At 66.6% G+C, this 56,737-nt stretch carries 52 protein-coding genes and 1 tRNA gene (1 of these 53 running past the window's edge); 26 read left to right on the forward strand and 27 right to left on the reverse strand.

Features of this window, described 5'->3' with window-relative positions; translation table 11 throughout:
• A protein-coding gene (locus DRB17_RS12510) for a helix-turn-helix domain-containing protein (RefSeq protein WP_161958804.1) crosses the window boundary here: on the reverse strand, nt 1-166 show its 5' portion. Its footprint begins 80 nt before the window's first position; the window shows 166 of its 246 coding nt (coding positions 1-166); it begins with the start codon at nt 164-166; the stop codon falls past the left edge of the window.
• 231 nt (nt 167-397) lie between these two features.
• On the opposite strand from DRB17_RS12510, the gene DRB17_RS12515 reads away from it, so the two are divergent.
• Complete coding sequence (locus DRB17_RS12515; protein WP_147274896.1) at nt 398-1,153, forward strand: XRE family transcriptional regulator; 756 nt, start codon at nt 398-400, stop codon at nt 1,151-1,153.
• 157 nt (nt 1,154-1,310) lie between these two features.
• Here DRB17_RS12515 and DRB17_RS19960 read toward each other — a convergent pair whose 3' ends face one another.
• Both DRB17_RS19960 and DRB17_RS20970 read right to left on the reverse strand, forming a co-directional pair.
• On the reverse strand, nt 1,311-1,622 hold the full coding sequence (locus tag DRB17_RS19960; protein WP_147274897.1) for a hypothetical protein: 312 nt from the start codon (nt 1,620-1,622) through the stop codon (nt 1,311-1,313).
• On the reverse strand, nt 1,606-2,025 hold the full coding sequence (locus tag DRB17_RS20970; protein ID WP_421778790.1) for a Panacea domain-containing protein: 420 nt from the start codon (nt 2,023-2,025) through the stop codon (nt 1,606-1,608). Before DRB17_RS20970 ends, DRB17_RS19960 begins: the two co-directional genes overlap by 17 nt.
• Here DRB17_RS20970 and DRB17_RS20700 point away from each other — a divergent pair.
• Both DRB17_RS20700 and DRB17_RS12525 read left to right on the forward strand, forming a co-directional pair.
• Nucleotides 1,981-2,124, forward strand: coding sequence for a hypothetical protein (locus DRB17_RS20700; protein WP_241503826.1), 144 nt, complete (start codon nt 1,981-1,983; stop codon nt 2,122-2,124). The two genes, DRB17_RS20970 and DRB17_RS20700, sit on opposite strands and share 45 nt — an antisense overlap.
• Before the next feature lie 306 nt (nt 2,125-2,430).
• Nucleotides 2,431-2,537 (forward strand) — tRNA-Pro (locus DRB17_RS12525).
• A 507-nt stretch (nt 2,538-3,044) separates the two neighbouring features.
• On the opposite strand, the gene gltB is transcribed toward DRB17_RS12525, so the two are convergent.
• The 3 genes from gltB to DRB17_RS12540 are packed head-to-tail and all read right to left on the reverse strand — an operon-like array spanning nt 3,045 to nt 9,512.
• On the reverse strand, nt 3,045-7,601 hold the full coding sequence (gene gltB / locus DRB17_RS12530; protein ID WP_114582554.1) for a glutamate synthase large subunit: 4,557 nt from the start codon (nt 7,599-7,601) through the stop codon (nt 3,045-3,047).
• Nucleotides 7,602-7,620: 19 nt separating this feature from the next.
• Nucleotides 7,621-8,022 (reverse strand): hypothetical protein, encoded by a 402-nt coding sequence (locus DRB17_RS12535; protein ID WP_114582555.1) that lies wholly within the window; start codon nt 8,020-8,022, stop codon nt 7,621-7,623.
• 23 nt (nt 8,023-8,045) lie between these two features.
• Nucleotides 8,046-9,512 (reverse strand): NAD(P)-dependent oxidoreductase, encoded by a 1,467-nt coding sequence (locus tag DRB17_RS12540; RefSeq protein WP_114582556.1) that lies wholly within the window; start codon nt 9,510-9,512, stop codon nt 8,046-8,048.
• 363 nt (nt 9,513-9,875) lie between these two features.
• Between DRB17_RS12540 and DRB17_RS12545 the strand changes: the two genes are divergently transcribed.
• A complete protein-coding gene (locus DRB17_RS12545; protein ID WP_114582557.1) occupies nt 9,876-10,700 on the forward strand; it encodes an undecaprenyl-diphosphate phosphatase in 825 nt (274 codons plus the stop codon).
• A gap of 15 nt (nt 10,701-10,715) precedes the next feature.
• On the opposite strand, the gene DRB17_RS12550 is transcribed toward DRB17_RS12545, so the two are convergent.
• Nucleotides 10,716-11,675 carry a complex I NDUFA9 subunit family protein gene (locus DRB17_RS12550; protein WP_206607874.1) on the reverse strand — a complete coding sequence of 320 codons (960 nt, stop codon included), beginning with the start codon at nt 11,673-11,675 and terminating at the stop codon, nt 10,716-10,718.
• A gap of 198 nt (nt 11,676-11,873) precedes the next feature.
• Between DRB17_RS12550 and DRB17_RS12555 the strand changes: the two genes are divergently transcribed.
• The 8 genes from DRB17_RS12555 (at nt 11,874) to ptsN (ending at nt 18,823) form a co-directional block, all read left to right on the forward strand.
• A complete protein-coding gene (locus DRB17_RS12555) occupies nt 11,874-12,485 on the forward strand; it encodes a ribonuclease D (protein WP_114582602.1) in 612 nt (203 codons plus the stop codon).
• Nucleotides 12,486-12,578: 93 nt separating this feature from the next.
• Nucleotides 12,579-13,553, forward strand: a complete 975-nt coding sequence (locus tag DRB17_RS12560; protein ID WP_114582559.1) for a KpsF/GutQ family sugar-phosphate isomerase — start codon at nt 12,579-12,581, stop codon at nt 13,551-13,553.
• A 37-nt stretch (nt 13,554-13,590) separates the two neighbouring features.
• The gene (gene lptC / locus DRB17_RS12565; RefSeq protein WP_114582560.1) at nt 13,591-14,301 is read left to right on the forward strand and encodes an LPS export ABC transporter periplasmic protein LptC; all 711 of its coding nucleotides are present in this window, start codon (nt 13,591-13,593) and stop codon (nt 14,299-14,301) included.
• Nucleotides 14,298-15,212 carry an LptA/OstA family protein gene (locus tag DRB17_RS12570; RefSeq protein ID WP_241503827.1) on the forward strand — a complete coding sequence of 305 codons (915 nt, stop codon included), beginning with the start codon at nt 14,298-14,300 and terminating at the stop codon, nt 15,210-15,212. The genes lptC and DRB17_RS12570 overlap by 4 nt, the downstream gene beginning before the upstream one ends.
• A gap of 11 nt (nt 15,213-15,223) precedes the next feature.
• Nucleotides 15,224-16,075: an LPS export ABC transporter ATP-binding protein gene (gene lptB / locus DRB17_RS12575; RefSeq protein ID WP_114582561.1), complete on the forward strand. Its 852-nt coding sequence runs from the start codon at nt 15,224-15,226 to the stop codon at nt 16,073-16,075.
• A 32-nt stretch (nt 16,076-16,107) separates the two neighbouring features.
• Nucleotides 16,108-17,550, forward strand: coding sequence for an RNA polymerase factor sigma-54 (rpoN, locus tag DRB17_RS12580; RefSeq protein ID WP_114582562.1), 1,443 nt, complete (start codon nt 16,108-16,110; stop codon nt 17,548-17,550).
• A gap of 185 nt (nt 17,551-17,735) precedes the next feature.
• Nucleotides 17,736-18,326: a ribosome hibernation-promoting factor, HPF/YfiA family gene (gene hpf, locus DRB17_RS12585; RefSeq protein ID WP_114582604.1), complete on the forward strand. Its 591-nt coding sequence runs from the start codon at nt 17,736-17,738 to the stop codon at nt 18,324-18,326.
• A 32-nt stretch (nt 18,327-18,358) separates the two neighbouring features.
• The gene (gene ptsN, locus DRB17_RS12590) at nt 18,359-18,823 is read left to right on the forward strand and encodes a PTS IIA-like nitrogen regulatory protein PtsN (protein WP_114582563.1); all 465 of its coding nucleotides are present in this window, start codon (nt 18,359-18,361) and stop codon (nt 18,821-18,823) included.
• A 99-nt stretch (nt 18,824-18,922) separates the two neighbouring features.
• Here the strand turns inward: ptsN and DRB17_RS12595 are convergent, their stop codons facing one another.
• Nucleotides 18,923-19,138, reverse strand: a complete 216-nt coding sequence (locus tag DRB17_RS12595; RefSeq protein WP_114582564.1) for a DUF1150 family protein — start codon at nt 19,136-19,138, stop codon at nt 18,923-18,925.
• 80 nt (nt 19,139-19,218) lie between these two features.
• Complete coding sequence (locus tag DRB17_RS12600) at nt 19,219-19,737, reverse strand: Hsp20 family protein (protein WP_114582565.1); 519 nt, start codon at nt 19,735-19,737, stop codon at nt 19,219-19,221.
• Nucleotides 19,738-19,989: 252 nt separating this feature from the next.
• Here DRB17_RS12600 and DRB17_RS12605 point away from each other — a divergent pair, with 252 nt between their 5' ends.
• Both DRB17_RS12605 and DRB17_RS12610 read left to right on the forward strand, forming a co-directional pair.
• A complete protein-coding gene (locus DRB17_RS12605; RefSeq protein ID WP_114582566.1) occupies nt 19,990-22,332 on the forward strand; it encodes a xanthine dehydrogenase family protein molybdopterin-binding subunit in 2,343 nt (780 codons plus the stop codon).
• A 36-nt stretch (nt 22,333-22,368) separates the two neighbouring features.
• The gene (locus tag DRB17_RS12610) at nt 22,369-23,214 is read left to right on the forward strand and encodes a 3-oxoadipate:acetyl-CoA acetyltransferase (protein ID WP_114582567.1); all 846 of its coding nucleotides are present in this window, start codon (nt 22,369-22,371) and stop codon (nt 23,212-23,214) included.
• A gap of 83 nt (nt 23,215-23,297) precedes the next feature.
• Here the strand turns inward: DRB17_RS12610 and DRB17_RS12615 are convergent, their stop codons facing one another.
• Nucleotides 23,298-24,425 (reverse strand): zinc-dependent alcohol dehydrogenase family protein, encoded by a 1,128-nt coding sequence (locus tag DRB17_RS12615; RefSeq protein ID WP_114582568.1) that lies wholly within the window; start codon nt 24,423-24,425, stop codon nt 23,298-23,300.
• 176 nt (nt 24,426-24,601) lie between these two features.
• Between DRB17_RS12615 and DRB17_RS12620 the strand changes: the two genes are divergently transcribed.
• Both DRB17_RS12620 and DRB17_RS12625 read left to right on the forward strand, forming a co-directional pair.
• Complete coding sequence (locus tag DRB17_RS12620) at nt 24,602-26,092, forward strand: sensor histidine kinase (RefSeq protein WP_114582569.1); 1,491 nt, start codon at nt 24,602-24,604, stop codon at nt 26,090-26,092.
• A gap of 117 nt (nt 26,093-26,209) precedes the next feature.
• On the forward strand, nt 26,210-26,821 hold the full coding sequence (locus tag DRB17_RS12625) for a L,D-transpeptidase family protein (RefSeq protein WP_206607875.1): 612 nt from the start codon (nt 26,210-26,212) through the stop codon (nt 26,819-26,821).
• 59 nt (nt 26,822-26,880) lie between these two features.
• Here the strand turns inward: DRB17_RS12625 and DRB17_RS12630 are convergent, their stop codons facing one another.
• Entirely contained in the window at nt 26,881-27,372 is a 492-nt protein-coding gene (locus DRB17_RS12630; protein WP_114582570.1) for a copper chaperone PCu(A)C, read from the reverse strand.
• Between the two features lie 838 nt (nt 27,373-28,210).
• Between DRB17_RS12630 and DRB17_RS12635 the strand changes: the two genes are divergently transcribed.
• From DRB17_RS12635 to DRB17_RS12655, 5 genes are all read left to right on the forward strand, one after another.
• Entirely contained in the window at nt 28,211-28,717 is a 507-nt protein-coding gene (locus DRB17_RS12635) for a hypothetical protein (protein WP_114582571.1), read from the forward strand.
• A 93-nt stretch (nt 28,718-28,810) separates the two neighbouring features.
• Nucleotides 28,811-30,061 (forward strand): sarcosine oxidase subunit beta family protein, encoded by a 1,251-nt coding sequence (locus tag DRB17_RS12640; protein WP_114582606.1) that lies wholly within the window; start codon nt 28,811-28,813, stop codon nt 30,059-30,061.
• Between the two features lie 26 nt (nt 30,062-30,087).
• Nucleotides 30,088-30,360, forward strand: coding sequence for a sarcosine oxidase subunit delta (locus DRB17_RS12645; protein ID WP_114582572.1), 273 nt, complete (start codon nt 30,088-30,090; stop codon nt 30,358-30,360).
• The gene (locus DRB17_RS12650; protein ID WP_114582573.1) at nt 30,357-33,266 is read left to right on the forward strand and encodes a 2Fe-2S iron-sulfur cluster-binding protein; all 2,910 of its coding nucleotides are present in this window, start codon (nt 30,357-30,359) and stop codon (nt 33,264-33,266) included. Before DRB17_RS12645 ends, DRB17_RS12650 begins: the two co-directional genes overlap by 4 nt.
• The gene (locus DRB17_RS12655; protein WP_114582574.1) at nt 33,259-33,870 is read left to right on the forward strand and encodes a sarcosine oxidase subunit gamma; all 612 of its coding nucleotides are present in this window, start codon (nt 33,259-33,261) and stop codon (nt 33,868-33,870) included. Before DRB17_RS12650 ends, DRB17_RS12655 begins: the two co-directional genes overlap by 8 nt.
• A gap of 16 nt (nt 33,871-33,886) precedes the next feature.
• On the opposite strand, the gene DRB17_RS12660 is transcribed toward DRB17_RS12655, so the two are convergent.
• Nucleotides 33,887-34,792 (reverse strand): NifU family protein, encoded by a 906-nt coding sequence (locus tag DRB17_RS12660; protein WP_114582575.1) that lies wholly within the window; start codon nt 34,790-34,792, stop codon nt 33,887-33,889.
• A 158-nt stretch (nt 34,793-34,950) separates the two neighbouring features.
• On the opposite strand from DRB17_RS12660, the gene DRB17_RS12665 reads away from it, so the two are divergent.
• Nucleotides 34,951-36,240, forward strand: a complete 1,290-nt coding sequence (locus DRB17_RS12665; protein ID WP_206607876.1) for an ATP-grasp domain-containing protein — start codon at nt 34,951-34,953, stop codon at nt 36,238-36,240.
• A gap of 414 nt (nt 36,241-36,654) precedes the next feature.
• Here the strand turns inward: DRB17_RS12665 and DRB17_RS12670 are convergent, their stop codons facing one another.
• The gene (locus tag DRB17_RS12670) at nt 36,655-36,942 is read right to left on the reverse strand and encodes a sll1863 family stress response protein (RefSeq protein ID WP_114582577.1); all 288 of its coding nucleotides are present in this window, start codon (nt 36,940-36,942) and stop codon (nt 36,655-36,657) included.
• A gap of 579 nt (nt 36,943-37,521) precedes the next feature.
• Here DRB17_RS12670 and DRB17_RS12675 point away from each other — a divergent pair.
• From DRB17_RS12675 to DRB17_RS12685, 3 genes are all read left to right on the forward strand, one after another.
• Nucleotides 37,522-38,424 (forward strand): LysR substrate-binding domain-containing protein, encoded by a 903-nt coding sequence (locus DRB17_RS12675; RefSeq protein WP_114582578.1) that lies wholly within the window; start codon nt 37,522-37,524, stop codon nt 38,422-38,424.
• 190 nt (nt 38,425-38,614) lie between these two features.
• Nucleotides 38,615-39,904 carry an ATP-grasp domain-containing protein gene (locus DRB17_RS12680; protein WP_114582579.1) on the forward strand — a complete coding sequence of 430 codons (1,290 nt, stop codon included), beginning with the start codon at nt 38,615-38,617 and terminating at the stop codon, nt 39,902-39,904.
• Between the two features lie 37 nt (nt 39,905-39,941).
• Nucleotides 39,942-41,966 (forward strand): CocE/NonD family hydrolase, encoded by a 2,025-nt coding sequence (locus DRB17_RS12685; protein WP_114582580.1) that lies wholly within the window; start codon nt 39,942-39,944, stop codon nt 41,964-41,966.
• Nucleotides 41,967-42,010: 44 nt separating this feature from the next.
• Here the strand turns inward: DRB17_RS12685 and DRB17_RS12690 are convergent, their stop codons facing one another.
• From DRB17_RS12690 to DRB17_RS12750, 13 genes are all read right to left on the reverse strand, one after another.
• Nucleotides 42,011-43,228, reverse strand: a complete 1,218-nt coding sequence (locus tag DRB17_RS12690; protein ID WP_114582581.1) for a thiolase family protein — start codon at nt 43,226-43,228, stop codon at nt 42,011-42,013.
• On the reverse strand, nt 43,191-44,762 hold the full coding sequence (locus tag DRB17_RS12695; protein ID WP_114582582.1) for an AMP-binding protein: 1,572 nt from the start codon (nt 44,760-44,762) through the stop codon (nt 43,191-43,193). Before DRB17_RS12695 ends, DRB17_RS12690 begins: the two co-directional genes overlap by 38 nt.
• Before the next feature lie 6 nt (nt 44,763-44,768).
• Nucleotides 44,769-45,329, reverse strand: a complete 561-nt coding sequence (locus tag DRB17_RS12700) for a biotin transporter BioY (protein ID WP_114582583.1) — start codon at nt 45,327-45,329, stop codon at nt 44,769-44,771.
• Nucleotides 45,326-45,985 carry an energy-coupling factor transporter transmembrane component T family protein gene (locus DRB17_RS12705; RefSeq protein WP_114582584.1) on the reverse strand — a complete coding sequence of 220 codons (660 nt, stop codon included), beginning with the start codon at nt 45,983-45,985 and terminating at the stop codon, nt 45,326-45,328. The genes DRB17_RS12700 and DRB17_RS12705 overlap by 4 nt, the downstream gene beginning before the upstream one ends.
• On the reverse strand, nt 45,982-46,701 hold the full coding sequence (locus tag DRB17_RS12710; RefSeq protein WP_241503828.1) for an energy-coupling factor ABC transporter ATP-binding protein: 720 nt from the start codon (nt 46,699-46,701) through the stop codon (nt 45,982-45,984). Before DRB17_RS12710 ends, DRB17_RS12705 begins: the two co-directional genes overlap by 4 nt.
• A gap of 193 nt (nt 46,702-46,894) precedes the next feature.
• Nucleotides 46,895-47,500, reverse strand: coding sequence for a hypothetical protein (locus DRB17_RS12715; protein ID WP_114582586.1), 606 nt, complete (start codon nt 47,498-47,500; stop codon nt 46,895-46,897).
• A gap of 92 nt (nt 47,501-47,592) precedes the next feature.
• The gene (hslO, locus tag DRB17_RS12720; protein WP_114582587.1) at nt 47,593-48,549 is read right to left on the reverse strand and encodes an Hsp33 family molecular chaperone HslO; all 957 of its coding nucleotides are present in this window, start codon (nt 48,547-48,549) and stop codon (nt 47,593-47,595) included.
• Entirely contained in the window at nt 48,546-49,463 is a 918-nt protein-coding gene (gene argF / locus DRB17_RS12725; protein WP_114582588.1) for an ornithine carbamoyltransferase, read from the reverse strand. The genes hslO and argF overlap by 4 nt, the downstream gene beginning before the upstream one ends.
• Nucleotides 49,460-50,626: an aspartate aminotransferase family protein gene (locus DRB17_RS12730; RefSeq protein WP_421778791.1), complete on the reverse strand. Its 1,167-nt coding sequence runs from the start codon at nt 50,624-50,626 to the stop codon at nt 49,460-49,462. Before DRB17_RS12730 ends, argF begins: the two co-directional genes overlap by 4 nt.
• A gap of 195 nt (nt 50,627-50,821) precedes the next feature.
• A complete protein-coding gene (locus DRB17_RS12735; protein WP_114582590.1) occupies nt 50,822-51,154 on the reverse strand; it encodes a helix-turn-helix domain-containing protein in 333 nt (110 codons plus the stop codon).
• 26 nt (nt 51,155-51,180) lie between these two features.
• Nucleotides 51,181-51,372, reverse strand: a complete 192-nt coding sequence (locus DRB17_RS20705) for a type II toxin-antitoxin system RelE/ParE family toxin (protein WP_241503829.1) — start codon at nt 51,370-51,372, stop codon at nt 51,181-51,183.
• A gap of 398 nt (nt 51,373-51,770) precedes the next feature.
• Nucleotides 51,771-52,556, reverse strand: a complete 786-nt coding sequence (locus DRB17_RS12745; protein WP_114582591.1) for an ABC transporter permease — start codon at nt 52,554-52,556, stop codon at nt 51,771-51,773.
• 7 nt (nt 52,557-52,563) lie between these two features.
• Nucleotides 52,564-53,379 (reverse strand): ABC transporter permease, encoded by an 816-nt coding sequence (locus DRB17_RS12750; RefSeq protein WP_114582592.1) that lies wholly within the window; start codon nt 53,377-53,379, stop codon nt 52,564-52,566.
• Nucleotides 53,380-53,448: 69 nt separating this feature from the next.
• On the opposite strand from DRB17_RS12750, the gene DRB17_RS12755 reads away from it, so the two are divergent.
• Nucleotides 53,449-54,084, forward strand: a complete 636-nt coding sequence (locus tag DRB17_RS12755) for a regulatory protein RecX (protein ID WP_241503830.1) — start codon at nt 53,449-53,451, stop codon at nt 54,082-54,084.
• A gap of 3 nt (nt 54,085-54,087) precedes the next feature.
• On the opposite strand, the gene DRB17_RS12760 is transcribed toward DRB17_RS12755, so the two are convergent.
• Nucleotides 54,088-56,484, reverse strand: a complete 2,397-nt coding sequence (locus tag DRB17_RS12760; protein ID WP_114582593.1) for a mechanosensitive ion channel domain-containing protein — start codon at nt 56,482-56,484, stop codon at nt 54,088-54,090.
• Nucleotides 56,485-56,737 lie beyond the last annotated feature (253 nt).

The following is a 56,737-nucleotide window of genomic DNA, read 5'->3' on the forward strand; positions in this document are numbered from 1 at the left end:
GGGTGATGAGCGGCGGTTCGCTGACCCCTCGCTCGAACGCGTCGATCTCTTCGGCGGTGACGTCGAGTTCGGCGGCAAGCACGGCCTGATCCAGGCCCACCGCAAGCCGCAGACCGCGCAGCACGCGGCCAAGACAGGCCGAAGTCGTTTCCCGCGTCTCGCCCAAAGCCGTCTCTCCCATGCGCATGGCAGGATCTGGACACACCCCTGGCGCAAACTCGTGACCGACGCACCTCACGCGGGTATACTCCCGCGTTCAGCCGTGGCAGGGGGCCATGGCCGGCGCGCGTGACGTGTCTACTCTCGTCCAGGTTCGCCCGGAGAGTGCCGGATATATTCCGGACCGTCAAGAGCGTGTCGCAACCCTATCCAGATTTTTTTCGGTATGCGGCGTCACATGGCAGAAGAAGACGAGAAACAGGACAACGAGGCAAACGAGGATCGCGCATCTGCTAGCGCAACGCCGGAGGAAACCACCGACACCGGCTTCGCTACGCTTGGCAACCGTGTCCGCGCGGTCCTCAACCATTACCGCACGCGCGCCGAAGCGGCACGCATTGCGGGGCGCTCGACCGATCAGTTGCAGCTCTACGTCAGAGGCCGCACCGAACCGGGCCTCGAAGTCATGGCCCGCCTTTGCCGTGGCCCCGGCATCAGCCTCGACTGGCTGGCCACCGGCAAAGGAAGCATGAAAATATCCGAGAGATCTGCATCGAACCCGAGTAATCGAGAATATAATAGCGATATCCATCTGCCAAGAGGCTACATGCTCCGCCCGGACACGCAGGAGCCGGTCTATTCGGACCTCATTGTGGATTCGCTCACCTTCCGCGCCGATTATCTGCGAAGCCTGCTGGGGCGCGAGCCGACAGACATATTCCTCCTGCGCATCGATGGCGATGCGATGGAGCCGACGCTCCGAGCGGGCGACCTCTGTCTCGTGGACGCTCAGAAAACACGCGTCAGCGCGAGCGGTCTCTACGCACTCCTAATAGATGGGGCGCCCCAGGTTCGACGGGTCGATTTGGACAGGAACGGAGTAAATATTATCGCCGACAACACTCATTATCCGCCAAAGCATGTTCCGGAAAATCGGCGTTCACACACCGACGTCCTCGGTCGGATAGTATGCATAGAAAATAAAATGCAATAAAAACTTCCATTGCATTCTTAAATATTTTATAAAGAACGCCGCAACATAGTAACGATGAAATTAATCAACACGCATTCTACATCATAACCCGAAGTCACTAATTCATATTCATGTGAACGGAATATCACAACTAAGTAACTATCTTCGAATAGACGTGCTAGTTATTTAGCGCCTTTCCTCCCACAAATACACCAATTAGAAGTATTGCCGCTCGTTCCAAAAACGTTAACGCCTCATCAATTCTACCATCGCTTGGATATATGAAAAGAACTGAAGCGTACATCAATATAACAAATACTACCAAGAGCAAAACAAGTGGAAGAAGTGTGCTTTTTCCAGTTCCAAAAATTTTACCAACCAACCCGGGTTCATCAGCTAATTCTTGAGGACCACGCTTGGTCGCGCTGTCTGGTGCATCTGAACTTGGTTCAAGCGGTGGTATCTCGAAATTTTTACGAGGCCGACTCAAGCTTTCTCCGGAACGTACGCTCTATCAATTCGTTAGGAATCCTCGGTTTTCGTTCGAGGCTACCATAAGCTCTCTGTATCTGCGACCACGGCTCTCCTTCGCCATGTGTCGCGTTCGATAACTGAATCCCAGTATAACCCTTATAGCGACTCCATACAGCATTTAAAAGCTGTTGGGTACGCCCCGGAGCGTTCCCAGTACTTGGTTTCGTGCCATCGAAATCGGACGCTAGCCTACTGATGGGCAAACGTCCGTTGTCAGCGAACTCGACATAGACGTCTCTTATTACAGGTCCGTGGGGCCATGCCTCTATATCGTCAGGAAACAATGGTCCTAGTTCATACGCAAGATGCCACGCATGAGCGTAAAATATAAGCTTTTGAAGCTTCAACTGGTCAACCACAATGCCATCATCTCGCGCTTTTTCGATAAAAAAGTTGGCGATCGCTTTGGCTGTGGGAACCACACCTTCTCTGCTGCTAACATTCGTCATTTGGCTTGACCTTGAGACAAATCTCAAGAGCTTCCCTAAACACAATTGGACGTAGGCTTGCTGACATTCCAGCCACTAGCCTAACCTCCGAGTCGCCACCATCGCGCGAACCAGCACCCCATCATTATCGCATTAGTCCTGCATGTTGGGGTTATTGCCGCCGCTCCTACTACCCATGCTTGGCACCACCCCCACTCGTCCGTACAATGAAGGCCCCACCCGATATCATTTCCGTATATGTCGGGTCGATGGCTAGGGCAGGGGCTGGCCCGTCTTGCTACACCCTAAAGGGCCAGCCCCACACCTTATGCCGGTGCGCCGGTGGTGGAATTGGTAGACACAGCGGACTTGGGTTCCGCCGCCCCGTCTCCTGCCAGAGACTCCACGGGGCATTGCGGGTTCGAATCCCGCCCGGCGCACCATGCCTCCATCCCTAAAGCCGCTAACGAATCACTAATTCCCGGTTAACGTCCCGAACCCCATAGACCTCGGCTACGCTTCCCATCATTTTCGCCTCCCTATCTATGTCGAAGCGGTGGGCGTCGAGAACAAGGCCGCTCCGAGTCGTCAAGCTTATTATTCGTTCTTCCGCGCAGTATGCAGAATCTTCGTCGATTCGAACAAGCATTTTCGTCCCATGGCATCCGATCACGTTTCATGACATATCATAGCGTACCACTGAGACATCTCGACCAAACCAGTTGTTCTGCCCACTCAGGCCGCACCTCACTGGGTTTACAATCTCCATAGTCGCCCTTGGGCCTCTTTGATGAAGAAAAGAACGAAACAAAGCACCCGGTATCCAAGCCCACGGACATCTACAAATACCGGAACGAGATACAAAACGCCGTAAAGCGGTATGTCTGAGACCAACAGCCGACGGAGACAAAGCTCCGCCGGTGTCGCCAACTCTTGCTTTTAAGCCAGCCCTACTCCGCCGGCTCCGCCCGTGCCTCGCGGCCTTCGACGGTAATCGGCTGCTCCAGGTGGGGGATGATCTCCTTCGGGACCACCTGCCAGAAGTGCTCGCGCTCGCTGGCCCAGTCGATCAGCAGGCGCTCGGCGAAGCGGGACTGGGTTTCGGTGACGTGCTCGGCGATGAGGTCGCGCAGCACGCCTTCCCAGTAGTCCGTCTCGATGCGTTGCCAGATCACCTGGTCGCGGTTGATGCGCTCCGGCACCCAGTTGTCGGGGTCGTAGACGAAGGCCATGCCGCCGGTCATGCCGGCCGCGAAGTTGTGGCCGACGTTGCCGAGGATCACCGCCGTGCCGCCGGTCATGTACTCGCAGCCGTTGGCGCCGCAGCCCTCGACCACCGCCACCGCGTCGGAGTTGCGTACGCAGAAGCGCTCGCCCGCCTGGCCGGCCGCGAACAGCCGGCCGCCGGTGGCGCCGTAGAGCACGGTGTTGCCGATGATCGAGTTGTCCTGGCTTTCCAGCGGGCTGGCGGTCATCGGGCGGACCACGATGGTGCCGCCGGACAGGCCCTTGCCGACATAGTCGTTGGCGTCGCCGAACACCTCCAGCTTCAGGCCCCGCACCGCGAAGGCGCCCAGCGACTGCCCGGCCGAGCCGCGCAGGCGCACCGTGATGTGCCCCGGCTTCAGGCCGGCCATGCCGAAGCGGCGGACGATCTTCGACGACAGCTTGGTGCCGATGGCGCGCTGCGTGTTCCGGATCGTGTACTGAAGCTGCATCTTCTCGCCGTCGCGGAACAGCGGTTCGGCATCCTCGATCATCTGGGCGTCAAGGGTTTCGTTCACCTCGTTGCGGCCCTCGACCGTGCAATGGGTCGGGTAGTCGCCCGGATCGGCGCGCACCAGCAGGGAATTGAGGTCCAGGTCGTCCAGGTGCGGCGCCCCGCGGTTCACCTGATGCAGCAGCTCTGTGTGCCCGATCACCTCGTTCAGCGTGCGCGCGCCCAGCGAGGCCAGGATCTCGCGCACCTCCTCGGCCATGAAGGAGAACAGGTTCACGACCTTCTGCGGCGTGCCGGTGAACTTGCCGCGCAGCATCTCGTCCTGCGTGCACACGCCCACCGGACAGGTGTTGGAATGGCACTGCCGCACCATGATGCAACCCATCGCCACCAGCGAGGCGGTGCCGACGCCGAACTCCTCGGCGCCCAGGATCGCGGCGGTGACGATGTCGCGGCCGGTGCGCAGGCCGCCGTCGGTGCGCAGGGTGACACGGTGGCGCAGGCGGTTCAGGGTCAGCACCTGATGCACCTCGCTAAGCCCCATCTCCCAGGGCACGCCGGCGTACTTGATGGAGGTCTGCGGGCTGGCGCCGGTGCCGCCGGAGTGGCCGGAGACCAGGATCACGTCCGCCTTCGCCTTGGCCACGCCCGCCGCGATGGTGCCGATGCCCGAGCGCGCCACCAGCTTCACGCAGACCCGCGCTTCGGGATTGATCTGCTTCAGGTCGTAGATGAGCTGCGCCAGGTCCTCGATGGAGTAGATGTCGTGGTGCGGCGGCGGCGAGATCAGCATGACGCCCGGCGTCGCGTGGCGCAGCTTGGCGATCATCTCCGTCACCTTGAAGCCCGGAAGCTGGCCGCCCTCGCCCGGCTTGGCGCCCTGGGCCACCTTGATCTCGATCTCGCGGCAGTTGTTCAGGTACTCCGCCGTCACGCCGAAGCGGCCCGAGGCCACCTGCTTGATGGCGCTGTTCGGGTTGTCGCCTTTCTCGTCCGGGCGGAAGTGCTTCGGATCCTCGCCGCCCTCGCCAGAGTCCGACTTGGCGCCGATGGCATTCATGGCGACGTTCAAGGTCCGGTGCGCCTCGGGGCCCAGCGCGCCAAGCGACATGCCGGGCGTGACGAAGCGCTTGCGCAGCGCGGTGATGGACTCGACCTCCTCCACCGAAACCGGCGTCACGTCCTTGGAATTGAAGTCCAGAAGGTCGCGCAGCATCGTCGGCGGCAGGGAATTCAGCCCCTCCGAGAACTTCTTGTAGGTGGAGTAGCTGTCCGAGGCGACGGCCGCCTGCAACGTGTGGATCAGGTTGCCTTCCCAGCTATGCCGCTCGCCGCGCCGACGGTACTTGTAGAAGCCGCCGATGGGCAGCGCCACGAAGTCCTCGTCCCAGGCGCGGGCGTGCAGGTCCAGCACCTTCTGCTGGATGCCGGTCATGCCGATGCCCGAGATGCGGCTGGGCATGCCGGGGAAGAACTCGTCCACCAGCGTGCGTGACAGGCCCACGGCCTCGAAGTTGTAGCCGCCGCGATAGGACGACAGCACCGAGATGCCCATCTTCGACATGATCTTCAGCAGGCCTTCGTCCACCGCCGTCTTGAAGCGGCGCAGGCACTGCTCCAGCGTCATGTCCCCGAACAGGCCGCGCGCGTGGCGGTCGGCGATGGATTCCTGCGCCAGATAGGCGTTCACGGTGGTGGCGCCGACGCCGATCAGCACCGCGAAGTAGTGCACGTCCAGGCACTCGCCGGAGCGGACGTTGATGCTGGTGAAGGTGCGCAGCTTCTGCTGCGTCAGGTGCGTATGCACGGCGCCGGCGGCCAGGATCATCGGCACCGCCGCCTTCTCCGCGCCGACACCCTTGTCGGAGAGGATGACGTGCTCGCAGCCGCCGCGCACGGCCTCTTCCGCCTGCTGCTGGATACGGGCGATGGCGCCGCGCAGGCCGCCCTCGTTGCCGTCCGGGTCGAAGGTGCAGTCGATCTCCGCCGCGCTGGCGCCCATGTAGGCGCGCATCGCCGTGAACTCGGCGTTCGTCAGAACCGGGGATTCAAGCTGCAGGACGCGGCACTGGCTCTCGTCCTCGTCCAGGATGTTGCCCAGGTTGCCCAGCCGCGTCTTCAGGGTCATCACCGCCTTCTCGCGCAGCGAGTCGATCGGCGGGTTGGTGACCTGGCTGAAGTTCTGCCGAAAGAAGTTGTGCAGTCCCCGGTACTTGTCGGACAGCACTGCCAGTGGCGCGTCGTCGCCCATGGAGCCGACGGCCTCCTTCGCGTCCTCGACCATCGGGTGAAGGATCATCTCCAGATCCTCCATGGTCAGGCCGAAGCCGTACTGCCGGCGGCGCAGCCCCTCCTTGTCGTACTCGACACGCTCGCCGTGCTCGGGGCGGATCAGGTCGTCGATGTGGGTGATGCTGCCGATCCAGTCGCCATAGGGCTTGCGCTCGGCCAGCATCGCCTTGATCTCGCGGTCGTGGTAGAGCTGCCCTTCCTCAAGGTCGACGGCGATCATCTGGCCGGGGCCGATCTTGCCCTTCTCGACGATGCGCTTCTCCTCCAGGCGCACCATGCCGGTCTCCGAACCGGCGAACAGCAGGCCGTCGTCGGTCAGCGTGTAGCGCAGCGGGCGCAGGCCGTTGCGGTCCATGCCGCCCATCACCCAGCGGCCGCCGAAGGCGCAGATCGCCGCCGGGCCGTCCCAGGGCTCCATCACCGCGTTGCAGTAGAGATAGAGGTCCTTCAGGTTCTGCGGCATCGACCGCTCGGGCGACCAGGCCTCGGGGATCATCATGGTCTTCGCCATCGGCAGCGGCCGGCCGGCGCGCACCATCAGCTCGAACACCGCATCCAGCGCCGCCGAATCGGACGAGCCGGGCTGCACGATGGGCTTCACGTCCTCGATGCGCGGCCCGAACAGCTCGTGGTCCAGGCGGCACTCGTGCGCCTGCATCCAGTTCACGTTGCCGCGCAGCGTGTTGATCTCGCCGTTGTGGGCCAGCACGCGGAACGGCTGCGCCAGCGACCACGTCGGGAAGGTGTTGGTCGAATAGCGCTGGTGGAAGATGGCGAAGGAGGAGACGAAGCGCGGATCCTCCAGGTCGGGATAGAAGGCCGTCAACTGCTCGGCCAGGAACATGCCCTTGTAGATGATGGACCGGCAGGACAGCGAGCAGCAGTAGAAGCCCTGGATCGACTCCGCCTCCACCGCCTTCTCGATACGCCGGCGGATGACGTAGAGGTCCACCTCGAACGCCGCCGGCGAGCGGTCCAGCGAGTTGGCGATCATGATCTGCTCGATCTCGGGGCGGGCGGCGTTGGCCTTCTCGCCGATCACCTCGGTGTCCACCGGCACCTGGCGCCAACCATAGATGGTGTAGCCGTGCTTGATGATCTCGCGCTCGACGATGACGCGGCAGCGCTCCTGCGCGTTCAGGTCGGTGCGCGGCAGGAACATCTGGCCGACCGCGATGCGCGCCGGGCCTGGCTTGTGCCCGGTGGCGGCGATGTGCTCGTGGAAGAAGTCCTGCGGGATCTCGACGTGGATGCCGGCACCGTCCCCGGTCTTGCCGTCGGCGTCCACCGCGCCGCGGTGCCAGACCGCCTTCAGCGCGTCGATGCCGGCCTGCACGACCTCGCGCCGGGCAACGCCGTCCACCGCCGCCACGAAGCCGACGCCGCAGGCATCGTGCTCCTGCGACCAGTCATAGACGCCGGCCGCGCCCAGGCGGCGGGCGTTGTCCCGCCACGCCTCGATAAAGCGGTTGCCGTCCTCGATCCCGTCGGTCATCGCAGGTTCCTCACGTCTGTCAGCCAAGCCAGCCCCGTGCGCCGGCCAGCGCGTAAAGCATGAAAAGCGAGAAAATCGCCGGCACGATCGAGCCGAAGGCGATCGCGCCCCACTTCGTTTCCGTCTCCATCCGCGAGCCGTACGCCAGCCACGCGCCCAGCCCGGACAGTAGGACATTCGCCGCGGCCAGCGCCACGATCCGCGCAACGCCAGCGCCCGGCATGCCCGCCAGGCTGCCGCCCTCGCCCGACATCATCGCACCCAGCAGCATGAGCGAGACGAAGACGACGGCGCCGAAGACGGCATAGTGCGCCTTGCCGCGCCACGTCGAAGCCGCCCAGGCGAGCCGCCCGCCGTCCATGCGGTGCTGGAAGACGCTCGGCTGGCGGTCGCTGTTCCGGTGTTGACGAATATTCATCATTGCACACGCTTTCCGCCGTGCGCCTACTCCGCCGCGACGGCGTGGGCCGGGGCCTCGCCCGCGCCGGCGCCTTGTGCCTTCGCCTTGATGTAGCCGTCGATCTGCTCGGCGGCGTCGCGGCCGTCGCGGATGGCCCAGACCACCAGCGAGGCGCCGCGGGCGATGTCCCCGGCGGCGAACACGCCGTCGAGGCTCGTCATCATCGTGCGGAAGTCCATCTTCACCGTGCCCCAGCGGGTGGTTTCAAGCGCCGGGCAGTCGAACAGCGTCGGCAGGTCCTCCGGATCGAAGCCCAGGGCCTTGATGACCATGTCCGCCTCGATCTCGTAGTCGCTGCCCTTGACGATCTGCGGCGTCTGGCGGCCGGTGGCGTCCGGCACGCCCAGGTGGACGCGCGCCGCGCGCACCGCGCTCACCGCCTCGTCGCCCAGGAAGGCCTGCGGCGCCGACAGCCAGACGAACTCGACGCCCTCTTCCTCGGCGTTCGCAACCTCGCGCTGGGAGCCAGGCATGTTCTGCCGGTTGCGGCGATAAAGGCACTTCACCGACTTCGCGCCCTGGCGCACGGCCGTGCGCACGCAGTCCATCGCGGTGTCGCCGCCGCCGATGACGGCGACGTGCTTGCCCTCGGCATTCAGCGTGCCGTCCTCGAACCGCGGCACATCGTCGCCCAGGCCCTTGCGGTTGGAGGTAACAAGATAGTCCAGTGCCGGGAACACGTTGCGCAGGCCCACGCCGGGAACCTTCACGTCGCGCGCCTTGTAGACGCCGGTGGCGATCAAGACGGCGTCGTGCTTCTCGCGCAGCTCCTCCAGCGTGGCATCGCGGCCGACCTCGAAATTCAGGTGGAAGTGCACGCCGGCGTCGTAGAGCAGCCGGGCGCGGCGCTCCACCACGTACTTTTCCAGCTTGAAGTTCGGGATGCCGTAGATCATCAGGCCGCCGATCCGGTCGTAGCGGTCGTAGACGTGCACCTGATACCCCTTGCGGCGCAGCTGCTCCGCCGCGGCGAGACCGGCGGGACCGGCGCCGATAATGCCAACCTCCGCCTCCAGCTCGCGGCGCGGCTTCGCCGGCTTCACCCAGCCCTGCTCCCAGGCGGTTTCGGTGATGTAGCTCTCGACCGCGCCGATGGTGACCGTGCCGTGGCCCGCCTGCTCGATGACGCAATTGCCCTCGCACAGACGGTCCTGCGGGCAGATGCGGCCGCAGATCTCGGGGAAATTGTTGGTGGCCTGCGAAACCTCGTAGGCTTCTTCCAGCCGCCCTTCGGCCGTCAGCATCAGCCAGTCGGGGATGTTGTTGTGCACCGGGCAGTGCACCTGGCAGAACGGCACGCCGCACTGCGAGCAGCGTCCGGCCTGCTCGCTGGCCTTGTCGGGATCGAAGCGCGCATAGATTTCGTCGAAGTCACGGCGGCGCATCTCCGCGCTGCGCTTCTCCGGCATCCGCTTGCCGACATTGACGAATTTCAGCGTCTTGCGCGCCATGGCGTCTTTATCCTCCCCGGTGCAGCGGCGGTTGCCCGGCCGCCGCTCAAAACCTGCAAGCGGGGTCGGAAAGACCGCGAACTGTCGTTGATGGCATCCCGGCAGACCCGAACCGTGCGGCCGGTAGCATCCCTTATACAGTCTTGAACTGGGGAACGCCAGCGAAAATTTCGTTAATAGGACATATCTGCTGACCTAATGGCGTTGGCAATTTGATGAAGACGGCTGCTGAATCACACAACGATATTCCCCTGCAACGGAAAAGGTCCTATTTGTGAACTATTTTCCGCTCTGGCAGGCTCGGGGCATGGCCGTGTATAAGCGCGGCGTGTCGCGCCGTGCCCTGTGCCACTGGGGGAATCCGTGCCGCTTTTCCATCTGGTCGTCCTGGCCCTGGTGCAGGGCATCACAGAGTTCCTGCCGATCTCGTCGTCCGGCCACCTGGTGCTGGCGTGGGAGGTCCTGGACGCGCAGGCCGGCGCGGTCGCTATCCAGTCCGGCCACGACCGCCTGATCATGGACATCGCCGTGCACGTGGGCACGCTTCTCGCCGTCGTGTGCTATTTCCGGCGCGACGTCTGGCAGATGATCGTGGGCACCCTCAGCCTGCTGATCGGACGGCGAAGCGAGGGCGCACGCTTGGCGGGCTATGTAATCCTCGGCACGATCCCGGTCGTCATCGCCGGCTTCGCGCTGAGGGACCGGATCACCGAGTTCCTGCGCGACGACGCCGTCATCGCGTGGACCACCATCGGCTTCGGCATGCTGCTTTATGTCGCGGACCGCAGCGGCATGACGCTGCGGCGCCTGCCGCACATGCGGGCCAGCGACGCCCTTGTGGTCGGTTTCATGCAGATTCTGGCGCTGGTACCGGGCACCAGCCGATCCGGAATCACCATGACGGCGGCGCGCTTCCTGGGCTACGAACGGCGGGACGCGGCGCGGTTCTCGCTGCTGCTGTCCATTCCGGCGATCCTGGGTGCCGGCACCCTGGCCGGCGCGGACGTTTATGAAAGCGGCAATCTGCGCCTGGGCATGGATGCGCTTGTCGCGGCCGGATTCGCCTTTATCGCCGCACTTGCCGCCATCGCGCTGATGATGCGTTGGCTACAGCGCGCAAGCTTCACGCCCTTCGTCGTCTACCGGCTGCTGCTGGGCGCGCTGCTGCTCTACCTGATCTACGTCTGATTTACGCGCGACGCTTCACGCCTTGTAGCGCGCCGCGTCCTGGAAGCGGCCGCCGGGGCGATAGCGTTCCAGGTATGCCGGGATGATCACCTCGATGGCCTGCGGCTTGATGCCAAGATCCTCGAAGGTCTTGGCCCGCTTCTTCGAGACAACGTTGTCCTTCTTCAGAAGAGTGACCTGATCCTTCGTCAGCGGCGGCGAGGGCAGCAACTGAAGGACCCTGCCCTGAATCTCCGCGACGGAGAACGGCACCGGCAGCAACAGCCGCTTGCGGCGGATCTCTTTCAGCAGCATCTCCATAAGCTGCTTGAACGTATAGGTGCGCGGCCCGCCAAGCTCGTAGGTCTGGCCCTTCGTCGCCGGGTCGTGCACCGCCTTCATCGCCGCGTCGGCGACGTCGCCGACATAGACCGGCTGGAATTTCGTCTTGCCCCCGCCGATCAGCGGCAGCGCGGGCGACAGCCGCGCCATCACCGCGAACCTGTTGAAGAAACCGTCCTCCGGGCCGATCACCAGCGACGGGCGCAGGATGGTGGCATCCGGAAAGGCCTTCAGGACCGCCTTCTCGCCCCGCCCCTTCGATTGCGCGTAGAGGGATTCGCTCTTGCTGTCCGCACCGATGGCGGAGATGTGCACCAGCCGCTTCACCCCGGCATCGGCCGCCGCCTTGGCGATGCGTTCCGGGCCGCGATGGTGCAGTTCCTCGAAGGTCTGGTGCTTGCTTGGCTCGAACAGGATGCCGGTGCAGTTGAACACTGCGTCCGCGCCCTCCACGGCCCATTTGACCGCGGCCTCGTCCTGGATCGCTACGCCCATGCGCACGATCTGGCCGACGTTGCCGAGCGGTTGCAGGAAATGCGCGGCCTCGGGGTCGCGCACGGGGACGCGGACCACCCATCCTTCCTTGGCCAGACGCATGACGATGTACCGTCCGATGAACCCGGAGCCTCCGAAGACGGTCGCAACCCGTGTCATCGCTTGCACCATTCCTTCGCATTGCCAGAGCGCATCCCGCCGGCATGGGCGGGTGCCGATTCGAACCGGCGCGGGTTATAGCACTGGAGGGCGGGGCGTTGACACCTCGTTTTGCACGGCTATGTTTGCGCCGCCGCGCGCTTTCGCGAACGCACCGGCGCGGGGCCGGTCCCGAAGCGTGCAACCGATGGCGGAACCTTGGCGATTCAGCTTTACCAGAACGACCTTCCCGCGGGCCTCGACCTCGGCGACATCGTCGCCGTCGATACCGAGACGATGGGCCTGAACCTGGCCCGCGACCGCCTGTGCCTGGTGCAGCTTTCCGCCGGCGACGGCGACGCCCACCTGGTTCAGTTCGCCGACGGCGACTACAGCGCGCCGAACCTGCGCGCCCTGCTGGCCGATCCGAAGATCACCAAGCTGTTCCACTTCGCCCGCTTCGACTTGGCGATGATCCGCCACCACATGGGCATCGACTGCCAGCCGGTGTACTGCACCAAGCTGGCCTCGAAGCTGGTGCGCACCTTTACCGACAAGCACGGCCTGCGCGACCTGTGCCGCGACCTGATCGGCGTCGAGATCTCCAAGCAGCAGCAGTCGAGCGACTGGGGCGCGGCCGAGTTGACGCGCGAACAGCTCAACTACGCCGCCTCGGACGTGCTCTACCTGCACGACCTCAAGGCCCGCCTGGACGCCATGCTGGCCCGCGAGGGGCGCAGCGAGATGGCCCGGGCCTGCTTCGATTTCCTGCCCTGGCGCGCCCGGCTGGACCTTGCGGGCTGGGACGAGGTCGACATCTTCGAGCACTGAGTTCGCCGAAGGTTCGCGGCGCGGCGCGCGTTTGCTACACTCGCGCCGAACAAAATTATATGAAAAACTGCATCTAAATATTATAAGGCACCCATGGCCACGCAGTTGAAAGAATCGCCCGACCTGCTTGCCGCGCGCCGGGTTCTCTCGATCGAGGGGGACAGCCTGAAGGCGCTGGCGGCCGCGCTTGACGGCAGCTTCGTCGCCGCGGTGGAGGCGCTGCTTGCCGCGACGGGGCGCGTCGTCGTCACAGGCATGGGCAAGAGCGGGCACGTCGCGCGCAAGATCGCGGCGACGCTGTCGTCCACCGGCACGCCGGCGCTTTACGTCCATCCGGGCGAAGCCAGCCACGGCGACCTGGGCATGATCGCCGAGGGCGACGCGGTGGTGGCCCTGTCGAACTCCGGCAACACCTCCGAGCTATCCGACGTCATCGCCTACACGCGCCGCTTCGGTATCACCCTGATCGCGATGACGGCGCGGCGCGGCAGCACCCTGGCGAAGGAGGCCGACTGCGTCCTGCTGCTGCCCGAGGCGGAAGAGGCCTGCCCCATGGGATTGGCGCCCACGACCTCGACGACGCTGATGCTGGCGTTGGGCGACGCGCTGGCGGTGGCGCTGCTGGAGCGCAAGCAGTTCTCCTCCAGCGACTTCCAGCTTCTGCACCCCGGCGGCACGCTGGGGCGGCGGCTGCTTCGCGTCGACGACATCATGCACGGCGGCGACGAGCTGCCGCTGACCACGCCCGAAACGCCGATGCGCGATGCCATCATCATCATGACGACCCGGCGCTTCGGCTGCGTCGGCGTCACCGGCGAGGACGGACGGCTGATGGGAATCGTCACCGACGGCGACCTGCGCCGGCACATGAACGCGGACCTGCTGAGCCAGAGCGTGGCCGAGGTTATGACAGCGGAGCCCAAGACAATCCGGCAGCGGGCGCTGGCAGCCGAGGCGCTCGGCTTGATGAACCGCCAGGCGATCACCAGCCTCTTCGTGGTGGCCGACAACGGCCGCCCGGCGGGAATTCTGCACATTCACGACTGTCTGCGCGCCGGGATCGCCTGAGGCATGGGCGCGGCAGTGGCACGAACGCGAGAGGTTCATGGCGAACGCCGCCGATAAGGCCCAGGCGCCGCAGCAGGCACCAGGGTCCCCGCGAGCGCCCAGAGGTGGCGAGAGCGCGCGGACCCGGCAGCCGCCCCGGCTGTCGGTACGCAACGGCTACAGCCTGTTCGTGGGCACGCTGAAGGTCGTGCTGCCGGCGCTTGCCGTGGCGATGGTCCTGCTGGTCATCGTCTGGCCGCAGTTCGCCCCGGACGAAAGCAGCTTCCGCGTGGGGATCTCCGATCTGTCGCCCGACCAGGCGGACAATCTCAGCATGCTGAACGCCCGCTTCCGCGGCCGGGACGAGCAGAACCGGCCGTTCTCGATCGTGGCCGACCAGGCAACGCAGGCCAAGAGCGGGGCCGATCTGATAAAGCTGCAACAGCCGAAGGCCGACATCACGCTGCAGGACGGAGCGTGGCTCGCGCTGACGGCGGACGACGGCCAGTACTGGCGGGAGACGCAGAAGCTTCACCTCAGCGGCAATGTCAGTCTGTTCCACGACCGGGGCTTCGAAATGCATACAAGCGCGGCGGATATCGATCTGAAGGCAAACCGGGCGCAGTCCGACCGGCCGGTACAGGGCCAGGGCCCCACCGGCAACCTGGAGGCGGAAGGCTTTCGCCTGGAGGACGGGGGGAAGCGCATCTTCTTTACCGGCAAGAGCAAACTGACCGTCTATGAAAACGGGCTGGAGGGGCAGCCTTGAATCGGGGACGATACAACCTTGGCGCCCTGCTGCTGACGGCGGCACTGCTGATGCCGGCGACCTTGCCGCCCGCCTCGGCCCAGGGACTTTCCGGCAGCGGCAGCGGCCCGCTGCAGATCGAGGCGGAGGAAGGCCTGGAATGGCGCCGCGACGAGCAGCTCTACATCGCCCGCGGCAACGCAAAGGCCACGCGCGGCCAATTGACGGTGCACGCCGACGAGCTGATCGCCCACTATCGCAAGACCGACGGCAATGCCGGGGCCGGCAACGCGACGAGCACGGACAGCGGCGCAACCTCCGGTGATACCGAGATCTTCCGCATCGATGCCGTCGGCAACGTCCGCATCGTCGGCGAGAACGAGACCGCCTACGGCGACCGGGGCACCTACGACATCGACCAGGCGGTCGTGGTGCTGACTGGCGAGGACCTGCGCTTCGAGGCGGCGGAGGAAACGATCACGGCCGAGGACAGCCTGGAATACTGGCGCGCGAAGGACATGGCGGTGGCCCGCGGCAACGCCGTCGCGCTGCAGGGCGAGCGACGCATCGCCGCCGACGTCCTGACCGCCTACTTCGGCGAGGCCGACGAAAATGACCAGCGCGGCGTGGACCGGATCGAGGCCTTCGACAACGTGCGCATTTCCACGAAGGAGGAATTCGCGCGCGGCGACAAGGGCGTCTACAATGCCAAAACGGAGATCGCCCGCCTTTACGGCGATGTGAAGCTGACGCGGGGCGACAACCAGTTGAACGGCGGCTACGCCGAGGTCAATCTGAAGACCGGCGTCAGCAAACTCATGGGGGCCCCGCCCAACGCGGCCGAGCGCAACCGTGTCAAGGCGCTGCTGAAGCCCGAGGGCAAGGGAAGCGAAATGCCCGAGGAGGTTGGATCCGGTAACGGGTCCCAGTAGGGAGTGAGTGCATGAGCGAATCGGGCGAGCGACCGAGTGCCGAGGTGACGCCGCTGCACGGCCACGCCCTGGAAGGCCTGGAGAACCTGGATAACCGCGAACAGGAAGAGGGCCGCCACAGTCCGCGCGCAATCGCCGACAAGGCCGGGCTGGCGGCCGTCAATATCGGCAAGTCGTTCAAGAAGCGGCCGGTGCTGCGCGGCGTGACCGTCTCGCTCCAGCGTGGCGAGGCTGTCGGCCTCCTGGGTCCGAACGGTGCCGGCAAGACCACCTGCTTCTACATCATCACCGGGCTGCTCTCCCCGGACTACGGCTGGATCACGCTGGACGGGCACGACGTCACCGACCTGCCGATGTACCGCCGCGCCCGGCTTGGCGTGGGCTATCTGCCGCAGGAGGCGTCGATCTTCCGTGGCCTGACGGTGGAGCAGAACATCCGCGCGGTCCTGGAGGTGGTCGAATCCGACCGCGGCCGGCGCGAGACCATGCTGGAAGACCTGATGGCGGAGTTCTCCATCACCCACCTGCGCCGCACGCCGGCGATGGCGCTGTCGGGCGGCGAGCGGCGGCGCGTGGAGATCGCCAGGGCGCTGGCCTCGCAACCGGCGTTCATCCTGCTGGACGAGCCGCTGGCCGGCATCGACCCGATCGCCGTGGGCGATATCCGCGACCTTGTCGGGCACCTCAAGGACCGCGGCATCGGCGTCCTGATCACCGACCACAACGTGCGGGAAACGCTGGAAATCGTCGACCGGGCCTACATCATCCACGAGGGCATGGTCCTGATGGAGGGCGCGCCGGCGGAGATCGTCGCCCACGAGGACGTGCGACGGGTTTACCTGGGCGAAAGCTTTAGCCTGTAGGCCTCTATTCCAATGGCAAACGGTTCCTCGATATGGCGGTGTCGCAACGGCTAGAGCTTCGCCATAGCCAGTCGCTGGTCATGACCCCGCAGCTGCAGCAGGCCATCAAACTGCTGCAGCTCTCCAACCTCGACCTTCGCGCCTATGTCGAACAGGAGTTGGAGCAGAACCCGCTACTGGAACGTTCGGAGCAGCCGGAGGCGGCCGCGGAGGCACAGGGGGACGAGCCACGTCCGCGCGGCGACGAGGACGACTTCGACGACCGCGGCGGCGAGGCGGATTGGGACACTGCTCCCGACACCCTGGCCGACTGGTCGGCGCCCCCAGGCGGTGGGGCGGGCGGCGGCAGCGGCGAGGAGGACATTTCGGGCCTGGACCAGCGCCTTCCCGGCGAGGTCAGCCTGCGCGAGCACCTACTGGAACAGGCCCGCACAGCCTTCGGGACGCCGGTCGAACTCGCGGTCGCCGAAGCCCTGATCGACAGCCTGGACGAATCCGGCTATCTCGCCGGCACGGTGGAGGAACTGGCCGAGCTGCTGGGCGTCGAAATCGCCGTCGTCGAGGGCCTACGCCAACGCATGCTGGGCTTCGACCCCGCCGGCGTCTTTGCCTGCTCCCTGGCCGAGTGCCTGGCCACGCAGTTGCGCGAGCGGAACCGGTTCGACCCGGCGATGCAGGCCCTCATCGACAACCTGGACCTGCTGGCCTCGCGGGATTACGCCAAGCTGCGCCGTCTCTGCGATGTCGATTCGGAAGATTTCGCCGAGATGCTGCAGGAGTTGAAAGCCCTCGACCCGAAGCCCGCACTTGGCTTCGGCGCCGGCCCCGTCCAACCGGTGATCCCCGACATCCTGATGCGGCCTGCGCGCGGCGGCGGCTTCGCGGTCGAGTTGAACCCGGATACCCTGCCCCGCGTCCTGGTGAACCAGCGGTATTACGCCGAGATCTCGGCCCATGCGCGGGACAGGACCGAGAAGCAGTACCTGAACGAGCAGCTGCAATCGGCGAACTGGTTGACGCGCGCCCTCGACCAGCGGGCGACGACCATCCTGAAGGTCGCCGGGGAACTGGTGCGCCGGCAGCACAGCTTCTTCACCAAGGGCATCGAGCATCTCAAGCCCCTGACGCTGCGCGACATCGCCGAGGTAATCGAGATGCACGAATCAACCGTCAGCCGCGTCACCGCCAACAAGTACATCGCCACGCCGCGCGGCACGTACGAACTGAAATACTTTTTCACCGCCTCCCTCGGCGGGGTGTCCGGCGAAGGCCATTCGGCCGAGGCTGTGCGCCATCGCATCAAGGCGCTGATCGACGCCGAAACGCCCAAGGCTGTGCTCTCCGACGACCGGATCGTGGAAATCCTGCGCGCCGAGGGCATCGATATCGCCCGGCGTACCGTCGCGAAGTACAGGGAGGCGATGCGAATCCCCTCCTCGCCCCGGCGCAGGCGGGAAAAAGCCGTGCAATTCTAGACACTTATAATGCAAGTGGATTGTTTACTTGCACCGCGTGCCACGCGCGTTACCTTGGACTCATGGGCAAGAGGGGAGGCAGAGTTGACTCCCACGGCATGGCTCCATATGTTCCGCGGCCTTGGGGCCGGGAAACGCACACGGGGGCGATGGAGACCCGGCCTAAGATCCAGGACAAGCAAATTATGCAGCTGTCGGTGAACGGCAGGCAGATCGATGTCGGCGACGCTTTCCGCGGCCACATCGAGGAAAGCCTGAACGATATTTTCGGGAAGTACTTCGGCGACGCCATCGAGGCGACCGTCACGATGTCGCGCGAGGGCCCGATGTATCATGCGCTCGTGAACGCCCACGTCGGCCGCGGGATCCAGCTCGTGGTCGAGAACCGGGCCGACAAGCCGTATACCGCCTTTGACGGGGCGGCGGACCGGCTGTCGAAACGGCTTCGCCGCCACAAGCGCCGTTTGCGCGACCACCACAGAGAATCCAACGCGGAAACGATCCAGACGATGGCGGCGCGCCAGTACGTTCTGGCCAGCGAAAGCGGGGAGGCCGAAGAAGGCGAATCCGCCGACGGCCAGCCCGCCGTGATCGCAGAGATGTCGCATGAAATTCCGAGCCTGACCGTCGGAGAGGCGGTCATGCGGCTCGACCTGGCGGACCTTCCGGCGATGATGTTTCGCAATTCGGCCCACGGCGGGATGAATATGATCTACCGCCGGGGCGATGGGAACATCGGGTGGATCGATCCCCAGGGCAACAGCTCCGCCAAATAACCGGCCTTCAGCGCGTCCAAAGGTGATTCGCCATGGAGATCGCCGATCTCATCCGTCCCGACGCGATCGTTCCCAGCCTGCGCGTGACCAGCAAGAAACAGGCATTGCAGGAACTGTCGCGTCGCGCCGCCGAGCTGACCGGCGTGGCAGAACGTCGTATCTTCGAGGTTCTGGTCGAACGCGAGCGGCTGGGCACCACCGGTGTCGGCAACGGGATTGCCATTCCGCACGGCAAGCTGTCCGAGCTTAACCGGTTGCAGGCCCTGTTCGCACGCCTGGAGACGCCGATCGACTTCGATTCGATCGACGAGCAGCCGGTCGACCTGATCTGCGTCCTGCTGGCGCCCGAGGGGGCCGGTGCCGACCATCTGAAGGCGCTGGCACGGGTTTCGCGCCTGCTCCGCGACCGCTCCGTCTGCGAGAAGATTCGCGGCAGCGAAAGCGCGGACGCGATCTATGCCATAATCACGGAATCGGCAGCCAGCCACGCCGCGTGAGGCGGCCGGCACGTCTTTTGCGGTCGATGTTCCTGGTCAGGGGCCGCCGGGTGGCACCGGCGGCACTTTCGTGTTGCACGATGGAAACCGTTCAATCGATCAGTGGACGCTCACCGGCTCCAGATCGTGTTGACGGATAGCGGCCCACGCCACCTGACGGTCGCGCACGATCGCCATCTGTGTCCCGTCGGCCGCGTGAATCGCGTAGGCGATGTTGCCGTTCTGCCGCACGCTCTTCACGTAGGCGACGTCGTCCACGCCCCAGGCCGCCAGATCCTGCTGCGTGATGTGTTCCTGACGCTCAGCACTCTGCATCGTCGTAACTCCTTACGGCAGTCCCGGAAGTCTGCTCCCGATCCGTAAATCCGGCAAGCAGCTCCGTTTGCCTTACCCTGTCAGCCCTGACCTTGCGTTTCGTGTTTCGCGGCGGTGCCTCCGCCGTTCTTGCCGTCGGCCCCGCGAGAGCCGCCGCGGCGCGCGGTGATCTCCTCGCTGGTCTGCCGACCTGTCTTGATCTCGACCGTCCGCACCTCCGGCTCGGGGCGGACCCGCTGCAGGTCGATGTGCAGCAGACCGTTGTCCAGACTGGCGCCAACGACCTCGATGCCCTCGGACAGGACGAAGCTGCGCTGGAACTGCCGCGCCGCGATGCCGCGGTGCAGATAGATCCGCTCCCCATCGTCCTCGGCCTGCCGGCCCCGGATCATGAGTTGCGTATCCTCGATTCGCACTTCCAGATCCTCGGGACGGAACCCCGCGACCGCCAGCGTGATTCGCAGGCCGTCGTCCGACACCTGTTCCACGTTGTAGGGCGGATAGCCGTCGCTGGCCGTCTTCGAGATCCTGTCGAGAGCGCGCTCGAAGTGGTCGAAGCCCAGCAAAAGCGGACTGTTGAACACGGAAACGCGGGACATATGCTGGCCTCCTCGATCGAGCAAGGCTGTTTTCCCACCATGCCGTCCGGCCCCATCGTCTCACGGCGGCCGGTCGACGCATGGCCCAACCATTGGCGCCATGCACCGATAGAAATGGTGTGATCGAAGGCTCAGGTCAAGTTGAACGTGAGCCCGCCGCACGCCTCGGCGGCATCGCTTTCCCCGGTCGTCTGGCGGGCCACATTCCGTTAGGATCGCCTGCCCGTCAGGTCAGTGGAGAAGGAGCGACACATGGGTCAGTTCGGAGTCGGCCAGGGAATCGCCCGCGTCGAGGACCAGCGTCTGTTGACGGGGCACGGCCGCTACACCGACGACGCACACGCCCCCGGCGCGGCGCGGATGTACGTCCTGCGCAGCCCGCACGCGCATGCCGGGATCGCCCGGCTCGATACGTCGGCGGCGCGGCAGGCACCCGGCGTGCTGGCGGTCTATACCAGTGCCGAGCTGGACGCGGCGGGCATCGGCGATATTCCCTGCCTGACGCCGGTCAAGGGACAGGACGGCCAGCCACCCGCGATGCCCACGCATCCCGTACTTGCCCGAGGCCGCGTGCGCCACGTCGGCGATCCTGTGGCCGCCGTCGTCGCGGAAACCGAGGAAGCCGCGCGCGAAGCCGCCGAACTCATCGAGGTCGAGTACGACGAGCTGCCGCACGTCGTCGACACCGAGGGTGCCCTGGACCCCGACGCACCCCGGATCTGGGACGAGGCGCCGGGCAACCTCTGCGTCGACTGGGGCATCGGCGACGAGGACGCCACACGGAAGGCACTGGAGTCGGCGGCCCATGTCACCCGGCTGAAGCTGGTGAACAACCGCGTGGTGGTAAACTCGATGGAGCCTCGCAATGCCATCGGCGACTACGACGCCGATAGCGGCGTCTGGACGCTGACCACGGGCAGCCAGGGGGTGCACGGCCTGCGCAACCAATTGGCCGAGCATATCTTCAAGGTCGATCCCGAGCGTATCCAGGTGATGACGCCCGACGTCGGCGGCGGATTCGGGATGAAGATCTTCCTCTACGGCGAGCAGGTACTGGTGATGCACGCCGCGCACGAGCTTGGCCGGCAAGTCGCCTGGACGGGAGAGCGCACCGAGTGCTTCCAGTCCGACAACCAGGGCCGCGACCACGTCACCGAAGCCGCCCTGGCGCTCGACGCCGATGGGCGGATCACCGGCCTGCACATCGACACCATCGCCAACCTGGGCGCTTATCTCTCCAACTTCGGCATCTACGTTGCGACCAGCGCCGGTGCCCGCATGTATCCGGGCGTCTACGATATCCCCGCCCTGTTCGGCCGCACGCGCTGCGTCTTCACTAACACCGTCGCGGTGGACGCCTATCGCGGCGCCGGCCGGCCCGAGGCGGCTTATCTGATCGAGCGGCTGATCGACGCGGCGGCGCATGAGCTTGGCCTGGCACCGGCCGAGCTGCGGCGGCGCAACTTCATCCGGCCCGAGCAGATGCCTTACGAGACACGGACCGGCATGACCTACGATTCGGGCGATTTCGCGCGGCTGCAGGACACGGCGCTGGACTACGCCGAAGCCGCCGGGCTGGACCGGCGCAAGGCCGAGGCGCGGCGGCGCGGCAAGCTGCGCGGCCTGGGCCACGCCAGCTATATCGAGTGCTGCGCCGGCATCGGCGAGGAGGAAGCCCGCTTCCGCCTGGAGCCGGACGGCACCGTGGCGCTGTTCGTCGGCACGCAGACCAACGGCCAGGGCCACGCCACCGCCTATGCGCAGTTGATCGCCGACCGCCTGGGCCTGAGCCCGGAGCAGATCGTGCTGCATCAGGGCAGCACGCGGGAGCTGGGCTTCGGCAAGGGCACCGGCGGCTCGCGCTCCCTCTTGATGGGCGGCGGCGCCACCGTCGCGGCCACCGACAAGGCGGTCGAACGGATGAAGCAGCTTGCCGGCTTCCTGCTGGAGGCCGCGCCCGCCGACCTGGAGTTCGATGCCGGCGTCTTCACCGTGGCCGGCACCGACAAGCAGGTGACGCTGGCCGAGGTGGCGCGCGCCATGGGCCGCGACGACCTGCCGGACGATCTCAAGGGCGGGGTGGACGAGACCGCGCGCTACAAGGCGCCGCCGCTGACCTATCCGAACGGCTGCCACGTCTGCGAGCTGGATATCGACGAGGCGACCGGCGAGGTGGAGATCGTGCGCTACACCATCGTCGATGACGCCGGAACCATCGTGAACCCGCTGATGCTGGCCGGCCAGGTGCACGGCGGCACGGCGCAGGGCATCGGCCAGGCGCTATACGAGCACACGGTCTACGAGGCGGATTCGGGCCAGCTCGTCACCGCCACCTTCATGGATTACACCATGCCGCGCGCCGACGACATTCCGGGCTTCAACGTCCATTTCGTCGAGGACATCCCCTGCGCCACCAACCCGATGGGCATCAAGGGCGCGGGCGAGGCCGGCGCCATCGGCGCGCCGCCGGCGGTCATCAACGCCATCGTCGATGCGTTGCAGCCCTACGGCGTGTGCCACATCGACATGCCGGCGACAACCGAACGCATATGGCAGGCGATGCAATCGGGTACGATGGCGGAGGCGGCTGAATAGCGACTGCACCGGCGGTACAAGGAAAGGACGACCCACGTGTCCACGTCTCCAGCAATCGTCACGGTCGCGATCACCGGCTCGCAGCCGCAGAAGGCGGATAACCCGGCCGTGCCGATCACGCCGGAGGAGCAGATCGAATCCACCCACGCCGCCTACGAGGCGGGCGCGGCGCTGGTGCACGTTCATGCGCGCACCAACGATGGCCGGCCGTCCTCCGACCCGGCGCTGTTCGGCCGGTTCCTGGGCGGCGTGCGCCGCTATTGCCCCGAGATGATCGTGCAGTTTTCAACCGGCGGGCGCGGGCGCGGCGCCAACGAGCGGGGCAGCGCGATTCCGCTGAAGCCGGAGATGGCCTCGCTTGCCACCGGCTCGGTCAACTTCGCAACGAGCGTGTACGAAAACGATCCCGCGCTGATCGACGAACTCGCACAGGCGATGATCGAGTACGACGTGAAGCCGGAGGTCGAGGTCTTCGACTTGGCGATGCTCTACAATGCCCGCCGGCTGGCCGACCGCGGCCTGCTGAAGGAACCGGCGCACGTGCAGTTCGTGTTAGGCATTCCCGGCGCCCTCCCCGCTCGGCGCAAGGTGCTGGAATTCCTGGTGGACGAGCTGGGCGAGGTCATGCCCGGCGCGACCTGGACGGCCGCCGGGATCGGCCGGCACCAGTTGACCGTCAACCACTGGGCGGCCGAGCTTGGCGGTCATCTGCGCACGGGGCTTGAGGACAACATCCGCGCCTCGAAGGACCGCCTCGCCGACAGCAATGCCGAGCTGGTCTGCCTTGCCGTCGATGTGCTGGAGTCCTACGGTCGCCGACCGGCCACGGCGGCGGAGGCCCGCAAAATTCTTGGCCTGCCGGCCGCGACGATGACGGCCTGAGGCCACGCACGCCGGGTCCGCGAAGCTTATGCCGCGTGCGGTCGACGGCTGCCTGCCTGTCTGCCATCAGACGCAATCCGCGTCTAATCGAAGGTCAGCACCTGCCGCACCGTTCCGCCGTCGGCCAGACGGTCGAAGGACTCGTTCAGGGTGTCCAGCGTGACCCGCTCGCTCATCAGCCGGTCCACCGGCAACTGCCCCTGCCGGAACAGCGTCAAAAAGCGCGGGATGTCGCGCACCGGCACGCAGCTTCCGATATAGCTGCCTTTCAGCGTGCGCTCCTCGGCCACCAGCGACACCGGCGCCAGTTCCAGGCGCTTGTCGGGGTTGGCAAGGCCCGCCGTTACCGTCGTGCCACCGCGCCGCGTCACCTTGTAGGCCAGGTCCAGCGCCGGCACCGAGCCGGCCATTTCGAACGCGAAATCGGCGCCGCCATCGGTGGCCGCGCGAACCTGATCCGCCGCATCCGCGTAGCCGGCGTTCACGGTGTGGGTGGCGCCCAGTTGCCGGGCCAGCGCCAGCTTGTCGTCCAGCAGGTCCATCGCGACGATGCGCGCCGCACCCGACAGCTTGGCCGCCAGCAACGCATTGAGGCCGACACCGCCCAGGCCGACCACCGCGACGTCGCTGCCGGCCGGCACGTGCGCCGTATTGACGACCGCGCCCACCCCCGTTTGTACCGCGCAACCGAACAAGGCGGCCTGTTCAAGCGGCACGGCCTTGTCGATCCTGATCAGCGAGCGGCGCGAGCAGACGGCGTGATCGGCGAAGCAGGATACGCCCAGGTGGTGGTGCACGTCCTGCCCGTCGCGGTGCAGACGCCGCCCGCCGCCCAGCATCTCGCCGGCCGCGTTCGCCTTCGCCGCCGGCTCGCACAACGCCGGGCGTCCCTCGGCGCAGGGCCGGCAATGGCCGCAGCTTGGCACGAACACCAGCACGACGTGATCGCCAACCGCCAGGTCGTCCACGCCGGGCCCGAGTTCCGCGACTACCCCCGCGGCCTCGTGGCCCAGCGCCATCGGCGTCGGACGCGGCCGGTCGCCATTGATGACCGACAGGTCGGAATGGCAAAGCCCGGCGGCCGCCACCTTGACGAGAACCTCCCCCTCGCCGGGCGGGTCGAGGTCAAGCTCCTGGATCTTCAGCGGCTTGGTCTCGGCATAGGGGCGTGGCGTCCCGATCTCTTCCAAAACGGCGGCACGAATCTTCATGAAGTTGCCCCTCCCAATCGATGGTCTGCGCCATCATAACGCCTGTCGAAACGCCCGCTTAAACGATTCGTCAATCTTGCTACTGTCAACTGTATGAAGGGGTGACTTAATCAAGCAACTTGTCTTTACTGAGCCATCCGGCTGATCCGGCGGCCCGGCGCGGGGGCGGGCACGCAATGAAAGAGAAGACAGACACACACGGGCGTGGCGTCCCGCGTTCCGGGACAATGGGACTCGGTTTCAGGGGCCTCGGCGCCTCGAGCGCACGGCCGGGGCAGGTCCGCGACCTGTCGGACCATGACGCCCGTATCGCGCGGGAGCGCTGGCGCCTGTTCCTGCGCAACCTGCCGCTGGCGTTGATCGGCAATTCGGTTTGCGCAGCGACCTTCGCCGGCCTCGTCTGGTGGACGACGGGCCGGCCGCTGGCGCTTGCCTGGGGCGCGGCGATGCTGGCGCTCAGCCTCTGGCGCTGGCTGCGGCTGCGCCGCTTCGCCCGCCCGGCGCTGGGGCGCGGGATGACGGCTGTCGGCCGCCGCGTCCTGATCGCGGGCAACGCCCTCGCCGGCCTTGGCTGGGGCCTCGGCTTCGCCGCCCTGCTGCCGTGGGGCGATGTGGAGATGCAAGTGCTTGGCTGCTTCTTCGCCGCGGGGCTCAGCGCCGGCGCCGTCTCGGCGCTGAGCCCGGTGACGCTTGCGTTCTCGCTGTTCGTCGTCGCCATGAACGCCCCGTTCGCCATCTATCTACTTGCGCATGTTGCCTTGCCGCAGGTCGCGATGGCGATCGGCGCGGTGACCTTCACGGCGCTGATCGTGTTCATCGCCCGCAACATGTACCGGCAACTCACGCAGGGCCTTGCCGTGCGCTTCGCCAACGTCCGCCTGATGCGCCAGCTCTCGCGGGCGCGCGACATGGCCGAGGCCTCGAACCGTGCGAAAAGCGAATTCCTTGCGATGATGAGCCACGAGCTGCGCACGCCGCTGAACGCGATTATCGGCTTCTCGGAATCGATCGACTCGCAGATCTTCGGCCCGCTGGGCGACCGGCGCTATGGCGAGTACGCGCGCGACATCCGCGACAGCGGCCACCACCTGCTGGCGTTGATCAACGACGTCCTGGACCTCTCGCGCATCGGCGCGGGGCATTACGAATTGCGGCGCGAGCGATGCGACATCGGCGAGATCGTCCACAGCGCCGTCCGCACCGCCCGACAGGCCGTGAACAATCCGGGTGTGCGTATCGAAGTGCCGGACCTGGACGGCCTGCCCCGAATCGACGCCGACCCGCGCGCCTTGAAGCAGATATTCCTGAACCTCGTTTCGAACGCCGTGAAGTTCACGCCCGATGGCGGAAGCATCACCGTCGGCGCGCAGCCGGTCGAGGGCGGCCAACTGGAGATAGCCGTAACGGATACCGGCATCGGGATCGCGCCGAAGGATCAGGCGCGCGTGCTCAGCCCCTTCGTCCAGGCCGACGGCACGCTGGCCAGGCGCTACAAGGGGACGGGGCTCGGCCTGGCCCTTGCGAAGGAACTCACTGAACTGCACGGCGGCCGCCTGGTACTGACAAGCGCCGTCGGTGAAGGCACCACCGTTCGCGTCATCCTCCCCGGCATCGTGGCGGACAGGGGCGCGCAGGGGCACGACGACGGCTGGAAAATGGCGCAATGACAATTCGGGCCGTCCACCCGCACGAATGGGGCTAGGCGAGCCGATCGAATTTGCGGCATAATCCGGGCCGGGGCGAACATTTCGCAGCAGTAACCGTCAGACAGCGCCATGTTGCGCATGATGTGGACTCGGACCCGCCAGACGGCCCTTCCGGCATTGCTGTTTGCCGGACTCGCCGCATGCACGGCCGATCCCTACCTCGAACCCCTGCCGCGCGACGACGCCGGCAACGCCGAGGCATCGGCTTCGCAGTCCGCCGGTCAGGGAACGGACCAGGCCGAGGCGCGAAAAGCCCTCCTGCCCCGCCTCGCCGACAAGGTCATCGTCGATAAGGGCCGGCGACAGCTTCACCTCGTGGACGACGGACAGGTCTTCCTCACCTTCAAGGTCGCCCTGGGTAGCAAGCCTTCGGGCCCGAAGCGGGCGGAAGGCGATGGGCGCACGCCGGAAGGTTCCTACGTCCTTGACTGGCGCAACCCCGACAGCCGGTTCTATCGCTCGATCCACATCTCGTATCCCTCGCCCGGCGACATTCGGCGCGCGCGGCGCGAAGGCGTCGATCCGGGCGACAACATCATGATCCACGGCCTGCCCGCCGACTTCGAGTGGATGGGCCGCAGCCACGCGCTGACGGACTGGACCGAGGGCTGCATCGCCGTCACCAACGAGGAGATGGACCTGATCTGGAAAAGCGTGCCGCCCGGTACGCCGATCGAGATCCGGCCATAGCAATACGGCGGGGCATCCCAGGGATGTCCCGCCGCGTAAAAGGCCGGATTTCGGGCAGCTTAGTCCTCGTGATCGTGGTCGCCGTGGCCGCCGGACATCGCGCCCATGGCCTTCACCTTGACGGTCACGTCCAGGCTGTCGCCGCTGGCAAGCTTGAGGGTAAGCGGGAAGCTCTCCCCCTCCTTCAGCGGATGATCGAGTTGCATCAGCATGATGTGCAGACCGCCGGGCTCGAACACAACGGTCCCTCCGGGCGCCACCTCGACCCGCTCGACGGGATGCATCTGCATCACGCCGTCCTTCATCGAGTGGCCATGCAGCCCGGCATGCTTCGCCACCGGCGTCTCGGCCGCGACGACGTGGTCGGTCTCCTCGCCGTGGTTGTGCAGCGTCACATAGGCGGCACCATTCTTGACCGCCGCCATCGTCGCCCGCGCCCAGGCGTGCTCCGCCATGATCCCGCCGGCCTTCGCACTGGCGGCGGCGCCCATTGTAACGCCCAGCATTGCCGCCAGCGCGGCGGCGGCCATGACACCGGAAATTCGCTTCATATCGAGGTTCCCCTTCAATAGCCCGAGCGGCCCCGTCGCCTGCCTGCGAGGTTCGGACGCGGCCCGAACGGAATTGCCCCACACTGCAACCTTCGATTGCTATTCAAGCAGAGTATCTACACGACTAATGCAGATCAATCTCCGCGGCGAGGCGTGGCTGCCGGTGAAGGTAGACGTATCGAGTTGCGATTGTGTCTGCGACCCAAGGCCGCACATACAAGGGAGATCGCAAAAATTGTGCTAAAATTCTTGACGTATCGCATATGGTGTGGCACCCGCACGTCTCGCAGGTTGTATGGCACACCTTGGCTGCATCGCGGTGGAGTATTCACCGCGAGCGGAAAGGGCATTTGCCGATGCGTTGCGCCAAAGGGCGTCTTCGCAGGCAAGGAATACAACCTAAAAGTTATTGTGAGGTAAAGGAACGCACTTAATAGGTTTGCCGCCGGCCGCCGCACCCCAAACGCTACCCCAAGCGGTGCGGGCGGCATGTCCGTGGGTCCGGCCGCGGACACGGTGTCGTGTTGTCACCCCACACCACAACACGACACCGAGCCACCGGACGCCGTCGGTGCGCGCGCCCTTCCCGGGCGGGCCGCACCGGCGGCAAGCAATTAAATGCTTGCCGCGTGCATCTTCATGCTAATCAGGAATCGCCTCCCGATTCAACGATAGTTTTACTTTTAGTTGTAACCGCCTAAAAATCTATCAACCAATTTGGGAAATGCCCCGCCACCTTGGTCCCGCTTACGGTTGAATACCGGCCGCCCAACGACAATCCTGGTCCGGGCGGCGAACAGCGACTAGCCTGCTTGCGCGCCATTCCTGGAGGGAAATCATGTCCGAAGAGGCCGATACGCCACGCCCCGCCGACGACGGGGAACCGGAAGGCTGGGCGGGTTTCGCCGCGCCGGACGACGGTGCCGGAATCCTGGTGCCGCTCAGCGCCATCATCCTCAAGGCGGGGGAGCCGCTGGCCGAGCACGCGCGCGAGCGGGCGATGCAGCGCTATGGCGACTATGGCGTGGCGCAGGACATCCTGGGCGGCAACGCGCTGTTCGCGCTGCGCGACGACCGCAACGCACGCGGGGCTATCGCGGCCTGCCTGGGCGGCATCGCCCGGCTGACGCAAAGCCGCTGCTTCGTCGTCACGGCCACTATGCGCGGCCAGGGCATCGACTGCCTGGTGGAGCGCCTGGACCGTCACGAGACGCCGCCCGACACCCTCGGCGCGGTCCGCGCGCGGCTGGCGGAGTTGCTGAAGATTCCCGCCAAAGGCATAACGCCGGGAGAGCTTGTCGCGAGCAAGAAGGACGGGCAAAAGGGACAAGGCGACGGCGCGTAGGGGCAAGAGTTCGCCCACCCCCGCCCCTAACGATTATGGATGGCGGCCGATGCGGTTGCCGGACTTGCGAACCAGGCCATAGTTACGGACGGCATGCGCTATTCCCTCTTCAACCTGATCGGGCAGACTATGCGCGGTCATCGCGGCTGGCCCCGGGCCTGGCGCGATCCGGACCCGAAGGCGGGCTACGACGTCGTGATCGTGGGCGCCGGCGGCCATGGCCTTGCCACCGCCTACTACCTCGCGAAGGAGCACGGCATCACCAACGTCGCCGTGCTGGAGAAGGGCTATCTGGGCGGCGGCAACGTCGGGCGCAACACCACCATCGTGCGCTCCAACTACGAACTGCCGGGCAACGAGCCGTTCTACGAGCACTCCCTGAAGCTGTGGGAGGGGCTGTCGCAGGACATCAACTACAACGTGATGTTCAGCCAGCGCGGCGTGCTGAACCTCGCGCACTCCGACGGGCAGGTGGACGCCTTCGCGCGGCGCGGCAACGGGATGCGCCTGCACGGCGCCGACGCGGTGCTGCTGACGCGGGAGGAGGTCCGCGAGCGGGTGCCGGCCCTGGACCTGGACAACGCCCGCTTTCCAGTGCGCGGCGGCCTGTTGCAGCCGCGCGCGGGCACGGCGCGCCACGACGCGGTGGCCTGGGGCCTTGCCCGCGCCGCCGACAGCCTGGGCGTCGACATCATCCAGAACTGCGAGGTGACGGGCATCGCCCGCGAGAACGGTCGCGTCACCGGGGTGGAGACGACGCGCGGGCACATCAAGGCGGGGAAGGTCGGCCTCGCCGTCGCCGGCCACACGACCAAGCTTGCCGAAATGGCGGGCCTGCGCCTGCCCGTCGAGAGCCATCTTCTGCAGGCTTTCGTCACCGAGGCCATCAAGCCGATGGTGGACCAGGTCGTCACCTTCGCCGCCGGTCACTTCTACATCAGCCAATCCGACCACGGCGGCCTGGTCTTCGGCTCCAGCCTAGACGGCTATAACTCCTACGCGGCGCGCGGCAACATGCCGGCGGTGGAGCACACCATCGAGGCGGCCATGTCGCTGATGCCGAGCGTCGGGCGCCTGCGCCTGCTGCGCCACTGGGGCGGCGTGATGGACATGTCGATGGACGGCAGCCCGATCATCTCGAAAACCCCGGTGGAGGGGCTCTATCTCAACGGCGGCTGGTGTTACGGCGGCTTCAAGGCGACACCCGGCTCGGGCTGGTGCTTCGCCCACACCATCGCGCGGGACGAGCCGCACGCGCTGAACGCCCCGTTGAGCCTGGAGCGCTTCGAATCCGGCCATCTGCTCGACGAAGAGAGTACGGGCCCCTTCCCGAACACCCATTAGGCCCGAACACCCGTCAGGAGTGGAATATGCGTATTCCCTGTCCATTGTGCGGCGAGCGCGCGCTTGAGGAATTCACCTACCTGGGCGACGCCACGGTCAAGCGCCCGGCGGCCGAGGAGACGGACCCCAAGGCCTGGTACGACTTCGTCTATCTGCGCGACAACCCCCGCGGGCCGCACCGCGAGCTTTGGCATCACCTGCACGGCTGCCGCGCGTGGCTGGAGGTGGAGCGCGACACGCTCACGCACGAGGTGTTCGATAGCCGCCTCGCCCGCGAGCGCGGCACGGAGGCGAAATGACCGGGGAGAGAAGCTTCCGCGGCGCCGAGGGCGGGCTGATCGACCGCGAGCGGCCGCTGTCCTTCACCTTCGACGGCCGGGAGATGACCGGCTACGCCGGTGACACCCTGGCCTCCGCCCTGCTGGCGAACGGCGTGCGGCTGGTCGGGCGCAGCTTCAAGTACCATCGCCCGCGCGGCATCTTCGCCGCCGGATCGAACGAGCCCAACGCCCTCGTCGAGCTTGGCACCGGCGCCCGGCGCACGCCGAACATCCCGGCCACGATGGCGGAACTGCGCGAGGGGCTTGCCGCCGCCAGCCAGAACCGCTGGCCGTCACTCACATTCGACCTGATGGCGGTGAACGACCTGCTGGCGCCGTTCATGCCGGCGGGCTTCTACTACAAGACCTTCATGTGGCCGCGCGCCCTGTGGGAGAGGCTATACGAGCCGCAGATCCGCAAGGCCGCCGGCCTGGGCCGCCCGGCCATGGCGCCTGACCCCGATCGCTACGAGCGCGGCACGCTGCATTGCGATATCCTGGTGGTCGGCGGCGGCCCCGCCGGCCTTTCCGCTGCGCTGGCCGCCGGGCGAACGGGTGCGCGCGTGGTCCTGTGCGACGAGGATTTCCGGCTCGGCGGGCGCCTGCTTGCCGATGATGTACGCCTGGACGGCAGGCCCGGACACGCCTGGGCGGAGAGTGTGGCCGGAGAGCTTGCGGGGCTGGACAACGTACGGCTGATGCGCCGGACGACGGTGTTCGGCTACTACGACCACAACACCCTGGGCGCGGTGGAAAAGGTCGCGGACTACAGAGAGGACCGCGCCGCCGACGTGCCACGCGAACGGCTGTGGCACATCGAGGCGCACCGCGTGGTCCTGGCGACCGGCGCGAACGAGCGGCCCATCGCCTTCACCAACAACGACCTGCCGGGCGTCATGCTGGGCTCGGCGGCGCGGGCTTACGTCAACCGCTTCGCCGTGCGGCCGGGCGCGCGGGCCGTCATCTTCGCCAACAACGACGACATCGGCGCGACGGCGGACGCCCTCTCGAACGGCGGTGTCGAGGTGGCCGAGGTCGTGGACGGACGCGAGGGCTGGCTGGTGAAGCGAGCGCTGGGCCGGCGCGGGCTGCGCGGCGTCGAACTGAGCGACGGCAAGCGCATCGCGTGCGACCTGCTGTGCGTCTCCGGCGGCTGGGATCCGGCGGTGCACCTGTCCTCGCAGACCGGCGTCAAGCCGGTGTGGGACGCCGACAGCTTCTGCCTCGTCCCCGGCGAGCCGCGTCAGGCCGAGGTTTCCGCAGGTGCCTGCGCCGGGCGCTTCACGACGGAAAACGCGCTCCGCGACGGCGCGGAGGCCGGGCGCGCGGCGGCGGCCGCCTGCGGCTTCGACGACAAGGCGCCGGACCAGCCGGCGGTGGAAGAGCCCGCGGCCGGGAACCTGCAACCGATCTGGACCGTGCCCGGCAAGGCCAAGCGGATCTTCCTGGACTTCCAGCACGACGTCTCGTTGGCCGACATCAAGCTGGCAACGCGCGAGGGTTACACCTCGGTCGAGCACCTGAAGCGCTACACCACGCTCGGCATGGCGACCGACCAGGGCAAGGTCGGCAACGTCGTCGGCCTGGCGATGCTGGCTGAAGAGCGCGGCGTCCCGATTGCCGAGGTCGGCACCACCACCTTCCGCCCGCCCTATACGCCGACCACCCTGGGCGCCTTCGCCGGCTACAACCGGCAGCAGCACTTCCAGCCGGTGCGACGCACGCCGCTGCACGACTGGGCCGAGCGGCGCGGCGCCATCTACGTCGAGGCGGGGCCGTGGCTGCGCTCCCGCGCCTTCCTTCAGCCGGGCGAGGACCTGTTCGCCGCCTCCATCCGCGAGGCAAAGGCCACGCGCGATGGCGTCGGGCTGTGCGACGTCTCGACGCTGGGCAAGATCGATATCCAGGGGCCGGACGCGGTGGAGTTGCTGAACCGGGTCTACTGCAACGGCTGGAAGCGGCTGCCGGTCGGCAAGGCGCGCTATGGCCTGATGCTGCGCGAGGACGGTATCGTCTTCGACGACGGTACCACCTCGCGCCTGGGCGAGCGGCACTACCTGATGACGACGACCACCACCCACGCCGGGCCGGTGATGGCGCACCTGGAATACTGCCATCAGGTGCTGTGGCCGGAACTGGACGTGCAGATGGTCTCGGTCACCGACCAGTGGGCCGGGCTGGCGATTGCCGGGCCGTACGCCCGCAAGGTGCTGGAGAAGGTGCTGCCGGACGAGGACCTGTCGAACGAGGGCTTCCCCTTCCTGGCCGCGCGGGAGATGGAGCTTCAGGGAATTCCGGCGCGGCTGTTCCGCATCTCCTTCTCCGGCGAGCTTGGCTTCGAGCTGAACGTGCCGGCCGACTACGGCCCGGCGGTGGCGGACCTGTTGATGCGGGCGGGGGCGGAATACAACATCGTGCCCTATGGCCTGGAAGCGCTGGACATCATGCGCATCGAGAAGGGCCACGTCACCGGGGCGGAGCTGCACGGCCGCACCACCGCCGCCGACGTCGGCCTCGGCAGGATGATGAGCACGAAGAAGGACTATATCGGCCGCCGCATGGTGGAGCGGCCGGGCATCGCCGCGCCGGAGCGGCCGTCGCTGGTGGGCCTGGTTCCCGCCGATGGCACCTCGCCCCTGCACGGCGGCGCCCATCTGCTGCCGCGGGGCGTGCCGACGACGGCGGAGAACGACGAGGGCTATATCACCTCGCCGGCCTACAGCCCCGAGCTGGGCCACTGGATCGCGCTTGGCCTGCTCAAGAACGGCCCGGATCGCATCGGCGAGACGGTGCGCATGGTGGACCTGGTGCGCGGCGCCGACATCCCGGTGAAGGTCGTCTCCCCCATCTTCGTCGATCCGGAAGGAAAGCGTCTCTATGCCTGAAGCGACAGAGCCCCTGACAGCCGCCTCGCCGCTCGCCGCCGTCTGGGAACCGGGGGAGCACGGCCGCATCGGCCCGCAAGGCCCCGGCGTCACCTTTACCGAGCGCCGCGACCTGACGCTGGCATCCTTCCAGGCGCGGCGCGCCGGGGTGGAGGCGCTGGCCGGCGCCGCCAGCGAAAACCTGGGCCTCGCCCTGCCCGGACCGAACGACAGCACGGCGGGCGACGGCCTATCGCTGATCTGGGTCGGCCTCGACCGCTGGCTCGCCGTCGCCGCCGACACCAACGGCCCGGCGCTCCTGCAACGACTTGGCGAAGCACTGGGCGAGACGGCGGCCGTCGCGGACCAGAGCCACGGGGAATACGTACTGCAGCTTGAGGGGCCGCAGGTGCGCGACGTGCTGATGAGGGCGACGCCGGTGGATGTCCACCCGACCGCCTTCCCGGTCGGGCGCGTGGTCTCCACGGTGATGAACCACACCAGCGTCCAGCTCTGGCGCACCCAGGCGGAACGCTACCTTGTCGTCGTCCACCGCGGCTTCGCCCGCGACCTCTTCAAGTTCCTCACCACGATGTCCCGCGACGTCGGCTACCGCCTGCCTTGAGGGAGGGCACACCGCGTCACGCCATCGGCGAGGCGCCGCCACCCTTGCCAGGCTGGAAGTAGGGGTTGGTGCCGCTGGCGTGGTCGGTGACGTCGAGGATTTCCTCGATCTCGGGCACGGCGCGCTTGATCTCCGCCTCGACACCCTGCTTCAAGGTGACGTTCGCCATGCCGCAGCCCTGGCAGCCGCCCTCCAGGCGCAGGAATACGCGAGGCCCGCGCACGTCGATCAGCGAGATGTGGCCGCCATGCCCCGCCACCGCCGGGTTGATGCGCGTATCCAGGACCTCGCGCACCGCCTGGCCGGCGGGCGTCTCCAGCCCCGGCTTGGGGATGGCGTCCATGACGTCCTGCACCTTCTCGATCTCTGGCACGTAGTGGCGTAGCATGTTCTCGATCTGCGCCAGCATCGAGAAGGCCGAGCCCTCCAGCCGCAGGTTGACGGTGGAGCCGACGAAGGAGTGGAAGGCAATATCGCCCCCGGTCTGCGAGATCGCCGGGTGGATGCGCGTCTCGACCAGTTCGCGAACCTGGTCGATCAACTCCTGCGGCGCGTCGGAGACCGGCTCCTCCACCTTGTAATCCTCGGCCTCGGCGGCGGCCGTCCCGCCGCCCTTGCCGCCGGCCGGGGCGGTCTCGTCCTCCATCACCGGCTGGCCGCTGGTAAAGTGCTGCATGATCGCGGCCAGCACGTGCGGCTTCAGCGTCAGCCATTCGGCGTTCGGTGCCTTGGTGACGGCAACGCTCTCGCCGTTGAGCTGCACGCCGCGCACCTGCTCCAGCTCGAACAGCCGGTGCGCCAGCGGCGACTTCCGCGCGTCCTGCGGCGAATGGAACGCCAGCGGCCCCTGGGGGTACACTTCCCGGCCGGGAAGGAACTCGATGGTTTCGGGGTCGTTCGTGGCCTGGGTCTGGATGAACATCGCGTCCGCCTGAAATCGTGTGTTACCGTGCTGTCCCTAATGTAGTGCCGTGAGGCCTGTCAAAAAACGGTTCGTTGCATGGGGGTAAGGGCGTTTCGTAAGTGGGGCCGTCCCGTCGGTCGGAAACGCGTGGTGCAAGGCGGGAGATGCCGGCATATATGAGAGACATGAGTGATGCCCGCGCACCCCGGCTGTTGCTGCTGATCCCGACGACGTCGTACCGCGCCGGCGACTTCCTGGACGCCGCGCATCGCCTTGGTGTCGAGGTCGCCGTCGGCTCGGACCGGGACTCCGTGCTGGCGAAGTTCTCCGACGGCCGCACGACGCAGGTCGCTTTCGCCGATCCCGAGCGCGCCGTCGCCCAGATCGAGGCGTATGCCGCGGCCTACCCGCTGGCCGCCATCGTCGGCGTGGACGAGGGCACGACGACCATCGCGGCGCGGGCCAGCCAGCGGCTGGGCCTGCCGCACAACGATCCGGGGGCGGTGGCGGCGGCCTCCAACAAGTACCGCACGCGCGAGGCGCTGAGCGCCGCCGGTCTGCCGCAGCCGATGTACCGCCTGTTCCGGGCCGACGAGGACCCGCCGGCGGCGGCGCGCCGCATCAACAACTATCCCGTCGTCCTCAAGCCTTTGGCTTTGTCGGCCAGCCGTGGCGTGATCCGGGCCGACGACGCCGAGGGCTTCGCGGACGCCTTCACGCGCATCCGCCGCATCCTGGACGAGACGGCGGCCGATACCGGTCTTCGCGCCGAGCCCTACGTGCTGGCGGAGGATTACATGCCCGGCGGCGAGGTGGCGCTGGAAGGGCTGTTGATCGGCGGCCGGCTGCACACCCTGGCCCTGTTCGACAAACCGGACCCGATGGAAGGGCCGACCTTCGAGGAGACCATCTTCGTCACGCCCTCGCGCCTGCCGGCGAACACGCAGGCCCTGATTCGCGCGCGCACGGAGGCCGCCATCGCCGCGCTGGGACTGAGCGACGGGCCCGTCCACGCCGAGTTGCGGCTGCATCCGCAAGAAGGGCCGGTGCCACTCGAAATCGCGGCACGCTCCATCGGCGGGCTCTGCGCGCGCAGCCTGCGCTTTGGTACCGGCATCGGCCTGGAAGAGCTGATCATACAGCACGCGCTGGGCCGACCGCCGGCAAGCCTGGAGCGCGAGCGGCGGCCGGCGGGGGTGATGATGCTGCCGGTGCCGGGCGCCGGGCGGCTTGTCGAAGTCCGCGGCGAAGCGAAAGCGCGGGCGGTTCCCGGCATCGTCGACCTGCGCATCACCGTCGCGCCCGGCACGCCCATCCGCCCGTTACCCGAAGGCGACCGTTACCTGGGCTTCATCTTCGCCACTGCGGACTCCCCGAACACCGTGGAAGCCGCGCTCCGCCAAGCCGCCGGTTGTCTGGAACCGAAGCTGGAAGCGCATGACGGCGTGGAATTCCGGCCCTCGTGACACAAATAGTAGTCGAACAAGGCGCTTACTTCCGCGGAAATCCGGGCGTCCTGTCGCCATCGTCGTGCCGAAAAAATCTTCGGGAAGATCTTCGTCCGAAGAGCAACCTTCTCTCCGGTCAGAAACCAACCAAAGGCTGCATACCCTAAACGGCACCGGGAACGACGGGACCTTTCCGAGGGTTCAGCCGATCGTGGACCGCATTCAGGTCAACCACTGCCACAACAGCGAGTGCGAGAACCTCGGCCTCACCGTCGACACGCCGGGCCGACAGTATAATCACGGGCAAACTTCGGTCGAGATGCCGCGCCACGGCTGCCACGGCAAGATGTCCCCGGAGGGCTGGCGCAAGCGCTTGCGGCTTCGGCGACGGCCCCGCGAAGCGTCACAAGGAAATCAATATTCTCGGTCTACTCACTTGAACCGCGACATGGCGTTTTTGAAGGCGCCCGAAATGCTGTCCCACGCCTTGTCGAAGCCGGCCTTCATCTCGTGCCAGGCATCGTCGCTGGCCTCGCGGAGTTCCTTCAGCCTAGCCTCGGCCTCATCGCGCTGCTCGCGCATCTCGTCGAGCTGCTTTTGATACTCGATTTTCGTGTCGGCTTCAGCCTCATCCACCTTCGCCTTCATCTTGTCGATTTCGGCGTTCCAGTGATCCAGCTTCGCCTTGGCTTTCTCGATATATTGTTCTCTCTCAGACATTTGGGCGCTTCCTTCCGGGGATGAAGATATGCGAAGATACGCCCCCCTCACGCTCCTCCCTATATATTTGATTGTTTGATGCTTGAAATGCAACAAAGGACTTCAATAAAATAGAAGAACACTTTTAAATATATGGGACAAAGGTTTGGCTGACAATGCCCGAAAGCTACCGTTGGCCGTCCGTCGCAACCGGCGGCCGACGTGCTCTTCGCCGAGAACGGTCGAACAACAGCTATTGGCAGTGCAACCGAATTCTAAATATTCTGTATTCGGCGCGCCTCTGTCGTGCTTAGTTCCAATTTCCACACGTATGGCAAAACTTATGGCAAACGGCTTGCATCGTGAGGGGGCCGGCCTGCCAGGCATTTCCGTGTCGCTGCAACGAACCTATGGGTTGCGAACGCGACGGAATGTTGCAAAAATATGTTCGACTGATTGTTAAAGTTGTGCCATACTCCCGTATTCGACGCGCCCGGCTCCTCGCGCCGGGCGGGCGAAATTTACTTGCCGTAGATATAACATTGTTATACCTTCCAGCAACTCTATCAGGAATTGTGATGCATAGAGAGATTGCGGACGATGATCGAGCGTCTCGACATTGAGTTGCTGACAACCTTCGTGACAATCGTGGACTGCAAAGGCTTCACCCGCGCGGCAACACGCCTCGGGCGGACGCAGTCCTCGGTCAGTATGCAGCTCAAGCGGCTGGAGGAACGGCTGGGCCGGCGCCTGATCGACCGCAGCGCGCGCAACGCGCGGCCGACGGAGGAAGGCTACGTCCTTCTCGAATACGCCCGGCGTATCGTCGACCTCAGCGAGGAGGCGGAGCTGCGCATGCTGGCCCCGCGCCTGGCGGGCCGCGTGCGGGTGGGGCTGCCGGAATGGATCGCGCACGACCGTCTGCAGATGCTTCTCGGCCGTTTCAACCGGGCGCACCCGGACGTCCACCTGATCGTGCGTGTCGGCTCGGGCATGGAACTCAGGAACGCGATCGCGATGGGCGAACTGGACGTCGCCCTGGCGATCCGTCCGCCGGACGAAACCGGCCCCGCGGTGCATCGCGAACCGCTGCTATGGGTCGGCGCGCGGTCAATCTGCCCGAAGCTGCAAGGAGAGGTTCCGCTGGCGCTGTTCAGCGACCCCTGCCCCTACCGCGACATGATCATAGATACGCTGACGGACGCCGGCATCGCGTGGCGCGAGGTATTCACAAGCAGCAGCATGGCGAGCGTTCGCGGCGCGGTGCAGGCGGGGCTCGGTATCTCCATCTTCCCGGAAAGCGCGCTGGAGGAAGGCCCCAACGGGCTGCAGCGCCTGGAAGGTTTCCCGGCCCTGCCGCACACCGAGCTGACGGTCTACGAAGGACCGAACCTGCCCGAAAGCCCGGCCGCTCATCTGGGCGCCTACCTGCGCGAATCGGTCACCACCGGCCCCACGGCCCACAGCCAGCCGCAGCAATGGAGCGCGGAAGCGGTCGCTTAGGGCAGGTACGCACCGGCAACCGCCCGCGCCGCGGGCGTCCTTTCAGGCTTATGGCCAGCTTCCCGCGCCGGGGAATCGATCAAGGAAGCTGGCCGATTGCCCCGGTCTCCGTCCACCCGCCGAAACTGTCGGTGGGCCATTGGCGTTTTCGCAATAGTGCGAAATCGCGGATCATGGACGGGAGGTCCAGTTGGCCAAGAACGTCTTCGTCATCGGCCTGAACGACTTCAATCTCGAAAAGCTGCAACACATCCGGGGAGCCGAGGACTACCGCTATCACGGTGTCATCGAGCCGGCGGAGGTCTACGACACCGATTATTTCCCCATTCCAGACATGCTGCGGCGGGCCGAAACACAGCTTCGAGCGTTCGACGGCACGATCGACGCCATCGCGGGCTACATGGACTTTCCCGTCTCGACCATGCTGCCGATCCTCTGCTCCAAGTTCGGCACCCGCATGACTTCGCTGGAAAGCCTGCTGAAGTGCGAGCACAAGTACTGGAGCCGGCTGTGCCAGCGGGAGTCCATCAAGCGTTACATCCCCAACTTCACTGCCTTCGACCCGTTCGACGACGACGCGCTCGACGGGATCGGCCTGGACTTTCCCTTCTTCGTGAAGCCGATCAAGTCGTCGGGCTCGCGCCTGGGCTTCCGCATCAACAGGAAGGAGGACTTCGACCACGCCGTCGAGCGGCTGCGCGACGAGATCGGCCTGATCTCCGAGCCGTTCAACTACGTGCTGGAGCAAGCGAACCTGCCCGCCGAGGTGCGCGAGGTCGACGGCGGCCACTGCATGGCCGAAGAGATCATCGGCGGCCGGCAGTGCACGGTTGAAGGCTACGTCTTCGAGGGCGATGTCGTGCCCTACGGCATCGTGGACTCGATCCGCTATCCGGGCGTGATCAGCTTCTTCCGCTATCAGTACCCCTCGAAGCTGCCCTACCGCGTGCGCCGGCGCATGTCCGACATCAGCAAGCGCATCATGCGGCACATCGGCTATGACAACGCCGCCTTCAATATCGAGTACTTCTGGGACGAGGCGCGCGACCGCATATCGCTTCTGGAGATCAACACCCGCATCTCCCAGTCGCACTGCGACCTGTTCGAGAAGGTGGACGGTGTCTCGCACCATCAGGTGACGGTGGACCTGGCGCTTGGCAAGCGGCCCGACATGCCCTCGCGCGAAGGCGCCTACCCGCTGGCGGGAAAGTTTTTCCACCGGGTTTTCCACAAGGACGCCACAGTTGCGAGGGTCCCCACCCGGAAGGAGATCATGGAGATCGAATCGAAAATCCCCGGCACCATAATCCTGCCGCAGGTGCACGAGGGTATGCGTTTGTCGGACTTGCCAGAACAGGACAGTTACAGCTATGCCGTAGCCTATGTCTTCATGGGCGCGAACAATCAGTCCACATTGCTGCGGAACTACGACCGCGTCCTGAAAAAGCTGAAGTTCGAGTTCACGGATATCGTCGAATAAGCGTCGGCGATCGAGCCGCCAGGGCCAAGGAAACACCATGCACATCGTCACCGAATACCCGCGCGAGGTCTTCGAAGAGGAGACCTGGGTCACGCTCTCCGACGGCCACCGCCTTGCGTTGCGCATCTGGCGGCCGAAGGATGCCGAAGAGAACCCCGTCCCGGCCATCGTGGAATACATCCCCTATCGCAAGCGCGACCTGACGGCCTCGCGCGACGTGCGCACCCACCCCTACTTCGCCGGCCACGGCTATGCAGGCGTGCGCGTGGACCTGCGCGGCAGCGGCGAGTCCGACGGCGTGCTGACGGACGAATACCTGCAGCAGGAGCTGGACGACGGCATGGAGGTGCTGCGATGGATCGCCCAACAGCCCTGGTGCACGGGGCACTGCGGCATGATCGGCATCTCCTGGGGCGGCTTCAACGGCCTTCAGATCGCGGCATTGCAGCCGCCGGAGCTGAAGGCCGTCATCACCCTCTGCTCCACCGACGACCGCTATGCCGACGACGTCCACCACATGGGCGGCTGTATGCTGGGCGACAATCTGTCGTGGGCGTCCACGATGTTCGACCACAACACCTGCCCGCCCGACCCGGCCCTCGTTGGCGAGCGCTGGCGCGACATGTGGATGGAGCGGCTGGAGGGCAGCGGTCTGTGGCTGGAGAAATGGCTGCGCCACCAGCGCCGCGACGACTACTGGAAGCACGGCTCGGTCTGCGAGGACTTCGACGCGATCAAGTGCCCGGTCTACGCCGTCAGCGGCTGGGCCGACGGCTACACGAACGCGGTCTTCCGCCTGCTGAAAGGCTTGAAGGTGCCGCGCAAGGGCCTGGTGGGGCCGTGGTCGCACAAGTACCCGCACATGGGCCAGCCCGGCCCGGCCATCGGCTTCCTGCAGGAGTGCCTGCGCTTCTACGACCACTGGCTGAAGGACGTGGACACCGGGATCATGGACGAGCCGATGCTGCGCGTGTGGATGCAGGACAGCGTGCCGCCCAGCGCGCGCTACGACATCCGGCCCGGCCGCTGGGTCGCGGAGGACGTGTGGCCCTCGCCGAAGATCGAGCCCACGGACTACAAGCTGACCTACGGCCATGAGCTGGTGCCGGGCGACCAGGACGTCTACGCCGAGGCGCTGGACATCCAGTCGCCGCTGTTCGTCGGCCTCTATTCCGGGAAGTGGTGCTCCTACAACGCGCCGCCGGACCTGCCGCACGACCAGCGCGACGAGGACGGCGGCGCCCTGATCTTTCAGACGCCGCGACTGGACGAGGACATCGAGATCTGCGGCCAGCCGACGGTGACGCTGGATCTTTCCGCCGACAAGCCGGTGGCGATGGTGGCGGTGCGCCTGATCGATATCGCGCCCGATGACAAGGCCACGCGCGTGACCTACGGCCTGTTGAACCTGACGCACCGCGACAGCGACGAGTTCCCCGAGCCGCTGGAGCCGGGCAAGCGCTACAAGGTCACGGTGAACCTGAAGCATATCGCCCAGAAGTTCCCCAAGGGCCACGCGATCCGGCTGTCGATCTCGACGATCTACTGGCCCATCGCCTGGCCGGCGCCGGAACCGGTGAAGCTGACCATCCACACCGGGGAAAGCCACCTGACCCTGCCGGTGCGCCCGCCGCGCCAGGCCGAGGACGACGCGCTGCGCCCCTTCGACGAGCCCGAGGGCGCGCCGCCCATCAAGAAAACGCTGATCCAGCCAACCCGCGAGCGGTGGCGGGTGATCCGCGACCTGGCCGGCGACGAGAACACGCTTGAGGTGATCAACGACCAGGGCACCTACCGCCTGGACGACATCGACCTGGAGGTCTCGGCCCAGGTGACGGAGCGGTATTCCTACAACGACGCCGAGCACAACTCGGTGCGCGGCTGGTGCGAATGGACGCGCAGCTTCCGCCGGGATGACTGGCACATCAGCACGGTGACACGGACCCTGCTCACCTCGGACGAGACGCATTTCCGCATCCGCGCCACCCTGGACGCCTATGAAGGGGACAGTCGGGTCTATTCCCGCTCTTGGGACGAAGCGATTCCCCGGGACCTGGTTTGAGCGGCTGCAAATCCACCTGACGCCGGCCTTTTAAATGGCCGGCGTCAGGCGATCCGTCCGGCCTGGAACAGCGCGGTGATGCCCAGCCCGCCGCCGATGCCGATCATGGCAAGCGCCGTCGCCCCGTCGGTTGCACCGGCACCGGCCCCGCGCACAAGCTGCGAGAACAGGCGCACCACCAGGATTGCGCCCGAGGCGCCGTAGGGGTGGCCCAGCGCGATAGCGCCGCCGTCGCGGTTCACACGATCCGACGGAATACCCAGAACGTCGAGCGACGCCAGCACCTGCGCGGCGAACGCCTCATTGAACTCGATGGTGTCGACGTGCGCCGGATCGATGTCCGGCCCCCTTTCGCGCAGCTTCCGGGTCGAGGCGACCGGCCCGATGCCCAGCAGGTTCGGGTCCACGCCGGCCCGCCCGGCCCCGGCGAAGGCAAGGGCGTTCTCCAGTCCAAGGCGCCTTGCGACCTCCAGGCTGGTCACCGCTACCACGGCCGCTCCGTCGTTCAGCGGGCAGGCATTGCCGGCGGTCACGGTCCCGGCCGGGTCGAACACCGGCGACAGCCGGGCCAGCGCCGCCGCCGAGGTATCGCGCCTGGGGCACTCATCCCGCGTGACCGGCCCTTGCGGCGTTTCGATGGCGACGATCTCGTCATCAAATCGCCCCGCATCCGCCGCCGCGACGGCCCGGTGGTGACTTTGCAGCGCGAAGGCGTCCTGACGCGCGCGGTCGATGCCATAATGCCGGGCGACGTTCTCCGCCGCCTCGCCCATCTCCGGGTCGCCGATCGCGTCGGGCGAGAAGCGCGCGCGGCCGTAGAATCGCGGCATGCCGCCCGGCTTGCGCGGCTTCTCCACGCGCCAGGGCGCGGTGCTGACGCTTTCGACGCCGCCGGCCAAATAGATGTCGCCAGCCCCCGCCGCGACGAGGTTCGCCGCCAGCGCCACCGCCTCCAGCCCGGAGCCGCATTGCCGGTCCACCGTCATGCCGGGGACCTCGACCGGCAGGCCCGCGCCGAGGCCGGCAAGGCGCCCGATATTGCCCCCGCCGCCGGCCGCGTTGCCGATAATGACATCGTCGATACCCGATGCCGCCATGCCGGCGTCGTCGCAAACCGCCCGCAAGACTGGCGCCAGTAGCGCCGCTGCCTCCACGTCGCGAAGCAGGCCGCCGGCCCGGCCGATGGGCGTGCGCCGCGCGGCGACGATCACCGGCTGGCGCGCGTCAGGATTGCGGCAAAGGTCGAAGGCGCGGGTCGCCATCGCGGATCCAGTCCTCCAGCGTCTTGCGCGCGATCTTGCCACTGCTGGTGGTCGGCCATCGCGTCGCGGCCCAAAGCGCGCGCGGCACTTTGTATCGCGGCAGGCTCTCCAGGCAAAGCGCGCGGACCCGCTCGCAAGTGAGGTCGCCCGCACCGGGCCCGCCGATCACCGCGACCAGCCGCTGGCCGAGATAGTCATCGGGAAGCTTCATGACCACGGCCTCTTCGACGCCCGGAAGGTCGCGCAACGCCCGCTCCACCCCGGCGGGATAGACGTTGTAGCCCCCTGTGACGATCATGCCGCCGGATCGCCCGATCAGGTGCAGCGCGCCGTCGGCGTCCAGATAGCCCCTGTCCCCCACCGTCGCCCACGCGCCCTCGCGGCGCAGGCCCTTGCCGTCGCTGGCCCAGAGATAGCCGTCGCAGATCCAGGGGCTGCGGACGAAGACGGTGCCGGGTGTGCCCGCCTCGACCGGGTGTCCCGCCTCGTCCCGGATCTCGACGGCAACGGCGGGGTGCGGGCGGCCGACGCTCTCCGCGCCGACCCCGTCCCGCTCGCGCCAGACCGACACATGCCCCAGCTCCGAGGCGCCGTAGTACTCGATCACCTCGGCATTCGGGAACGCGCGCTTCCCCCGGTCGCGCAGACCGGCGTCGAGCTTGTCGCCGGCGCAGATGACCACCCGCACGCTCTCCCCGATGTCGGCGCCGGCCTCGGCCTCAGCGCTCAACCCCACCAGCATCGTCGGGACAAGCACCAGCCGGTCCGGCTTCACGGCGGCAACAGTCGCCGCCGCCGTCTCCGGCTTGAACGCGGGCATGCCGACAAAGGTGCCGCCGGCATCCAGCGTCTCGGCCAGCGCGTAGAGCGCCAGCCCGTGCGCCAGCGGCCCCGGCGCGAAGGTCGCGCCGACGGGATCGGTCATGAAGATCGCGCGGCCCGTATCCAGGCTGGCGCGCCATGATTCGCGGTTGCGGTGAAACGCCTTGGGCAGCGAGGTGGTGCCGGACGTGAAACCGACGAGGAAGGTACTCTCGCCCTCGCCCGCCTTGAGCCATTGTTCCGGCGCGGCCGGGCCGGCCGCCTGCAGCCAGCTCTCGTAGTCGCTGGACCCGTCCGCCGCCGGTTCCGCCGCCAGAACGGGAATGCCAAGTGCCTCGGCCACCTCTCGTGCGGAATCGTCAGGCTCCGCGACCACAAGAAGATCGGGCTGCAGGCGCGGCAGAATCTCCGCGTACTGCGCCCGGCTCCACTTCGGGTCGATCACCGCGCAGGCATTGTCCCCGGCGGTCGTGCCGGCGAACAACTCCGCGAAGGTGGGGTGGTTGCCGACGGCAATACCGACCAGCCGGCCGCCCCACGGCTCGTTCAGGGCGAACGGCTTCCGCCGCCTTACAAGCTGCGAGGTCGCCGCCGCGACGCGAGCCGCGCGCTCGGCAAGCCGGGCATAGGTCGCTTGCACATCACCAATCACGAAGGCCGCCGACTGCGGCCGTGCTTTCGCCTGTGCCAGAACGCGCGACGATACCGGCATGGCTGGCTACCGCCCCGGCAGGACCGGATAGGCCCGATGCACGCCCCTGGCGACGAGCGCGGCCACGACGGCCTTCGCCAGATCGCCTGGCACGAAGGCCAGCGAGCCGAGAGCCGCCTTCTTGAAGCCGATCCCGGCGACGAAGGCCAGCCAGGGAATGCCGACGGCGTAGACCACACCGATCCCGCCAATGGCTGCGGCCAGGAAGAACGCGACCACCTGTCGGGCCGGCCGCTTCTCCGCCGCGGCAAGGCGCTCAGCCAGAAGGCCCGAGACGAAGGCACCGGGAACCCAGCCAAGGACGAAGCCCGCGGTCGGACCAGCCAGAACGCCGAGCCCGCCGCGGCCGCCGGCCAGGACCGGCAGCCCGATCGCCACAAGCAGCACCAGCAGCAGCATCGCAAGCCCACCGCGCTTCGCGCCCAGGACAACGCCGGCCAGCATCACGCCCAGCGTCTGCAGCGTGATCGGAACCGGGATGAAGCCGAGCGTGATCGGCGGCATCAGGCCAAGCACGACCGTGATCGCCGTGAACAGGGCGATCAGGACGATATCCTGTGTTTTCAAGAAGCGGTGCCCCCTTGTCTTCCAGTTCGCCCGGATGCGCTGCCGGACGGATGCGCCCCTTCGAAGCCGCGTGCGTCGATGGCCGCGGCGATCTCCTCCGCCGATTTCAACGTGCGCACGACCAATGGGACGATCAGCGCCACCGGATTGCCGGCCAGGCCGCGCGCCGCCTGCGCGTCCCGGATCTCGCGGTAGCGGGCGAAAATCTCCGGCACGAAGCGGATGGCCAGCGAAACGGCGAGGCTGACCCTGGCCGCGTTGACGAGGCCCGTGCGTTCCAACGGTTGCAGAACTCGCTCCACGACCTCCAGCATGTCGGAGGTGCGCGTGGTCATCGTCACCGCCAGCGCCAGAAGCACCAGCGTGGAAAGCCGGAACAGCATGGCGAACGCCGTTCCCCAGTCCGCGAAGACCGCGTTCGCGGCGAAGATCGCGGCCAGGATAATCGCTACGCCGGTGAGCTGCCGGCGCAGCGCGCGCAAAGGCGGCCGCACGGTGGCGAGAATCGCGGCGGCGGCGACGGCGGCGCCTGCCAGGATCTCCGGCGCCTGAACGACAAACAGCACGATGCCAGCGGCGAAGAGGACCAGCAGCTTGCGCCACGCCGGCTGTCGGTGCAGCAGGCTGTCGCCGCCTATGTAAAGCGAACCGATCATCCGAAGTGCGCCCTGTACCAGTCGATGGCGGGCCCTGGCCGGTCATCGCGAACCACGCGGCCCTGGTCGATGACGATGGCTCGGTCGAAGTCGCGCACAAGGTCCAGGTCGTGACTGACGACGATAGCGCTTTCCGGCATCTCCGTGATGGCGGCGCGAATTCGGTTCCGGTTGCGCAGGTCCAGAAGCGTCGTCGGCTCGTCGAAAACCACGAGCGCGGGCTTCATCACCATCACGGCGGCCAACGCCACGAGCTGCCTTTCCCCGCCGCTCAAGGTGTGCGACTGGCGCTCGGCCAGATGGCCGATACCGAAACGCTCCAAGGCCTCCAACACCCGCCGGTGCAACTCCGCCTTCGGCAGCTTCAGGTGCTTCAATCCGAAGGCGAGGTCTTCCGAGACGATGGGAAAGACGATCTGGTTTTCCGGGTTCTGGAAGACGAAGCCGACACGGCGCCGCACCAGGGCCGCATCCTTCGCGGTGTCATGGCCATCCACGGCGACGCGGCCCTTCGACGGCGTCACCAATCCGTTCAACAGGCGGACCAACGTGCTCTTCCCGGAGCCGTTCGGCCCCAGGACCGCGATCCGCCGCTCCCTCAGCGTCAAGTCCACGGAGTCCAGAATCGCGCGCCCGTCGCGAACGACGGAGACACCCTCAAGCACCGCCCTCACCCCGGCAGGTCTTGCCCCGGCACGGGCGGCCGGTTCGTTCACGACGGCGGACGGATCGATTCTGGCGGCTTGCGAAGACACGCTCGTTTACAATCAAAACCGGTGTTGTTGCGAGGAAATACGAAAAATAAACGCTCGCACCTCGATGTTTTTTGGCGATGTCGCCTCATGAAGTCAAGCAACAGCATACAAGCACATGGCCTCGGATCGCGGCTTTATTGCATCCCAAGAACTGTCAGGCAGGCGGGCCGCCGCGCACGTACTTGTTCCAGTCGCGGGACAGCGTCTTCTCAAGGCGCGCATTGACGTCGTTCATCAAGCGCTCGACAAGGCCGTACCACGTCTTCTCCCGCTCGTTCACCGTGGCATCCTCCTGCACGCTCGTCGCACGCTCGGCCTTGACGCTGAGACTGCCGGTGCCGTCCGGCCGCTCGATCGTCATGCGGATCTGCAGCGTCGCCTCATAGCGCTGGGCCGGCTCGCTCGTGAACAGGCCTGCCAGGCCTTCCTTCGTCTCCAGATCGATTTCCCGCACCGGGGCGTTCTCGATGATGAAGGTCGCGCGGCCCTCGCTGCCGACCGCGCGCAGCCGGTCCATCGCCCAGCTTCGCGCCGCTTCCGCCGGGCTGACGGGCATCGTGTGCTCGACATAGGGCGGCTCCATCGGCGGGTCGTAGGCCTGCTCGATGGCGATGTCCGCCACGTCCAGGCGGATCGGCTCCAGATGGGTATAGGTCAACTTGGCGAACGACTGCTGCGGCGGCGTGGATTCACAGGCCCCCAGCAGGGCCGCCACGGCGATCGTCATCGACGCAAGCATCAGACGCGGCATGGCCGGCATGCATCCTCCTTATGCGCTGATTCCGTTTTGCCCGCGCAGCATCCCACAGGCCCGCGACACCGGAGGGATCATGCGCGGGCGCGCTCATGCAATCAAGATGCGTGCAGGGCCGCGATATCGTCGTCGTCGAAAACGTACAGCCGGTTGCAGAACTGGCAGGTCACCTGGACCGTGCCGTCGTCCGCCTTCAAGTCCGACATCTCCTCCGCCGGCATGGCGCGAAGCACGTTCGCCACGCGCGTACGCGAACAGCGGCACCGATCCTCCAACCCGTGCGATTCGTAGACGCGTACGCCGTCCTCGTGGAACAGGCGGAACAGCAGCTCGTAAGGCGTCAGCGCCGGATCGCAGAGCTCCCTGTTGGTGCAACTCGACATCAGGATCACGGCGCGCCGCCAGGCATCATCCTCGTCGATGCCCTCCAGGTCCTTGGCACCTGCCTCCTCGGGGAGACGCTGCAGGATCAGACCGCCCGCGCGCCAGCGAGCGGCGCCGTCAGCTTCCCTCACCCGGTCGGCGTAGAGCCGGATGCCCGAGGCGATCTGCTCCGACTGCTGGAAATAGTGGTGCATGCACTCGGCCAGGGTGCGGCCCTGCAACTCCACGATTCCCTGATATTGCTCCTTCGCCCCGGCATGATCGACCGTGAAGGCCAGTTGGCCGCTACCCAGCAGGCGCAGGACATCGGCGTTCCCGCCGGCGGCGTCGGGCGCGGCTCTTGCGACCTCCTCCGCGTTGTACTGCGCATAGCCGCGCACCGCGCCCTCGGAGGTGAAGTCGACCACCATCAGCCGCACGGGGCCGTCGCCGCTGGTCTGCAAGGTGAAGATGCCTTCGTACTTCAGCATCGCCGACAGCAGCCCGGCGAGCGCCAGCATCTCGCCAAGCAGCCGCGCCACCGGCTCGGGATAGTCGTGGCGGCGGATGATGGTATCGGCCACCTCGCCGACGCGCACCAGCCGCCCCCGCACGCCCGAACTCTCAAGCATGAAGGGCTGGATGATGTCGTCGGGACCGCGAACGTGTTCTCCGGAGCTTTCGGACGTCATCCCATGCACCAGACCAGAATACCTTTCTGCGCGTGGAGGCGGTTCTCGGCCTCGTCCCAGACGACCGAGCGCGGGCCGTCCATCACCTCGTCGGTGACCTCCTTGCCGCGATGCGCCGGCAGGCAGTGCATGAACACCGCCTCCGGCCTGGCCCGCGCTATCAACGCCTCGTTCACCCGGTAGGGCCGAAGCAGGCCATAGCGCCGCTCGCTGTCGCCCACGTCGTCGCCCATCGAGACCCAGGTGTCGGTGACGACGGCGTCGGCGTCCGTCACGGCGGCCTCGGCGTCGTTCGTCACCACGATGGTGGCCCCTTCCCCGCGCGCCCAGTCGATGACCTCGGCCGGCGGCTGCAGCGCGTCGGGACAGGCCAGCCGCAGCTCGAAGTCGAAGCGGGCGGCGGCGTGCAGCCACGTCGTGGCCATGTTGTTGCCGTCGCCGCACCAGACAACCGTCTTGCCGGCAATCGGGCCGCGATGCTCCTCGAAGGTCATGACGTCGGCCATGAGCTGGCAGGGGTGGGTGCGGTCGGTCAGCCCGTTGATCACCGGGACCGAGGCGTACTCGGCCAGCTCCAGTAGCTTCTCTTCCTTGGTGGTGCGGATCATCACGCCGTCGACATAGCGCGAGAGCACCCGCGCCGTGTCGGCAACGGTCTCGCCCCGGCCAAGCTGGGTGCCGCCGGGCTCCAGCACCACCGCCTCGCCGCCAAGCTGGCGCACGCCCACCTCGAACGAAACGCGCGTGCGGGTGGACGGCTTCTCGAAAATCAGGGCCAGCACCTTGCCGGCCAGCGGACGCGAGCCGCCGTTGGGCGCCTCGCCACGCTTCATCGCCTTCGCCGACTCGATCATCTCCCGCAGGGTGGCGGGGTCGAAGCGGTCCAGGTCCAGGAAGTGCCGGGGCGCCGTCATGCCGCACCTCCCGACAGCGCCGCGCAGGCGCGGTCCAGCTTGTCCAGCGCCTCGTCCACCTCCGCCTCGCCGATGATGAGCGGCGGCAGGAGGCGCACCACGTTGTCGCCACCCGGCACGGTCAGCAGCCGCCGCCGTCGCAGTTCGGCCACCAGGTCGGCGTTGGACCCGACGCACTTGAGGCCCAGCATCAGGCCGGCGCCGCGCACCTCTTCGATCACCCGTGGATAGCGGGCGGCCAGATCCTGCAGGCGCTGCCACAGCGTCCGGCCCACGCGGTCCACGCCGTCGAGGAAACCGTCCCTCAGCATCTCGTCCATGACGGCGTTGCCCACCGCCATCGCCAGCGGATTGCCGCCGAAGGTGGTGCCGTGGGTTCCCGCCGTCATGCCCTGCGCGGCCTTCTCCGTGGCAAGCAGGGCGCCCATCGGGAAGCCGCTGCCGATGCCCTTGGCGACCGACATCAGGTCGGGCGTGATATCGGCCCACTCGTGCGCGAACAGCTTGCCGGTACGGCCCATGCCGCACTGGATTTCGTCGAAGAACAGCAGCAGGCCGTACTCGTCGCAAACCTCCCGCAGCGCGCGCAGGTAATCGAGGTGCGCGGGCTTGATGCCGCCCTCGCCCTGCACCGGCTCGACCAGGATGGCCGCGGTCTCGTCGGTGATCGCGTTGCGCAGCTCGTTCATGTTGTTGAACGCGACATGGTCGAAGCCCTCGACCTGCGGCGCGAAGCCCTCCAGGTGCTTTTGGTTTCCGCCCGCCGCGATGGTCGAGAGCGAGCGGCCGTGGAACGCATTCGTGCAGGTGATGACCCGCCAGCGGCCCGGGTTGCCGGTGGCGTCGTGGTATTTGCGCACCAGCTTCAGCCCGGCCTCGTTCGCCTCGACCCCGGAATTGCAGAAGAAGACGCGCTCGGCGAAGGTTCGCTCGACCAGTCGTCGCGCCAGACGCTCGCCCGCGGGAATACGGTACAGGTTCGAGACGTGCCAGACCTTGCGGGCCTGCTCGCCCAAGGCCTCGACCAGCCGCGGATGCGCATGGCCCAGCGACGTCACGGCAATGCCGCAGCCGAAATCGAGGTACCAGTCGCCCTCGCTCGACTGCAGATAAGCGCCCTCGCCCCGCTCGAAAGCGAGGTCCGCGCGCGCGTAAACGGGCATCAAGGCGTCGGTCACGGACGCACCTTCTCCTGACATTCGTGTTGGACGAATACCCCGCCACCGCCCGGCGGGAAACAGCGACCTAAGCGCGGATCGCCCCCGCTGTCAATTCGAGCCGGGCTTTCGCGCGCGATTTTCGCACATGAGAAGGGCGACAACCAGTAGTTGTTATTGTTGTCGCGATTTTGGACGCCGTCAGGCAACCACCCTTGTTCTGGCCTCGGCCCGCGTGCGTGGCTTCCGCTTGATGCGGATTTCCACATCCCTGTCGAGACTGTTCAGGAACCGCATGAGGCGATCGAGGGAGAAGCCGTCAAGCTTGTAATTCTTGAGCGCGGAAACGTTTCCCTGCGTGATGCCGAGCAGCTTCGCCGCCTCCACCTGCCGCAAATGGCGCTTTTCGATGATCCGATTGATGCGAAGAGCAAGCTGCACCTTGGCCGAGACTTCGGCGGCGTCCTCGAACCCGAGATCGGCCAACACATTGGTCGAGCCCGAAACGTGCTCGATTTTCCGATCCGTTGTCATCTCCAAAACCCCCGTGGTGTGCCTGTTCAAGAATTCCGGTTCTTCAGGCCGTGCAGCGCCTCTGCATCCCGAAGCCGTCGCCTTATCAAATCGATATCAGCCTTGTCCGTCTTTATCCCTTTGCTCGACTTCTTCTGGAACGCATGCAGAACGTAAACGTATCCGCTAAGCCTTACAGTGTAGACAGCCCGATAAGTGTCTCCCGACCAGTCAGCCATCAGTTCCAAACACCAGCGCCGAACCCTTTTAGCGGTTTAGCCGACCCAGCTTTTCCCCCGTACTGCGCGACCAGCAAGGCCTCACCGATGGACCGCTGAACACTCCGAGGGAAACCGTCGAAATCCCGCTTTGCACTTCCCATCCAGTCAATTGGTTTTGGCTGCGGCCAAGGTTCATCGCGTCGCACGTCGTTATCCCAAATTTAGGATATATTATCAAGGACGGATTGCTTTTCGACAACGGCAACCCGATCACATCCGAGGCAGGCCGAGCAAAGCGTGCCATTGCATGAATCAGGGGGAATACATATGAGTGCGTGTAGCTACAAGCAATTGTTGCGCGAAAAAACTATGGGCGCATTCACAGATTCAGCCCGACACTCAACCTCAAGCGCACCCTAGGGCTTGATCTTGTAACCGATGGCGAACAGGCGCCAGACGAGCACGGCGACCGCGACGTCCAGGGCCGCCATCACCGCGGCGCCGACGGCCAGCGGGGCGTCGCCCACGCCCAGGACGCCGAAGCGGGCGCCGTCGATGGCGTAGAAGACGGGGTTCATGGCGATGAGGTCGCGGCCCAGCTCCGGCACGCTGTGCACGGTGAAAAAAGCGCCGGAGAGGAACGCCAGCGGCAGCATCAGGAAGCTGTCGACCACCGAAAGCTGGTCCCACTTCTCCGCCCACAGGCCGGCGATGGTGCCGCACATGCCGAACAGCAGCGCGGCGGCCACCGCGAAGCCGAGGATCACCGCCGGGTCGTGCATCGGCAGCGGGACGAAGGCCCAGCCCAGCATCAGCGTGGCGCCGCCGGTCATCAGGCCCACCGTCGCCCCCGTCAGCGCGTAGCCGGCCGCCACTTCCCAGGGGGCGAGCGGACTCATCAGCGGGTCCTGGATGATGCCTTCGATCTTGTCGTAGATGACGGGGAACGCGGCCATCTCGAAGGCGCTGTGGATCAGCGTGAACATCGCGATGCCGGGCGCCAGGTACTGCAGGAAGGTGACGCCGCCGCGCAGGTCCTGGGTGCCGCCGATGGCGATGGAGAACACCAGCAGGAACAGCATCCCCGAGGCCACCGGCCCGACCAGCGCCTCCAGGCCGAAGCGCAACGCGCGGAACAGGCCGAAGCTGTAGAAGGTCCACAGGCCGCGCGCGTGGATGACACCTATCCGCCGGGCCTGCATCGCCGCCTCACGCCTTCAGCTTGTAGCCGGTCGCGATCATGCGATGGGTCCACAGCATCAGCACGGCGTTCACCGCCAGCACCAGCACCGCGCCGACCGCGATGCTGCCGTCGGCATGCCCGATGAAGCCATAGCGCAGCCCGTCGATCATGTAGAAGAACGGGTTCACGAACGCCGCGATGTGCCACTCCTCGGGCAGGCGCTGGATCGAGTAGAAGGTGCCCGACAGGAAGCTGAGCGGCGTGATGACGAAGTTGGTGATCGCCGCCAGATGATCGAACTTCTCCGCCCAGATGCCGCCGATCATGCCCAGGAGCGACAGCATCAGCGAGGCCATGAAGGCGTAGTAAACGATCGCTATGGGGTCGTGAATCTCCACCGGCGCGAACGGCAAAAGGCCGATCAGCACGGCAACGCCGACCATCAGGCCGCGCGTCACCCCGCCCATTGCGAAGCCCACCGTCAGCTCGGTCGCCGAGAGCGGCGGCATCAGCACGTCCACGATGTTGCCCTGGACCTTGGCGATCAGGATCGACGACGAGGTGTTCGCGAACGAGTTCTGCACCAGCGTCATCATGATAAGGCCCGGCGCCAGGAACTGCGGATAGGGCACGCCGCCCGCCGTCTCCACCGCCCGGCCGAGGGCCAGGTTGAAGATCAGGAAAAACAGCAGCGCGGTCACCAGCGGCGCCGCCAGGGTCTGGGCGAAAACGTTGAGGAATCGCCAGACCTCTTTCATGTAAAGAGTCCACAGACCGCGCCAGTTGACGCGGCCCACGACGCGCGGGCGCGGCGGGTCGCCGCTGATCGGCTTCAGTTCCATAAGGCCCCAAATAAGACGCGAGCGCGCCGGGAGCAAGCCGCGACTGGTTGCGCGGCGTGCAACCGTGCCATGCTGGCAAGCATCATGATGGATTCGAAGCCCAACAGCCGCGGCACCGGCGAATACGCGCGCGAACGCAAGCAGCGCGGGCCGAAGCGCGCCACGCCGGAATACCTGGAGAAGGCGGCGCTGCATTACCTGGAGCGCTATGCCAGTTCCGCCGCCAACCTGCGCCGCGTGCTGATGGGCAAGGTGGAACGCTCCGCCCGCGCCCACGGCACCGACCGCGAGGACGGCGCGCGCGCGGTGGAGCACATCCTGCGCCGGTTCCTCGACAGCGGCCTGCTGGACGACCGGGCCTATGCCGAGGGCCGCGCCGTCACGCTGCACCGCGCCGGGCACAGCATGCCGGCGATCCGCGCGCGCCTGGGACAGAAAGGCATCGACGCGGACACCATCGACGCCGCGCTGGAACGCCTGGAGGACGAGGCGGCGAAACCGGAACTGGCCGCCGCCCTCCGCTATGCCCGCAAGCGGCGCCTCGGCCCCTACCGCCGCGACGGCCGGCGCGAGAGGCGCGAGCGGGACATGGCCGCCCTGGCGCGCAAGGGCTTCCCGCCCGACCTTGCCCGCCGCATCGTGGACGCCGACGACCTGGCGGAGCTTGAGGAAGAGGCCGGCGCCCTGCCCGGCCCGCTGGGCTGAGGCTCAATCGCCTTCCGGCCGGCCGCTGACGTCGGCGTCCGGCGTGGTCGAGGTCGGCTCCTCGATCGCCGTGCCGCCGCCTTCCGTACTGCCGCCGGTCTGGACCCGTGCCGGGGATTGCAGCGCCACCCGCGCCGGCGGCGCCTCGCCCGCCTTGTCGGTGCCGAAGTAGAGCGTGCGGTGCGGGAAGGGAATCTCCACGCCGACCTCGTCGAACAGCTTCTTGGTGCGGCGCAGGAACTCGCGGCGCACGCCCCAGTGCATCAGCGGCCGGGTCTTCAGCCGCACGCGCACGTCGACCGCGCTGTCGCCCAGGTTGTTCACGCCGAAGACTTCCAGGTCGCCGACGATCCTCGGCCCCCAGTCCGGGTCCTGCTTCAATTCCCCCCCGACGCGGCGCAGCAGCTCGATCACCTCGTCGGTGTCCTCGCGATAGGCCACGCCGACGTCGATCACCGCATAGCCGTAGTCGCGCGCATGATTGAGGATCGTCGTCACCTCGCTGAACGGCACGACATGGAGCCCGCCCGAGAGATCGCGCAGCGACAGCGTGCGGATCGTCATGCTCTCCACCTCGCCCGAGTGGCCGCCGACATCCACCCAGTCGCCCACCGACAGGCTGTCCTCCACCAGGATGAACACGCCGGTGATGACGTCCTTCACCAGCGTCTGCGCGCCGAAGCCGATGGCCAGGCCGACGACGCCGGCACCGGCCAGCAGCGGCCCGATGTTCAGCCCCAGCTCCGACAGCACGATCAGGACCACCAGCACGACCATCAGCACGCGCAGCGCGTTTCGCAGCAGCGGCAACAGCGTCATCATCCGCGCGCTGCGCTTCGGGTCCTCGTGACGGCTGGCGCGGCGCAGCACCCGCTCGACCGCGGCGCTGAGGATTTCCCAGGCCGCCGCGGTGATGGCCAGGATGAAGGCGATGGAGAACACCGTGGACAGCAACTGCCGGCCGGTGTCCGAGCCCAGCCAGTCCAGGATGCCGAAGCCCCAGACCTGCAAAACCAACAGCGCCGCAAGGCCGGTCACCGCCCAGCCGGCCACGCGCTGCAACCCCGGCAGGTATCGATTCGCCCGCGCTTCCAGGCCCGGATAGGCTTGGCGAAGATCGGCACTGAGGTGGAAGCCGCGCGCGATAATGCGGTCGAGGGCCATGCGCACGACCCGCGCGGCGCCGATCACCACGAGGGTCAGAACCGTGGCCCGCGCCAGGAATTCGAACCCGCCGCGCACTTCCAGCGCCCAGACCCCATAGATCGCCAGCACATAGACGATGGCCAGCACGTGCCAGAGTTCCGCCAGCCGGCGCCGCAGGTTGCGCAGCGCGCTGCCCTCCTCGTCGCGCCCACGCAGCCAGCGGGCCGCCGCCTGCCGGTTCTGCAACACAAAGACGATCAGCAGCACGGCGACGGCGAGGCCCGCCAGCTTTTGCAGCACCGCCTGCGCGCCGGGATTGAGGCCCAGCAGCAGCAATGCCTCGGTGCCGAAGTAGCCGTAGATCGCGATCACCAGCACGCGGCGCAGCCAGACATAAAGGTAGGCCGCCGTCTCGTCCGGCATCGCGAACAGGCGCAGCTTCGGCGCGGTGGGCTGCAGCACCGCCTTGCCGACAACGCAGACCGCGCGGGAAATCACGCGGGCGTTGACCAGCGTCACCGCCACCAGCTTGGTCATGTAGTACATGCCGACCGCCGGCATCACCGCCGTCGCCGTGGCCGCGAAGGCGACGATGGGAATCACGTCCAGCAGCAGGCGGCCGAAGGCGGACAGCAGCCGCAGCACCAGCAGGTCGTTGGCCTTGCTCTCCAGCCGCAGCCGGGCCGGGCGCAGCATTCGCGCGACCAGCCACTCCACCGCCAGACCGGCGCCCAGCACCAGGATCAGCTTGCCCGCAATGCCGAACCAGCGCTCGCGGGTCTGCGGATCGGCGAACCCGGCGGCAAGCTCGCCCAGCGCCTGGGGTATCCGCTCCAGCGCGCGGGCCGTCTGGCCAAGCTGGTTGCCGACCGCGTCGAGGCGTCTGGAGACATCCTGGAGGATGCGCCCGCCCAGCCCCTCGGCCTGCGGCCGTGTCTCGGACGTCGCCTCCGCCGATTCGCCCTGCCGCTTGGTTTCGATCAGGGCGTTGAGCTGCTTGACGAAGGCCTCGCGCCTGGCCGGGTCCTGCAGCGTGTCGACCAGCGTTTGCAGTTCCTCGGTACTGGCCTGCGCGGGGGTACTGGCCTGCGCGGGGGCGCTGGCCTGCGCGGGTGCCTCGGGAGCGGAAGCGCCGGTGTCCGCCCCTTGCTGTTGCTGCGCATGCGCCGGAGCGGAAGGCACCGCGCACGATATCAGCAGGATGGCAAGGAAAGCACGCAGGACACGACCATGAATCGGCAGGGTGGCGGGCAAGGGTCGACGCTCCTTTATGCTGCACGACGTCCGCTTAGCGTTGGGACTGGATCGGTGCAAGAGACGATGACGGGGCAGGCCATCCGTCGAGATGACCTCGGGCCGAGCCCCATCATCGGTATCCTCGAAATTCGCGTAAACCCGACCAGATAGACGGGTACGCGCGAAACGGGCCGCCGGATCGCGCTTTCGCGGCCAGGGTCGCCCGCGGGCAATTGTCCGTCGCCCCGCCCTTCGCCGCGACGCACAGGGG

Origin of the sequence: Ferruginivarius sediminum (genome assembly GCF_003344765.1) — a bacterium.
Classification (GTDB): Bacteria; Pseudomonadota; Alphaproteobacteria; order Kiloniellales; family Rhodovibrionaceae; genus Ferruginivarius; species Ferruginivarius sediminum.

Coding starts and splice junctions, on each gene's coding strand:
- DRB17_RS12515 (WP_147274896.1), top strand. CDS start 398: ATGGCAGAAGAAGACGAGAAACAGGACAACGAGGCAAACGAGGATCGC.
- DRB17_RS20700 (WP_241503826.1), top strand. CDS start 1,981: ATGAGCGTAAAATATAAGCTTTTGAAGCTTCAACTGGTCAACCACAAT.
- gltB (WP_114582554.1), bottom strand. CDS start 7,601: ATGACCGACGGGATCGAGGACGGCAACCGCTTTATCGAGGCGTGGCGG.
- DRB17_RS12535 (WP_114582555.1), bottom strand. CDS start 8,022: ATGATGAATATTCGTCAACACCGGAACAGCGACCGCCAGCCGAGCGTC.
- DRB17_RS12540 (WP_114582556.1), bottom strand. CDS start 9,512: ATGGCGCGCAAGACGCTGAAATTCGTCAATGTCGGCAAGCGGATGCCG.
- DRB17_RS12550 (WP_206607874.1), bottom strand. CDS start 11,675: ATGACACGGGTTGCGACCGTCTTCGGAGGCTCCGGGTTCATCGGACGG.
- DRB17_RS12560 (WP_114582559.1), top strand. CDS start 12,579: ATGGCCACGCAGTTGAAAGAATCGCCCGACCTGCTTGCCGCGCGCCGG.
- lptC (WP_114582560.1), top strand. CDS start 13,591: ATGGCGAACGCCGCCGATAAGGCCCAGGCGCCGCAGCAGGCACCAGGG.
- lptB (WP_114582561.1), top strand. CDS start 15,224: ATGAGCGAATCGGGCGAGCGACCGAGTGCCGAGGTGACGCCGCTGCAC.
- rpoN (WP_114582562.1), top strand. CDS start 16,108: ATGGCGGTGTCGCAACGGCTAGAGCTTCGCCATAGCCAGTCGCTGGTC.
- hpf (WP_114582604.1), top strand. CDS start 17,736: ATGCAGCTGTCGGTGAACGGCAGGCAGATCGATGTCGGCGACGCTTTC.
- ptsN (WP_114582563.1), top strand. CDS start 18,359: ATGGAGATCGCCGATCTCATCCGTCCCGACGCGATCGTTCCCAGCCTG.
- DRB17_RS12595 (WP_114582564.1), bottom strand. CDS start 19,138: ATGCAGAGTGCTGAGCGTCAGGAACACATCACGCAGCAGGATCTGGCG.
- DRB17_RS12600 (WP_114582565.1), bottom strand. CDS start 19,737: ATGTCCCGCGTTTCCGTGTTCAACAGTCCGCTTTTGCTGGGCTTCGAC.
- DRB17_RS12605 (WP_114582566.1), top strand. CDS start 19,990: ATGGGTCAGTTCGGAGTCGGCCAGGGAATCGCCCGCGTCGAGGACCAG.
- DRB17_RS12615 (WP_114582568.1), bottom strand. CDS start 24,425: ATGAAGATTCGTGCCGCCGTTTTGGAAGAGATCGGGACGCCACGCCCC.
- DRB17_RS12620 (WP_114582569.1), top strand. CDS start 24,602: ATGAAAGAGAAGACAGACACACACGGGCGTGGCGTCCCGCGTTCCGGG.
- DRB17_RS12625 (WP_206607875.1), top strand. CDS start 26,210: ATGATGTGGACTCGGACCCGCCAGACGGCCCTTCCGGCATTGCTGTTT.
- DRB17_RS12630 (WP_114582570.1), bottom strand. CDS start 27,372: ATGAAGCGAATTTCCGGTGTCATGGCCGCCGCCGCGCTGGCGGCAATG.
- DRB17_RS12635 (WP_114582571.1), top strand. CDS start 28,211: ATGTCCGAAGAGGCCGATACGCCACGCCCCGCCGACGACGGGGAACCG.
- DRB17_RS12640 (WP_114582606.1), top strand. CDS start 28,811: ATGCGCTATTCCCTCTTCAACCTGATCGGGCAGACTATGCGCGGTCAT.
- DRB17_RS12645 (WP_114582572.1), top strand. CDS start 30,088: ATGCGTATTCCCTGTCCATTGTGCGGCGAGCGCGCGCTTGAGGAATTC.
- DRB17_RS12650 (WP_114582573.1), top strand. CDS start 30,357: ATGACCGGGGAGAGAAGCTTCCGCGGCGCCGAGGGCGGGCTGATCGAC.
- DRB17_RS12655 (WP_114582574.1), top strand. CDS start 33,259: ATGCCTGAAGCGACAGAGCCCCTGACAGCCGCCTCGCCGCTCGCCGCC.
- DRB17_RS12660 (WP_114582575.1), bottom strand. CDS start 34,792: ATGTTCATCCAGACCCAGGCCACGAACGACCCCGAAACCATCGAGTTC.
- DRB17_RS12665 (WP_206607876.1), top strand. CDS start 34,951: ATGAGAGACATGAGTGATGCCCGCGCACCCCGGCTGTTGCTGCTGATC.
- DRB17_RS12670 (WP_114582577.1), bottom strand. CDS start 36,942: ATGTCTGAGAGAGAACAATATATCGAGAAAGCCAAGGCGAAGCTGGAT.
- DRB17_RS12675 (WP_114582578.1), top strand. CDS start 37,522: ATGATCGAGCGTCTCGACATTGAGTTGCTGACAACCTTCGTGACAATC.
- DRB17_RS12685 (WP_114582580.1), top strand. CDS start 39,942: ATGCACATCGTCACCGAATACCCGCGCGAGGTCTTCGAAGAGGAGACC.
- DRB17_RS12690 (WP_114582581.1), bottom strand. CDS start 43,228: ATGGCGACCCGCGCCTTCGACCTTTGCCGCAATCCTGACGCGCGCCAG.
- DRB17_RS12695 (WP_114582582.1), bottom strand. CDS start 44,762: ATGCCGGTATCGTCGCGCGTTCTGGCACAGGCGAAAGCACGGCCGCAG.
- DRB17_RS12705 (WP_114582584.1), bottom strand. CDS start 45,985: ATGATCGGTTCGCTTTACATAGGCGGCGACAGCCTGCTGCACCGACAG.
- DRB17_RS12715 (WP_114582586.1), bottom strand. CDS start 47,500: ATGCCGGCCATGCCGCGTCTGATGCTTGCGTCGATGACGATCGCCGTG.
- hslO (WP_114582587.1), bottom strand. CDS start 48,549: ATGACGTCCGAAAGCTCCGGAGAACACGTTCGCGGTCCCGACGACATC.
- argF (WP_114582588.1), bottom strand. CDS start 49,463: ATGACGGCGCCCCGGCACTTCCTGGACCTGGACCGCTTCGACCCCGCC.
- DRB17_RS12730 (WP_421778791.1), bottom strand. CDS start 50,626: ATGCCCGTTTACGCGCGCGCGGACCTCGCTTTCGAGCGGGGCGAGGGC.
- DRB17_RS12735 (WP_114582590.1), bottom strand. CDS start 51,154: ATGACAACGGATCGGAAAATCGAGCACGTTTCGGGCTCGACCAATGTG.
- DRB17_RS20705 (WP_241503829.1), bottom strand. CDS start 51,372: ATGGCTGACTGGTCGGGAGACACTTATCGGGCTGTCTACACTGTAAGG.
- DRB17_RS12745 (WP_114582591.1), bottom strand. CDS start 52,556: ATGCAGGCCCGGCGGATAGGTGTCATCCACGCGCGCGGCCTGTGGACC.
- DRB17_RS12750 (WP_114582592.1), bottom strand. CDS start 53,379: ATGGAACTGAAGCCGATCAGCGGCGACCCGCCGCGCCCGCGCGTCGTG.
- DRB17_RS12755 (WP_241503830.1), top strand. CDS start 53,449: ATGCTGGCAAGCATCATGATGGATTCGAAGCCCAACAGCCGCGGCACC.